Annotated in this window: 34 protein-coding genes; 28 read left to right on the forward strand and 6 right to left on the reverse strand. The window is 42.9% G+C overall.

The genetic code is table 11. The features are described from left to right. Positions 1-145: 145 nt before the first annotated feature. Complete coding sequence (lexA, locus tag HMPREF0083_RS20785; protein WP_040304201.1) at positions 146-775, reverse strand: transcriptional repressor LexA; 630 nt, start codon at positions 773-775, stop codon at positions 146-148. Between the two features lie 217 nt (positions 776-992). Here lexA and yneA point away from each other — a divergent pair, with 217 nt between their 5' ends. The 14 genes from yneA (at position 993) to HMPREF0083_RS20855 (ending at position 16,491) form a co-directional block, all read left to right on the forward strand. Beyond that, the gene (gene yneA / locus HMPREF0083_RS20790) at positions 993-1,274 is read left to right on the forward strand and encodes a cell division suppressor protein YneA (RefSeq protein WP_021623731.1); all 282 of its coding nucleotides are present in this window, start codon (positions 993-995) and stop codon (positions 1,272-1,274) included. Positions 1,275-1,331: 57 nt separating this feature from the next. Next, positions 1,332-1,580, forward strand: a complete 249-nt coding sequence (locus HMPREF0083_RS20795; protein ID WP_240961472.1) for a DUF896 domain-containing protein — start codon at positions 1,332-1,334, stop codon at positions 1,578-1,580. A gap of 75 nt (positions 1,581-1,655) precedes the next feature. After that, positions 1,656-2,318 (forward strand): YneB family resolvase-like protein, encoded by a 663-nt coding sequence (locus HMPREF0083_RS20800; protein WP_040304206.1) that lies wholly within the window; start codon positions 1,656-1,658, stop codon positions 2,316-2,318. A 227-nt stretch (positions 2,319-2,545) separates the two neighbouring features. Then, entirely contained in the window at positions 2,546-5,065 is a 2,520-nt protein-coding gene (locus HMPREF0083_RS20805) for a U32 family peptidase (protein WP_081696142.1), read from the forward strand. 315 nt (positions 5,066-5,380) lie between these two features. Further along, a complete protein-coding gene (locus tag HMPREF0083_RS26600) occupies positions 5,381-6,166 on the forward strand; it encodes a C40 family peptidase (RefSeq protein WP_051354744.1) in 786 nt (261 codons plus the stop codon). 262 nt (positions 6,167-6,428) lie between these two features. Continuing rightward, positions 6,429-7,655: an acyl-CoA dehydrogenase family protein gene (locus HMPREF0083_RS20815; RefSeq protein WP_040304208.1), complete on the forward strand. Its 1,227-nt coding sequence runs from the start codon at positions 6,429-6,431 to the stop codon at positions 7,653-7,655. Positions 7,656-7,678: 23 nt separating this feature from the next. Beyond that, on the forward strand, positions 7,679-8,455 hold the full coding sequence (locus HMPREF0083_RS20820; protein WP_021623737.1) for an SDR family oxidoreductase: 777 nt from the start codon (positions 7,679-7,681) through the stop codon (positions 8,453-8,455). Between the two features lie 56 nt (positions 8,456-8,511). Beyond that, positions 8,512-9,594, forward strand: coding sequence for a phosphotransferase family protein (locus HMPREF0083_RS20825; RefSeq protein WP_021623738.1), 1,083 nt, complete (start codon positions 8,512-8,514; stop codon positions 9,592-9,594). 12 nt (positions 9,595-9,606) lie between these two features. After that, a complete protein-coding gene (locus HMPREF0083_RS20830; protein ID WP_021623739.1) occupies positions 9,607-10,368 on the forward strand; it encodes a 2-phosphosulfolactate phosphatase in 762 nt (253 codons plus the stop codon). A gap of 221 nt (positions 10,369-10,589) precedes the next feature. Beyond that, complete coding sequence (locus HMPREF0083_RS20835) at positions 10,590-12,263, forward strand: long-chain fatty acid--CoA ligase (RefSeq protein ID WP_040304209.1); 1,674 nt, start codon at positions 10,590-10,592, stop codon at positions 12,261-12,263. A 300-nt stretch (positions 12,264-12,563) separates the two neighbouring features. Then, on the forward strand, positions 12,564-13,127 hold the full coding sequence (locus HMPREF0083_RS20840; protein ID WP_021623741.1) for a TetR/AcrR family transcriptional regulator: 564 nt from the start codon (positions 12,564-12,566) through the stop codon (positions 13,125-13,127). A 190-nt stretch (positions 13,128-13,317) separates the two neighbouring features. Beyond that, positions 13,318-14,388, forward strand: coding sequence for an NAD(P)/FAD-dependent oxidoreductase (locus HMPREF0083_RS20845; protein WP_021623743.1), 1,071 nt, complete (start codon positions 13,318-13,320; stop codon positions 14,386-14,388). A gap of 167 nt (positions 14,389-14,555) precedes the next feature. Beyond that, positions 14,556-14,882 (forward strand): ArsR/SmtB family transcription factor, encoded by a 327-nt coding sequence (locus HMPREF0083_RS20850; protein WP_021623744.1) that lies wholly within the window; start codon positions 14,556-14,558, stop codon positions 14,880-14,882. A 394-nt stretch (positions 14,883-15,276) separates the two neighbouring features. Further along, on the forward strand, positions 15,277-16,491 hold the full coding sequence (locus HMPREF0083_RS20855; RefSeq protein WP_021623746.1) for an MFS transporter: 1,215 nt from the start codon (positions 15,277-15,279) through the stop codon (positions 16,489-16,491). A gap of 193 nt (positions 16,492-16,684) precedes the next feature. On the opposite strand, the gene HMPREF0083_RS20860 is transcribed toward HMPREF0083_RS20855, so the two are convergent. From HMPREF0083_RS20860 to HMPREF0083_RS20880, 5 genes are all read right to left on the reverse strand, one after another. Next, a complete protein-coding gene (locus HMPREF0083_RS20860; RefSeq protein WP_021623747.1) occupies positions 16,685-17,308 on the reverse strand; it encodes a class I SAM-dependent methyltransferase in 624 nt (207 codons plus the stop codon). A 174-nt stretch (positions 17,309-17,482) separates the two neighbouring features. Beyond that, complete coding sequence (locus HMPREF0083_RS20865; protein WP_021623748.1) at positions 17,483-18,055, reverse strand: DUF4825 domain-containing protein; 573 nt, start codon at positions 18,053-18,055, stop codon at positions 17,483-17,485. Between the two features lies 1 nt (position 18,056). Then, positions 18,057-18,734 carry a permease prefix domain 1-containing protein gene (locus HMPREF0083_RS20870; RefSeq protein WP_021623749.1) on the reverse strand — a complete coding sequence of 226 codons (678 nt, stop codon included), beginning with the start codon at positions 18,732-18,734 and terminating at the stop codon, positions 18,057-18,059. Next, positions 18,731-19,090 carry a PadR family transcriptional regulator gene (locus tag HMPREF0083_RS20875; protein WP_021623750.1) on the reverse strand — a complete coding sequence of 120 codons (360 nt, stop codon included), beginning with the start codon at positions 19,088-19,090 and terminating at the stop codon, positions 18,731-18,733. Before HMPREF0083_RS20875 ends, HMPREF0083_RS20870 begins: the two co-directional genes overlap by 4 nt. A gap of 368 nt (positions 19,091-19,458) precedes the next feature. After that, entirely contained in the window at positions 19,459-19,920 is a 462-nt protein-coding gene (locus HMPREF0083_RS20880) for a CarD family transcriptional regulator (protein WP_051354747.1), read from the reverse strand. 425 nt (positions 19,921-20,345) lie between these two features. Here HMPREF0083_RS20880 and HMPREF0083_RS20885 point away from each other — a divergent pair, with 425 nt between their 5' ends. From HMPREF0083_RS20885 to HMPREF0083_RS20950, 14 genes are all read left to right on the forward strand, one after another. Then, positions 20,346-21,653: a WD40 repeat domain-containing protein gene (locus HMPREF0083_RS20885; RefSeq protein WP_021623753.1), complete on the forward strand. Its 1,308-nt coding sequence runs from the start codon at positions 20,346-20,348 to the stop codon at positions 21,651-21,653. A 10-nt stretch (positions 21,654-21,663) separates the two neighbouring features. Further along, positions 21,664-22,755: a suppressor of fused domain protein gene (locus HMPREF0083_RS20890; RefSeq protein WP_021623754.1), complete on the forward strand. Its 1,092-nt coding sequence runs from the start codon at positions 21,664-21,666 to the stop codon at positions 22,753-22,755. An 85-nt stretch (positions 22,756-22,840) separates the two neighbouring features. Then, the gene (locus HMPREF0083_RS20895) at positions 22,841-23,941 is read left to right on the forward strand and encodes an ATP-binding protein (RefSeq protein WP_040304224.1); all 1,101 of its coding nucleotides are present in this window, start codon (positions 22,841-22,843) and stop codon (positions 23,939-23,941) included. Continuing rightward, positions 23,902-26,283 (forward strand): DUF5682 family protein, encoded by a 2,382-nt coding sequence (locus tag HMPREF0083_RS20900; RefSeq protein WP_040304213.1) that lies wholly within the window; start codon positions 23,902-23,904, stop codon positions 26,281-26,283. Before HMPREF0083_RS20895 ends, HMPREF0083_RS20900 begins: the two co-directional genes overlap by 40 nt. Continuing rightward, entirely contained in the window at positions 26,268-27,401 is a 1,134-nt protein-coding gene (locus tag HMPREF0083_RS20905) for a VWA domain-containing protein (protein ID WP_040304215.1), read from the forward strand. Before HMPREF0083_RS20900 ends, HMPREF0083_RS20905 begins: the two co-directional genes overlap by 16 nt. A gap of 23 nt (positions 27,402-27,424) precedes the next feature. Then, positions 27,425-30,901, forward strand: coding sequence for a DUF4132 domain-containing protein (locus HMPREF0083_RS20910; RefSeq protein WP_051354745.1), 3,477 nt, complete (start codon positions 27,425-27,427; stop codon positions 30,899-30,901). A gap of 22 nt (positions 30,902-30,923) precedes the next feature. Beyond that, entirely contained in the window at positions 30,924-32,552 is a 1,629-nt protein-coding gene (locus tag HMPREF0083_RS20915; RefSeq protein WP_040304228.1) for a hypothetical protein, read from the forward strand. Between the two features lie 14 nt (positions 32,553-32,566). Next, complete coding sequence (locus HMPREF0083_RS20920; RefSeq protein WP_021623760.1) at positions 32,567-32,851, forward strand: hypothetical protein; 285 nt, start codon at positions 32,567-32,569, stop codon at positions 32,849-32,851. A gap of 13 nt (positions 32,852-32,864) precedes the next feature. Further along, entirely contained in the window at positions 32,865-33,743 is an 879-nt protein-coding gene (locus HMPREF0083_RS20925; protein ID WP_021623761.1) for a YwqG family protein, read from the forward strand. A 162-nt stretch (positions 33,744-33,905) separates the two neighbouring features. After that, a complete protein-coding gene (locus HMPREF0083_RS20930) occupies positions 33,906-34,325 on the forward strand; it encodes a hypothetical protein (protein WP_021623762.1) in 420 nt (139 codons plus the stop codon). 12 nt (positions 34,326-34,337) lie between these two features. Then, complete coding sequence (locus HMPREF0083_RS20935) at positions 34,338-39,263, forward strand: DUF4132 domain-containing protein (RefSeq protein ID WP_021623763.1); 4,926 nt, start codon at positions 34,338-34,340, stop codon at positions 39,261-39,263. 251 nt (positions 39,264-39,514) lie between these two features. Next, on the forward strand, positions 39,515-39,694 hold the full coding sequence (locus HMPREF0083_RS20940) for a hypothetical protein (RefSeq protein WP_021623765.1): 180 nt from the start codon (positions 39,515-39,517) through the stop codon (positions 39,692-39,694). A 22-nt stretch (positions 39,695-39,716) separates the two neighbouring features. Next, the gene (locus HMPREF0083_RS20945; protein WP_040304233.1) at positions 39,717-40,358 is read left to right on the forward strand and encodes a hypothetical protein; all 642 of its coding nucleotides are present in this window, start codon (positions 39,717-39,719) and stop codon (positions 40,356-40,358) included. After that, positions 40,349-40,807 carry a hypothetical protein gene (locus tag HMPREF0083_RS20950; RefSeq protein WP_021623767.1) on the forward strand — a complete coding sequence of 153 codons (459 nt, stop codon included), beginning with the start codon at positions 40,349-40,351 and terminating at the stop codon, positions 40,805-40,807. Before HMPREF0083_RS20945 ends, HMPREF0083_RS20950 begins: the two co-directional genes overlap by 10 nt. The last annotated feature ends 412 nt before the right edge of the window (positions 40,808-41,219 follow it).

The following is a 41,219-nucleotide window of genomic DNA, read 5'->3' on the forward strand; positions in this document are numbered from 1 at the left end:
ACTCTGGATCATACTGGATAATCAACACCCTTGGGCATTTATAATAAAACAGATGAAAAGTATGAAAAGAACCTTGTCGCAAAAGCAACAAGGTTCTTATTTACTACAAGCATATAGCATAATAAACATCTTTTCATCAGAGTGATTAGTGGATATTACGGTACACACCGATGACTTTGCCCAGCACAGTTACTGTAGGAAGCAAAATCGGCTCCATAGTCGGATTCTCCGGTTGCAGTCGGATGTGGTTCCGTTCTTTGAATATACGCTTTACTGTCGCCTCGTCTTCTTCTGTCATCGCCACAACGATATCGCCGTTATTGGCACTTTGCTGTTGACGGACAATAACGTAATCGCCGTCCAGAATCCCCGCATCAATCATACTTTCGCCTTGAATACGAAGCATGTAGACCGTATCGCTACCTACCATGTTCTCCGGAAGAACAAAGTATTCTTCCACATTTTCCACGGCTGTAATAGGCATACCTGCTGTAACTTTCCCCATAACGGGCACAGTTACTGTCTTGACTGTCTCCATTGCATTTGTATTGCCTGCTCGATTTCCGTCCAGAATCTCAATCGCACGCGGCTTGGTTGGATCGCGACGGATTAAGCCTTTCTTCTCCAGACGGGCTAAATGCCCATGTACAGTAGAACTGGAGGCAAGTCCTACTGCCTCTCCGATTTCCCGTACAGAAGGCGGATAGCCTTTATCCTTGACTTCTTTCTTTATGTAATCCAGGATGGCGAGCTGACGGCTGGATAGTTTCTTCATACCAACACACCCCATTCTATGGAATCTTTTATTGTTCCCATTATACCAACATTTGTTCTTAGACACAAACATAAGTTCTAATTTTTTATTGACAGGAACATTCGTTCTGCTTAATATAAAAAAGAACGCACGTTCTTATTTTGTTTCGGTTCTATCTTACATAGACAAGCATACATATTCAATATCAGAAATGAAGACAATAGAAGGGGGATAACACATGAATAAGAAATCATTGTTTATTGGAGTAATTGTCAGCGCAGCTATCCTCAGTATGGCGAATTTAGTGTTTGCATCTATTAATACGGGCGGTAAAGAGAACACGTCTAGCAGTATAGAGGTAGTAGTGGAGCCTGGCGACACACTTTGGAGAATTGCTGATCAGTATAATGAACAAGCGGGTATGTCGGTGAATGAATTATTGTTTTATATTCAAAAAGAGAACCAGCTTCAATCTGCCATTATACAACCGGGCGACCATATCATTATCCCAATAAAATAGCGATGAACAAGAAAGTTTGATGAATAAGTGATCCGTGCTATAATGGGTGAACATGCTATGTATAGAGAGGAGAATTCCATTCGCATGGTTACCGAAGAAAAGATTCGCCGGATTAACGAATTGGCGGCAAAATCGAAGAGCACTGGCTTAACGAAAGAAGAGAAAGCCGAACAAGCGGCGCTTCGTAATGAATACATTCAAGCAGTGCGTGGCTCGCTTAAAGCCAACCTTGATTCCATTCGCCTTGTCGATGAAAGCGGCAAAGAAGTAGGACCGTTATCCAAAAAGAAAAAATATAAGCACTAACAAGAACCCTCCCCATATATGGAGGGTTTTATACATAATACAGAGCAATATTGGAGAAGCGATGGGGGTGAAAAGATGAATGTAGGACTGTACGCAAGAGTTAGCACCGAACGCAAGGAACAGGAGACAAGCTTGAGGCGGCAGGCGGAGGAATTGCGGCAATATGCAGCGCAAAATGGTTGGACTGTTGTCCGGGAAGTCGCTGAACAAGAAAGTGGATTCGAACTTGAACGTCCAGGATTACTGACCCTTCTTGAAGCTATGTCAGATGGAGAGCTTGCGGCCATACTTGTACAAGATGAGTCTAGATTAGGCCGTGGTAACAGCAAAATCGCTCTCCTGCATCAGATACGCAAGCTGGAAGGGAAAGTATTCTCACTAGATAATCAAGGCGAGCTAAGAGTGAGTGAGATGGAAGGCATGGTACTGGAAATTCTGGCTGTTGTAGAAGAATATCAGCGGCGCTTAACCAATCATAAAATTTCCCGTGGAATGCAGCGTGCTATTGCTGAAGGGTTCCGCCCTGAACACAACTTGAAGAACACTGACCAGGGAGGCCGCAAGCGCAATGATTTGCCTATGGAAGAGATTATCAAGCTTCGCAGTAAAAAATTGACGTTCGAAGAAATTGCTCTAACGCTGCGTGGGCTGGGCTATGAAGCGTCGCGGGCTACGGTACATCGACGTTATCGCGAATATATGGAGACCTGTTCAGAGAATAAAGGAACACAGTTGTAAAAAGCTTCGAAACAAACGAAATTAGAAACAACGCTCTGTCCCTTACATGATAGCGGAAGACAGAGCGTTTTTTATATAACATATGGGAATAGAGCTATGTTACGATGGTGAAAATGAAAGAAATAGCGTATAGTATTAGTTTGGATAACGCAAAATGTGATACGCCCGCCGTCTGCATGCATGACGCGGAATATCCGCCGAAGCCGCAGCAGATGGCTCATGAACATATGCACAAAGAAAAGGAAGGATGGAGAAGAGTGACCGCAATCACAAGAGATATGGTAGAACTGCTAGCGCCTGCCGGAAACTGGGAGTGTCTTCGAGCGGCGGTAACGAATGGTGCAAATGCGGTTTTCTTCGGGGTTGAGAAGTTTAACGCAAGAGCAAGAGCGGATAATTTCAAGATGGAAGAACTACCGGAGATTATGGCATACCTTCATAAATACGGTGTCAAAGGTTTTTTGACATTTAATATTCTTGTATTTGAAGATGAAATGAAAGAAGCACAAATACTGGTAGATGCCTGTATCGAGGCAGGTGTAGATGCTGTTATCGTACAAGATATGGGGCTGGTGAAGCTTATTCGTGAGATTTCGCCTGATTTTCCGATCCACGGCTCTACACAGATGACGATTACATCGCCGGAAGCAGTAGACTTTATGAAGGAGTATAATCTCGAAGTGGTCGTACTGGGGCGCGAAAACAATCTAAAGCACATTAAAACCATTGCCGGAAAAACAGATACTCCTTTGGAAGTGTTTGTACATGGAGCCCTGTGCGTATCATATTCTGGCCAATGTCTTACTTCTGAGATGTGGGGCGGCCGTTCAGCGAATCGTGGTGAATGTGCTCAAGCCTGTCGTTTGCCGTATGACTTAATTGTCGATGGTATTCAGAAGGAGATGGGTAATATTGCTTACTTGCTTTCACCGAAAGATTTGGCGGCGATTGATTTGATTCCTGAATTAATTGAGGCTGGAGTCACTTCGTTTAAAATCGAGGGACGTTTGAAGTCACCGGAGTATGTGGCTAATGTCGTCAGCAAATATCGCAAAGCGATCGATGAATATTTCGAAGGCGAACAATATGAGCCGTCTACCGAAGAGCTTCGTGAGCTCCAGCAGAGCTTTAGCCGTGGATTTACACACGGATTTCTTAAAGGCACGAATAATAAGCAACTGGTTGACGGTACTTTTCCGAAAAGTCGGGGTGTGTATCTGGGTACAGTGAAAAAAGTGCTGAAAGATGCTGTGCTATGTGAACTGCATGCGCCGCTAAAGCGTGGTGATGGTATCGTATTCGATGCAGGAAACCCGCAGGAAAAAGAAGAAGGCGGCCGTGTGTATGACCTTCGCAGAAAAGGACGGAAAATCGAAGGAGGGGCACGGGAAGGACTTATTGAAATCGTTCCGGGACGCCGCGATGTCCAATTAAGTCGCGTGCATGTCGGCGATAAAATATGGAAAACGAATGATCCCGAGCTGGATCGTAAGCTACGTAAAACATTTGAGACGGATTATCCGTACCGTCCGTTCCCGCTTGCTGTGCATGTAACAGGCAGGGCAGGTGAACCTCTCGTATCAATCTGGCGCGACATCAAAACAGGCGGCGAGGTAACCATAGCGTCTGAAGTGAGGCTGGAGCAGGCGGTGAAACGTCCGCTTACCGGGGAGTACCTGCATGAACAATGGGGGCGTCTCGGTGGTACAGTGTATGAACTGGCTGAATTAAAGATGGAGCTTCAAGGCGATGTAATTGTTCCAGTGAAAGAGCTAAATCGTATGCGCCGCGAAGCGGTGGAACAGCTTGTCATCAAGCGCGAACAGCCACGTACCTATATTAAACGCAAAATCGTCAACGAAAGCAGCCGTGCTCGAACGGTCGGCAATAACACAGCACAGGAAATGCCAAAGCTTATTTCTTTGTGTCGTACGATGGAACAAATTCATGCTTCAGCGCAGACGGATGTTGATTACATCTATGCCGATTTTGAATTTACACGCGATTATCCAGAAGCGGTAGAAGCGGTACGGCAGTATGGTAAAAAGATTGCACTTGCGACACCACGCATTCATATGCCTGGCGAACAGGGCGTGCTGAACGGCATGCTGCGGGCAAATCCGGATGCCATTCTTGTGCGCAATACCGGCGCTTTGCAGTATTTTAAGCAAGCAGGTGTGAAAATCCCGCTCTTTGGAGATTTTTCGCTTAACATTGCAAACCATAAAGCTGCGGAACTTTTTCTTGAGCATGGGCTTGAGAAGGTAACTCCATCATATGATTTGAATATACAGCAAATGGTAGATATGTTGGCAGCATCTCCAACCGAACGCATCGAACTGGTTATTCATCAACATCTGCCAATGTTCCATACTGAACACTGTGTATACTGCACATTTCTTAGTGAAGGAACGGATTATACGAACTGTGGGCGTCCGTGTGAAAGTCATCGCGTATCTTTGCAGGATCGTATTGGCATGTCGCATCCAGTACGGGTGGACATCGGCTGCCGTAATACAGTCTATAATGCAATCGAGCAATCCGGGGCCGAATATATTACGAATTTCCGTGAGCTTGGTGTACAGGAATATCGTGTGGAGTTTCTGGAAGAAGATGCCGATAAGGTACGTGAAGTGTTGCATTTGTATCGGGAGGCGCTTAATGGAAGCCGTACCGGAACGAGCGTATGGCGCACGCTGAAGGCTACCAATCAGTTAGGCGTAACGCGTGGACAATTGGTTAAGTAATATAAGAAACCCGATGTTTTCTGTAACAAGGAAGCATCGGGTTTTATGTTACTATGGCGGTTCGCCCTATTTATTTCATTTTTATATTTCCATGTGTAAGATTAATTAGCAAAATAAACCTATGAAAAATAGGTTCTTTTGGACTAATGTATATTTTCATAAAAAAAACAATACCCATGTCTAGCAAATAAAGCTAGAATAAGATTGTAGATAAAGTTACGTATAGATACATACCTCCTACTACTATGAATCTACTAAATCAGCAGTATGCTATGTGAAAGAAAACGGACAATTGTTTGGGATGGTGAGAAAAAGATGAAAAAACTAGCATTGGCCGCGCTCTTCTCCATGGTCATCGCGACGCCGGTGTCCGCCGCTTCATATACTGTAAGCAAAGATGACACCCTGTTCAAACTCAGTCAAAGGTTCGGAGTATCAATTGACGAACTAAAAAAGGCGAACAAATTAACCAGCGATGTAATCAAAATGGGACAAGTCTTGAATATACCGTCAACGACTTTGGCTTCCCGCAGTGGCTCAGGTACACAGGCGTCTACGACATCCGGGTATGTAGCGGCGAATCCGAGCAACCGTAGTACGACCGTGCTATCAGCTAATCAGGCAAAGAAGAATGTTACTCCAGCTCCGCCAAAAAAGGAGCAACCGACCAAATCGACAACAGTAGCGACGAATCAAGTAAGTACGGCAAAGTCTTCCAGGGAAGGAACCCGGGATTTTGATGAAAGACAGATGAACGCGGTTATTAATAATCTGCTTGGCGTTCCGTACAAGTGGGGTGGCACAACACTGGAAGGATTCGATTGCAGCGGCTTCACTTCCTACGTATTCAATGAGCTAGGTGTCACGTTGCCACGCACATCATTGGAACAGTTCGATGCTGGACAGAGCGTAAGTGATGAGGAACTAAAGCCGGGAGATTTACTTTTCTTCGACTCGGAGAAAAAAGGCACAATTACTCATGTTGGGGTATACATAGGAGATAATCAAATGGCACATGCTGCCACTAAGAATGTACGTATCGATAATCTTGACTGGTATTACAAAAACTATCAGTATTATGGGGCAAAGCGCATATTTTAATAATACGCTTTGTTTAACCGGATAGAAATAAGCTCGTTCTGCGCATGGAAATAGCCATTGAGTTGCGCTGGAACGGGCTTATTTCTGTTATATGTTATGAATAGCTTCATATACTATAATAGAAGAGGAGGTAAATAGAACATATAGTCGGCTTGAATTTTTGGAAAATATAGATTATATTGTTTTTTAGATAACATACTATCCGGTCAGTATGTTGCGTGTAAGCAGTACTATATCATTTTTAAAAATAGGGAGGGATATGATGAACTTCGATTATACAGAAAAGATCCAGAAGCTTCAGAGAACGCTTATCGAATTCATGGAGGAGATCGTATATCCAAATGAAAAAACGTATGAAGAACAACTCAATTGTGCAGAAAGTCGCTGGAGTATTCCACCGGTGATGGAGGAAATGAAACAATCGGCCAAAGAAGCGGGCCTATGGAATTTATTTCTGCCTGACAGTGAGTATGGCGCGGGGCTGACCAATCTCGAATATGCGCCACTATGTGAAATTATGGGACGCTCGTTTATTGCACCAGAAGTATTCAATTGCGCGGCTCCAGATACTGGAAATATGGAAGTGCTGGTCCGCTATGGAACAAGAGAGCAAAAAGACAGGTGGCTGGCTCCGCTTCTGGAGGGAGAAATCCGTTCTTGCTTCTCGATGACAGAGCCGGATGTTGCTTCATCAGATGCTACCAACATCGAGGCATCTATTGAGCGCAATGGAGATGAATACGTTGTGAACGGACGAAAATGGTGGTCTTCAGGCGCAGGTGATCCACGATGCCAGATTGCCATTGTTATGGGCAAAACCAACCCGGAAGCTTCCCGTTATGAGCAGCAGTCTATGATTCTTGTGCCGCTTGACACACCCGGTGTCCATATTAAACGCATGCTACCGGTATTCGGGTATGATCATGCACCGCATGGGCACGCAGAAATCGATTATGATCATGTTCGTGTACCGTCTGATGCAATAATTTGGGAGGAGGGCAAAGGATTTGCAATTGCCCAGGGGCGGCTAGGACCCGGGCGCATTCATCATTGCATGCGTTTAATTGGGGCGGCAGAGCGAGCACTGGAGGAATTATGCAAGCGTGTTCAAAAACGGGTAGCTTTCGGAAAAACGCTGGCTCAACAGGGTGTTATACAGGACTGGATCGCTACCTCGCGCATCGAAATCGAGCAGGCACGTCTTTTAACATTGAAAGCCGCCTATATGATGGATACCGTTGGAAACAAGGCAGCCAAAAAAGAAATTGCGATGATTAAGGTAGTTGCTCCAAATATAGCGCTTCAAGTATTAGATCGTGCCATTCAGGCGCTTGGTGCCGCCGGTGTAAGCGATGATTTTCCACTGGCTGCCCATTGGGCAAACGCACGGACGCTTCGGCTGGCGGACGGGCCAGATGAGGTTCATAAATCAGCTATCGCAAAAATGGAGCTAAAACCATATGAGAAGCTGAATGCGCTTACGAAATAAAGCAACAAAAGGAGCAAACCTATATGCATATTAGTCAACTATTTGATTTAACCGGAAAAACGGCCATCATAACCGGAGGCGGCCGCGGGCTTGGTGCGCAAATTGCCCAAGGGTACGCTGAAGCAGGAGCTAATCTTGTGCTTTGCTCGCGCCGTGTGGAATCGTGCGAAGATACGGCTGAGCGAATCATACATGAAACAGGTGTACAGTGCCTGGCACTGCCGTGTGATGTACGTGAGCCGCAGGATGTACAGCGGATCGTTGATCAAACACTAGAACGGTTTGGCAATATTGATATTTTAGTAAATAATAGCGGTGCATCCTGGGGTGCTCCCGTGACCGATATGCCGCTGGAAGCCTGGAATAAAGTAATGGATATCAACATAACTGGAACATTCCTCATGTCGCAAGCAGTTGGAAAAGTGATGATTGGGCGCAAGGCTGGCAAAATTATTAACATCGCCTCTGTTGCAGGCTTAACTGGCTGTGACCCTCGTTTCATGGATGCAGTCGGATATAGCGCCAGTAAAGGAGCCGTCATTTCATTTACTAGAGACCTTGCGGTGAAATGGGGTGAATATGGGGTGAATGTCAACGCTATCGCCCCCGGATTTTTCCCTACGAAAATGTCCAAGGAGCTGCTTAGCCGTGGGGGGGAATACATTTTAGGTTATACGCCGTTGAAGCGTTACGGGTCCGACCATGATTTGAAAGGAAGTGCCGTATTCCTGGCATCGCAAGCCTCTGATTTTGTTACAGGAGCCGTGCTGGTAGTCGATGGTGGGATGTCAGCTATGTAATCCAGTAAATGCTGAATGTTGTTTCCGAGTGTTAGTCACAAAAAGGAGGTCGTACGATGACTAAGCAAGATGCGACGCCGAAAGACACCATCCCTGTTCGTCAAGGAGAAGAGCTGAACTTTGCATCGCTGGAAACCTATCTTCGACAGCATCTGGAAATGCTGGGAAATGAACAGATGCATGTTGAGCAATTTGGAGCGGGCCATTCTAATCTAACATATCAAATCAACATCGGGGACTGGGAGGCAGTCATACGCCGTCCTCCTTTCGGTCCCGTAGCGCCCAAAGCTCACGATATGAAGCGTGAGTATGAAATTTTAAAGGAACTTCACCCGTTTTTCCCGTTGGCTCCAAAGCCGTATCTATATTGTGAAAATACATCTGTCATCGGTAGTCCGTTCTTTGTTATGGAGAGGCGGAGGGGAGTTGTACTGGATAAAGCTTTCCCTGCCTATGTGGATTATACACCTGACCTTGGTATGAGGATTTCAGAGACGATGGTCGATACGTTGGTTGAATTGCATGATGTGCCGTACCGGGAAACAGGGCTCACAGCGTTGAGCCGACCGGAAGGATTTATGGAACGGCAGGTTCAAGGCTGGATTGGCCGTTATGAGCGTGCGAAAACAGATGATATTCCGGAGGCGGAGCGGATTAAAGCATGGTTAACTGATTCCATTCCGGTATCTCCAGCCCCAACTGTCATCCATTATGATTACAAGCTCAACAACGTTATGTTTTCGGGTGAGGATGTAACACGGATGACAGGTGTATTCGACTGGGAAATGACGACGGTGGGTGACCCGCTGGCAGACCTCGGTGCTGCCTTGGGCTATTGGGTGGAGAAAGATGACCCACCCGCTTTACAGCGCGGATTGGGGCACCCTCCATTGACAGTGACCCCCGGCTTTATGACGCGTACACAGTTTTTAGAAGCGTATGCCAAAAAGAGCGGACGGGATATATCAGGCATTCATTTTTATTTGACATTTGCTTATTTTAAGCTTGCTGTTATTTGCCAGCAAATTTATTACCGTTGGAAAATGGGGCAGACGAAAGACGAACGCTTCGCAGACCTTAATCAGTTTGTCTATGCGCTCATGCTACACGCGCTGCAATGCGCGGAACATAAAGAATAATGGGGGAAGCCGATGGGGAAAGTGCATGTTCTAATGCGCAAAGAAGATATAGATACAGAGAAAATTCAGGGGAAAATAGCGGTCGTCTTCGATGTGCTTCTAGCGACTTCGACTATTGTGGCAGGACTTTATTATGGAGCAAAAGAAATCATACCTGTGTTACATGGGAAGGAAGCCCTCAAGGAAGCGGAGAACAGAGTACCTGACAGCTTCATACTTGTGGGGGAATATGAAGGGATAACGTTGGAAGGCTTCCTTAATCCAAATCCCCTTGCCTTGAAGCGTCACATTCAGAAAAAGACCGTCATCCTGTCCACAACGAATGGGACGGTAGCAATACACAAGGCAGCCCCCGCCAAACGTATTTACGCAGCCTCCTTGCTTAACGGTAAGGCAGTAGCCCGAGCACTTCGTGCAAATCATGCCGACGACACTATCATCCTGGTCTGTGCTGGTTCCTCGGGTGAATTTTCAATGGAGGACTTTTATGGAGCTGGCTATGTACTGGACTGCTTGCTTTGTGAACAGAACGTCGAATGGGAGATGACCGACGCTGCGTTTACTGCGCGCGAATTTTATCGCGGCGCAGGAGAATGTACCGAGAATATTCTGCTGTCCTCGCGCGTAGGCCAGATGCTGCAACGGTTTAAGATGGAAGAAGACATCTATTTTATAGCGCAGCGCGGGATCTTCGATATGGTGCCGTATCTTAATGAACGAAAAGCGCTAGTCAAAGGAGGAGAAGATTGCTATGTCGGGTACACGCCTTCATAGACCGGATGCGCCCCTGCGCTCCGGCAGAAAAAAGGCTAGTGTGTCTTTTTCCGACCGCTCCCGCCCACCACAAAATGTACCGATTTATCAAATCAGATGTAAATAGTTTGTACCAAGAACGAAAGCGCTTTCTATTTGTTTACTCACTTATGAAAATGGTTGTGACTCAACATACGGCTGTTTCTGCGAAAATATTATTAATCATTTGGAGGGATGTAAGAATGGTCCACGCGCATTTTGCACACTGGCCTGTACGTATGCCAACGTCACTTACGGTTCCGGAAACAACGTTGTATGACAACCTAGAAGTAACCGCGCGAAGATATCCAAACAAAACGGCTGTTATGTATTATGGTACAGCAATGTCATATCGGAAATTGCTCCAGGAAGTGAACAGGATGGCTAGCTATCTTATCATGCAAGGGGTCCAAAAAGGAGAACGCATACTGTTATATATGCAAAATAGCCCTCAGTTTATTATTGCGTACTATGCGATTTTACGTGCGGGTGCTGTTGTCGTTCCGGTGAATCCGATGAATATGACCGAGGAGCTTATTCATTACATTCAAGACGGGAATACCCGTTTAGGATTCGTTGCACAAGAACTGTATTCCCGAATCGAGCCACTTGTTTCCACAACAGTCCTCGAACATATCATTTTGGCGACCTATTCTGATTATTGTCAGGAAGATACGCTAGAAGTTCCAGATATAGTAAAGGCCCCGCGAGTAGCAGTGCGGATATCATCTGTGATTTCATGGAATGAGGCGGCAGGCTGCGATATCGTATCTAACTTTCCGGATACAGTGGCGAATGATTTAGCTGTTCTACCTTATACATCCGGTACGACAGGCAAACCGAAAGGGTGCATGCACCCTCATTCCACTATTCAGGCTAACACTGTGTCAACAGTATTATGGGGAACGCTGACATCGGAAGCACGTGTCTTATGTACGTTGCCACTTTTCCATGTTACTGGCATGGTACACAGCATGCATGCTCCTATTTATACAGGTGCCACAATGGTAGTACTTACACGCTGGGAGCGTGATACGGTCGCTGCAATCATCGAGCGTTACGGTTGTACCCACTGGACGTGTATCAGTACGATGGTTGTTGATTTTCTGGCGAATCCGAATCTTTCACGCTACGATATTAGCTCTTTGCAGGTGATAGACGGGGGAGGGGCTCCGTTGCCGGAAGCCGTAGGTAAAAAGCTATTTGACGTGACTGGATTGCGATTTGTGGAGGGCTATGGGCTTTCAGAAACGATGGCCCAGACACACTTTAATCCAATGGAGCGTCCGAAGTTACAGTGTCTGGGTGTTCCTGCGTTTGACGTTGACGCACGAATCATCGACCCGGATACGCTGGAAGAGAAAGGGGTTGGAGAAGAGGGCGAGATTATTGTAAATGGTCCGCAGGTATGTAAAGGATATTGGCAACGTCCAGAAGAAAACGAGCAGGCTTTTATTGAATTAAATGGAAAAGTGTTTTTCCGAACCGGAGATATCGCTCGTTTTGATGAGGAAGGCTATTTCTTTATCGTGGACCGTGTGAAACGAATGATTAACGCATCGGGCTTTAAAATTTGGCCGTCTGAAGTAGAATCGATTTTGTATCAGCATCCGTCCATTCTTCAGGCGTGCGTAATCGGAGTGCCAGACGAACGTAAAGGAGAGGAAGTGAAAGCGTTCATTGTGCTGCGGGAAGAGCAGAGAGGGCTTACTAGTGAACAGGAAATTATCGATTGGGCAAAGGAGCAGATGGCTGCATATAAGTATCCACGCATTGTAGAATTCGTTGAAAGTCTTCCGGTCTCCGGCACAGGTAAAATTTTATGGCGTAAACTTCAGGAAGCAGCATGGAGCAAAGCCGAAAAATACACAGAGTAGAAAGTGGATATGTTTTTTAATTTAGCCAAAATGCCTGAAATCTTTGTTGCACAAGGGTTTTAGGCATTCTTTAACTAAAGGATTCACAAGAATCTTTGATTATAGCTGTAAATAGAACCGTTTGATTACGGCATATGGTCCTCCTTTTCCTAAGCGCTAGTATCAAGGGCGTTGATTATCCAGTACGATCCAAAAGTGGCTCGTCACCACACCGTGCCCCAAACGGGCGAAGCATATAACACCGTAATATACGAACCAGCCTGTCTGTATTAGAATAGAGGAGAGTACAGGGGGGATAGCATGAAGGAGAAACTTTTGCGACAGAGTATCGAACTTTTTGAGAAGAAAGGGTTTAGTGAAACATCCATTCAGGATATCGTGGACGCCCTTGGTGTAACCAAAGGGACTTTCTATTACTATTTCAAAAGCAAAGAACAAATGCTAATGCAGATCAACCTGCATTATATAAATGACCTTTTGGATACTCAGCTTAAAATTATCGAACATCCAGAAAAATCATGGCAGGATAAATTATACGATGTCGTTTATATGCTGATCAGTAGAATTGAAAAACATGGGGCAAGTGCCCGTATTTTTTTCCGTGAGCTGGTCAACCTGAAAGGGGAGTATTTTGAGGAAATTTTACACAAACGGGACCAATTTCGTATTCGGTTCCAATATTTAATAGAACAGGGAATCGAGAGCGGAGAGTTTCGTAATGACTTGCGGGCTGATCTGATGACGCTTTCAATTCTTGGTTCGTGTAATTGGAGTTATATGTGGTTTAGAACAGATGGCCCGGTTCCTGAAAAGGAATTGGCCCGATCTTTTCTGGAAGTTTTCCTTAATGGCATAAAGAAATAGAGAGAGAAGCATAGGGACGAATCACGGCCGTTTGCCTTCTTTTTGGAAGAAGGGCGAGAGGCAATGCCTGCGAGTTTTTCTTGTTTTGTCACTTGTTTTCTGTTGTGAAGCGGCCATGGAGAAGGTATGATAAAAGGGGAAAAATGTTAGTATAATCGACATAGGCAGAAAAAGGGGGAAAGCAGGCGTCATGAGCAAAAACATTGTTCTGTTGGGAGCTGGATATGGAGGGATATCGTTTTTGAACACGGTGTTGCCGCACATCCCGTCCGATGTCCGAATTTTGGTCATTGATCGACTCCGACATCACACGATTAAACCGGAATATTATGCGCTGGCCAGCGGGTCGCTGAATGAAAGCAAAGTAAAGGCGGCTTTCCCCATACACAGTCAGGTCGAATACATTCAAGATGAGATTAAAGAAATTCAGGTGTCTTTCCATAAAGTGATATGCAAGGAAAGGGAAGTGCCCTTTGATCAGCTTATTGTCGCGCTTGGCTGTGTCGACAATCACTTTAATGTGCCCTGGGCAGCGGAATATACGGAAAGCATCCAATCGTTTGCCAAGGCGATGAAAACGCGCAAGAAGATCGATGAACTACCGTCAGATAGTCATGTTGTCATTATAGGTGGCGGGCTATCGGGGGTTGAATTTGCCAGCGATTTGCGCGAACAGCATCCAGAACTTAGAATTACGCTGCTTGAACGATCAGAAGAAGTGCTGGCTACACTTCCCGCTCGCATTCGAAAATATGTACGTCAGTACCTGGATGACCATATAATAGATGTGCTTACAAATGTCAGCGTGACAATGGTAGATGCTCAGGCGGTCTATTACGGACTGGAGCGGAACACAGTTCCATACGACGTATGTGTGTGGACGGCGGGAATTATGCCAAATCCCATTTCTAACCCGCTGCTTGCCTACAGCAATGCTGATCGGATGAATCGGATTGCGGTAAAGGAGAACTACGAATTGCCGTATTATAACGATATTTTTGTTGTAGGGGACTGTGCAAGCTCCGAATTTGCGCCTAGTGCGCAGCTGGCCCATATACAGGGAAAGCAGCTTGGTGATTATTTTATCTCTGTATGGAAGGGAAGCGAGTACGAACCGGAACCGATTAAGCTTAAAGGCGTACTTGGTTATCTAGGTAAAAAAACCGGATTTGGCCTTGTGGGTGATAATGTGCTGTTAGGCAAAGTTCCGAATGTTATTAAGTCAGGTGTGCTGTGGATGCATAAGCACCATATGGGATAAGTCTGATTTTAAAATGACGAAATGATCGCATGTAAGGCATACCTCCGTTTCTTCCTCTAAGCGGAGGTAGCTGTATCATATTTTGGATAAGTCGATTTGACATTTGATAGAGGGTATTCTACTATTTATTTGAATATATGTACATATAATTAACTGGGGTGGCTTGTATGGAAAATACGGAAAACCAAAATAATGTGCCATGCGAACATCTTGATGAGGAAACGTTGTTTGTTGTCTCTCAGACATTTAAAGCGTTATCCGACCCTACTAGAATTCGAATCCTGCACCTTCTCTCACAAAAGGAGTGCGCTGTCAGCGAAATTGCTGAAGCGCTTGGCCTACTGCAGTCTACAGTTTCTCACCAGCTACGTTTTTTGAAGAATCTCCGGTTGGTAAAGTTTAGACGGGCGGGCACCACTCTTTATTACTCACATGATGATGAGCATGTCGTGGACCTGCTAGAACAGGCTATTCACCATGCTTGCCATGACTGAACTTTGCTGAATATGCTCCAATGGCATGTATAACAATAATGAGCCAGATGAGCAAAGAAAAATCTTGCTTTTGTTTCGCCAATCAAGTAGTATAAAATCAACATTAAAATGGAAGGGTGACCTTTACACGATGATTATCTAATCCTATTTCTAAGAAAGCATTCGTTATACAAACGAAAACTTCTTCTGGATAGGATTAGTATGCCCTTTTATGCATGTGAAAAGATATGTGAAATCATACCAAATGTATGATGTCTTTTTGCTATTGTGCTACCTCCTGTCTAGCGAAGTGGATAAGGAGGTTTTTTTGTGCTTATTTTCAAAAGTAATACGTAGTGAAAATGCAAAATTATAAATAAATAGAAAGAAGGAAACTATATTGTCTTCAACATCTATGTCTAGTCTGTTCCGCAACCGTTTTGTTCAGGCGATTTTACTAGCCGGTCTTTTTCTTCAAATTGGCATTTGGGTACGTAACTTTTCTGTGCTGCTATATGTAGTGGAAATGACCAACGAGGATGCATTTGCGGTTTCGATGGTTTCGGTTGCTGAGTTTGCTCCGATTTTTATTTTCTCATTTATCGGGGGAACCTTTGCCGACCGCTGGCGACCAAAGCGAACGATGATCTGGTGTGATATCTTAAGTTCTGCATCGGTATTTGCCGTTTTGCTTACACTCATCTTTGGATCATGGAAGGCGGTATTTTTCGCCACTTTATTCTCGGCGATTTTGTCCCAGTTCTCTCAACCGTCTGGGTTGAAGCTGTTTAAAATGCATGTACCGGCTGAACAGATACAGGCTGGCATGTCCATTTACCAAACCATTTTTGCCGTATTCATGGTATTAGGTCCGGTCCTCGGAACGTTCGTTTATCAAAGCTTCGGCATTCAAGTTGCGATTGCAATTACGGGATTTGCATTCCTCATGTCGGCTGCTGCTTTGTTAATTCTACCACCTGATCGAGACACAAACGAAGAAAAGACGACACAGTCGACGCTTTTTCAAGAGATGGCCGACGGGATTCGCTACGTACTATCCAAAAAAGTGCTGACATTGTTAGGAGTTTGTTTCTTTGCTGCCGGTTTGGCGATCGGTCTTATTCAACCGCTTGGTGTTTTTCTTGTTACGGAACGACTTGGGTTGGAGAAAGAATACTTGCAATGGCTAATGATGGCCAACGGGATCGGCATGATGTTGGGCGGCGGATTGGCCATGGCTTTCGCCAAATCGGTCGCTCCACAAAAAATGCTGGCATTCGGCATGTTCGTCGATGCCATTGTCATGGCCGTGTCCGGCATTTCTACAACGCCATGGATAACATTAACCGTACAGTTTTTCGGTGGTTTAGTGCTGCCGTGCATCCAAATCGGCATTAATACGATGATATTGCAAAATACGGAAGAGCAGTATATAGGCCGAGTCAACGGTATCCTTAGTCCATTGTTCACTGGAGCGATGGTCGTTACGATGAGCATGGCCGGTCTGCTCAAAAATTCGTTTTCCCTTGTTACGATGTATGAAGCAGCAGGGTTTCTGTTTATCTTCGGTTTGCTTTTCATTTTGCCGTTGTATCGACTGCCGGCTATCGTCAAGGAATCTGGAACGTAAGATTCGTATGCACTTTCTTTGGTCAAGGATGGGAGAAATATACTCCACCCATCCACGACTTTTCTCTTAAAGGAGATATCATAATTGGAAATGAGGTGTGGACTATATAAGTTACACTTGATAGTTTGACATGGTAGCGTGGTTGGAAGTAGGAAATTCGGAAAAAAGAAGAGGTTGGATGCTATCATTATGCCTATCGTATCTTTTGCAAAAGGATTTTTCTGTACATGCCATTAAATAATACCGGAGTGCTCTCCAGTTGCTTAACTGTCTCTAGGTAAGGCGCTACTATCTCCGCGAAACTTCGTCCGATATCCGTCCCTAGGAACGAAATAAAGGGGCGGATTATTCTTTTTCCGATAGACAATTTTTTATTATCAGGTTGGAACTTATCAAAAATAAGAATATATCCTTCCTTTTGTGTAACACGGATAATTTCTTTCATACAAAGTATCGGATCGGGTACGACAGAAACAACAAGATTAGCAATAACGATATCGAAAGACTCATCTGAAAAACTCATATGCTGCGCATCCATTTCCATAAAAGTGATTGTCTGTGAATGCTCGTATTTCTTTTTTGCCTGCTGAAGCATATTTGGAGAGATATCAATCGCAGTTACGGTACTATCTTTTTGTGTAAGCAACTGCAAATCAGCACCTGTTCCTACACCTACAAAAAGGATGCGGCTTCCTAGTGGAATGGGAGCATCCTTAAACACAGTTTTTCGCGCTTGTAAAAAAAGAGCGGAATTAAAAAACGAATCATAAAAGGGAGCCCATAGGTTATAAATCATTTTATTCCATGTATTATTCATACTGTTTTTTTCCTTTCACCAAAATGTAGTTGAACGCCTTTTGTTTATTATATGATCATTTAATCATATAATAAACAAAAAAACATTCAATCAAATGAGGCAATAATAGATACATAAAAATAGGCCACGTAATGGTGATGCATACCGCTGCGTGGCCTGTTATTTCTTGCTATTTCATTGAACCTCTTTTTCAAGCTTGACGTTTTGTGAAAAAAATTGATTGACGTAGTTTTCGTCTGTTAATTTACTTTGTACCTTATGTTTCCATAATTCGTTGTTTTGAAGGGAGGAAAGTTTAATCCCATACCATTTTTCAACATCACTTCTTGCTATCAGATAGGAGAGGTTGTCAAAGTTAAATCGTATAAATTCAAGGTTGTCGATCAATACGAAGTTTGCCGTTGAGTTGTAAAAAATCGCCTGCTTACATTCCTGTTCACCCAAGTTGACCACACTTTCTTTATAGTTTATGTCTGCTGTTAATTCCTCAGGATACAGCTTATATGTTTTAGGAATATTTCCGAGAGGAAGATTGTCATTCAAATGACTAAGATTGGAAATATTGCCCATGTATTTATTTTTATAATTTAGTACAGCAGTGAAGTCATGGGTTAATGGATTTCTTTGCTCCATTTTATATTGTTCTTCCTTTGCTTTCATTCTTGGATTCACAAAACCTTCAACTACAATAAATGAAATAATTCCTATAACGATTAAAGCGATAATTACAATATTATTTCTTTTCATCCTAGCTATTCACCTCATATTTACCTAATATGCTACAAGCCTTATTAAACAAAAGTGGTATAGCGATGGAGATAAATGGATAGCTGAACGAATAAAGAAGTTCCGCAAGCTGATAGGGACCAGATATATGAACAGGTCTCCAAAACCATAGATCACTTCCAAATCTCAAAGCTATAATTGTAACCAATATGGCAATAATGAACATCAACCAAATAAGCCATATCTTACGCTTCCATTTAAAGACATATTTTATGTTGACAATAGAAACTGTATCACGAGTTTCATCATTCGTGCGCCAAATCATGAAAAGATAAATCACGCCAACCATCATACTGACAAACATGAGTGCTTCATTCAAAAGTACCCCTTTAAACATGATTCTTGCTGGTATCGTTATTATCCATATAAGCAAGGAATAAATCAGTGCAGTCTGAATAAGCTCTGTAAGATATCGGTTTACATAGATCCGATGGTTTCCATCGATCATAAAATCCACTGAATCGATATGCTTCACCGCTTGGTCAAACGCTTCATCACGAGACATGCCTTGTTCCACATAATCCTCAACCTTTGCTTCCAGATTGGTGAGAATCTCCTCTTTCATTTCTTGGATTTCTTGGCTCTGTTTATAATTTGAAAACAATCTTTCGACGTAATTCGAAAGCTCTTTTTTTATCACAGTGAATCACTCTCCTTGTCAATGATCATGATAAGGCGGTCAATCAAGTTTTTTGCGGCTTCCCAATCTTTGCGATTTTTTAGATAAATTTCCTTGCCTGATTCAGTTATTCGATAATACTTTCTTCGTCCCCCTTGAGTTTGTTCTCCCCAGTAAGATTCAACCAGCTTTTGTGATTCCAGACGCCGCAAACTTGAATAAAGCGTCGGCTCTTTGAGCTCGAATGTTTTTTCACTTTTTAAAAAAATTTCCTTGATAATGTTATATCCGTAATTATCTTCGTGTATTAAGACGCTCAATATGATCGTGTCAATGTTTCCGCGTATCAAATCACTATTAATATGCTGCTCATCCATTCTGGTTCACCGACTTTCTATTTCATAAATTGCATTATAAGACATATTACTATGTCTGTAAAGGTACTTTATCTGATGTAGTTCATTAATCAGGTAACCAGTCTTGAATCTTTTTCTATCCCCCTATGGATACCAAGGATGTGGTCGCCATCCATTAATGTGTTCTGCACCTCAACAAAAAAAGGCTGGTGTGTTTTTCACCAGCCTTTGATTTTCTTCTTTTTTCCGAATTTCCTACTTCCAACCATGCTATTCTGTCAAACTATCAAGTGTAATTTATATAGCAGGTGCTTTTTTGAGATTAAAATGGGAGTAGTATATAAGAGAATATGGTATGAATTTCTTGTAATTCAAAGCTAAAAAATTTTTTAATCCATCATTTCTGTTTTAAGGGTTTCTTGATCCAATAAATCAGTGGCCTGATTTTTAGTACATCCTTTAACTAATGCCAACTCGCTAATAACAAATTTTCGTGCATCATCCAGCAACTTCTTTTCACTCGTATTAAGGACTTTCTCTTTGTTTCTATGCAGTAAATCGCGGATAACTTCAATTTCTTCTTGAAGATTACCGGTTTTGATTTTATCCATGTTTATACGATACCTTTGGCTCCAAGGAAGTGAGCAGTCCCATTCTTCGTGCTGAAAAATAAGCAGTGCATTTTCTAATGTAGACATATCCACAGTCGGGCGTATGCCTAGAGTTGATGCTTTATCCATAGGAACCATTACTTGCATATTACCAATTGGCATTTCAATAATGTAATACAGTTGTTTTTTACCTAAAATCTCCTTTTCTTCGATAGCTTTGATTACACCTGCACCATGCATGGGATAAACAACCTTATCACCAACTTCAAACAAAAAGTCCACCTCCGATACGTAGTCTATTTAAGGATATCATATTATTAAATTTTTATCAAAAAATAAAATGATAACATAAAATAATAACTTAAGTCAATGTTTTTATGAGATAATCTTTTGATTATTTCAAAATATTATAATAATTTTAGCGTGAGTTTTTTGCTATATACATCTGGTTTGATAAATCGACAAACTTTTGTGGTAGGAGGTAAGAAAAGACAGAGAAAATCAGAGATTAGAAAAAGACTTGCTGGCCTTTCTTCTGCCGGAGCGCAGGGCGCATCCAACCTCTTCTTTTTCCGAATCTCCTACTTCCAACCGCGCTATCATGTCAAACTATCAAGTGTAACTTATTATAGTTTGCTTAATAAAGAGGGGAGAAGAAAATATTTATGGACTGGACTTTATATGATACACAATCCAAAAGATGGCGGAACGAAGGAAAGCGATACATTGCGGCTATTAATGCATTCGTAGAAAAAGGCATGCAGGATGGCTGGGATAGCGTAGGGGCTGAACCGCAAGAAACACGGGAAGATATGGCGCAGGAAGTCCTGAAGATTGTTCGTCAGGCAAATGAATCAGGAGAAATTGCCGCTTTGCGTGAATACTTTCCCCCTGCACATGAGCCGCTGATCGGGCTTATCCGTGAGAAGGGGCAAGCGATTCGTTCTGTTTTTTATATTGATGAAAATCGGATGGTATTTACGGTCGGAGCATCATGGGAACCAACTACAGTTTATTTGTTTGCCGATAATCAGTTCGAGATCCTACCGAACGTTCATGGTGTTGGCCGTTCCCCCGATGGGCGAATTTATGCGCTTGCTTATGAAAATGGAATTTATACATATGATGGGTGGCAAGGAAGCGAGCTTCAGCGGTTTGACTGGCCAACCGGGCTGGAAGGGATTCCGGGGGAGTGGACGGTAGAATCTATGGAGGAAGCTCGAAGCATTACCGAGCTTATTCCATTTCCTGATCAACAGCGTCTTTTGCTGGTGAATGCTACTGGAGTTTATGTACTTTCAACAGAAGGGGCCAGGCGCTTACATCCTGATAAGGAAACAATACAGGAATGGAAAGAAGATATGGAGGAAGATGAGCCTTTCAGCATACAAATCGACATGGAACACGGAGCTATATCCAGGGATGGAAAATGGATCGCATTTGGCTCACAAGACAGTGAGCACCTTGTTTTTAACGCTGAGCTGAACATAAATGATGTTTGGCATCCGGAATCGTCATATCCGCACTACGCTTTATTCTCCTATGATAGTCGTAATGTTTTGTTCAATGCATGCCATTTTTACAACGGGGTAAGCATTGCCGTTCCCCTGGAACAAACAGTACCCGCTGAAGCAACAAGTAAAGATAGCGACGAGTTTATCGTTGATGATGAATGCCGCATATACGCGGGGGTAAGTTGGGGGGACGTATTCATCGTAGGTGATGCATATGGATATGTACGAGCCTGGAGCATAACAGGAGAATTCCGCTGGCGGCTTTTCGTCGGCTCTACAATAAGTGGTATGGATATATCACCTGATGGAAAAATACTGCTTGTCGGAACGTACGGCGGCATATTGCACCGTATTCGCCTTGATGCGGGTAGAGATGAATACATGATTGGAACCGGGGAGCATAGTGAGGAACGCCGTTGGTTAATTTGGAAAAAGGAACAACAAATTCTTGCCTGGTAAAGGAGACAATATGGAATCCAATATATTAATTGAAGAACAATCCCCTTTATGTCCGATTATAGCCTTCGTCGAAGAATCCAATCATTGCGTCTATTTTTATCTGATGGAGCACCCGGATTCAGAGGAACGAAGATTTAGAACGGTGTGGGTACGGAATTATGGTGAGGCGCTCGATGACATCTCCTCTGTTGAAGACATGCGCTCCGGTCTGCCGCCCCGCCTGCCCGCCCCGTTTTGTGCACATCCTGATGGCGCACAGAAGCTGGAGCCGGAAAAGTTAGAAATCGTTTGGTTTGAAGAAGGGGATGCTGCGGCCCTATTGTATGAAGAAGACATTCTCGCTATCATTCCGGGCTGGGGCGGAAATGATGAATACCCCGGTTATGCACGTGATTGCATTGAAATGACACCATACGGAATGCCGTTAGGCACCCCTTCCGAGAATGTGTTATTCAAACGGGTAGAACAGGCCAGACAGTTTTGGCGCAGCTGGGATGAAGAGAGCTGGCCGCAGCTGCAAGCAAGTCTCTTGCAGGCAACGGAAAATAAGCTGGGAAAGCATAAGAAATATTACGCAATCGATGGCGGAAGTTGGCCGCCAAAAGCGATAGTTATGATGGAACAAGGAGATATAACGTATGTTGTGACTCTTGGTGTTTCACTTGTGCCACAACCTGTTGTAGAGCAATATACGGAGGAGCCAGAGAAGCATCGTCGTATTGAGTTGGCTCTGGCGCTTCCGACCGTTTTACTGCAAAAAAATGAACAGGGGATTCTTCGATACATAAGCGGCCTGACCAATATCCCATGGGAGCAAATCACATGGATAGGACATGGTCATACAGTTGATACGGATCAATTTTTAGGCAATGATGAGGAGTTTGCGGCTATCATGCTTGTTCAGTCGCCGGAACATGCACCGGATATTCCATTTGTGCCTTATCGGGGCGATGATATATCCCTTCTCTGGATTGTACCGATTACAGGAGCCGAGCATGAATATATAATGCAGTACAGCAGTATGGAATTAATGCAAAAAGTAAAGAAAACGGCAGTAAATTCCCTTTGGCTTTTTGATGGTCAGGCCAAATTCGCTTTATGATTTTATTATAGGATAGGCTCAGTCTTCATTTGTTCATAAGGATAAAAATAGACTTGTTAAGAAAAACGGGAGGCAATGAATGATTATGGATACGATAAAACCACCTGCTGAAACCCTTTATGAAAAAGAGTTGCAAGCACTCCTGTTACACGACAAAGCACCCAAACCGCCTAACTGGCTTTTATCTCCTAAAGCTGTGCGGGATTTTATTCTCGGTCGGGATGCATCGCTAGATTTGAACGGGGAAAGCGTGGAGATTACCCGCAAATTTTATGGAGACGATGTCTTAATCGAACGGGCAATCGTTTCTTTGGCTGGAAATCGTGGTTTGATGCTCGTAGGCGATCCGGGAACGGCGAAAACAATGCTTAGTGAGCTTTTATCTGCCGCCATTTCAGGCACAAGTACGAATACGATTCAAGGCACTGCCGGTACAACAGAGGACATGATTAAATACTCCTGGAATTATGCCATGCTGTTGGACAAAGGCCCTTCACTTCAGGCGCTAATCCCTTCTCCTTTGTATACAGGCATGAAAAAAGGAATAATTACTAGATTTGAGGAGATTACACGTTGCCCTGCTGAAGTACAGGACGTACTGATTAGCATTGTAAGCGATAAAGTAATGAACATTCCCGAATTGGAAGATGGTATTTTATTCGCCAAACCCGGCTTCAATATTATTGCAACAGCGAACATTCGCGACAAAGGCGTGAATGAAATGAGCAGCGCATTAAAACGCCGGTTTAATTTCGAAACAATTTTCCCGATTAACAACGTTAAAATGGAAGCGAAAATTATCGAATCACAGGCAAGAACGATGCTGCGTCAGAGCGGCGTGTCGATTGAGACGGACCGTGATGTCGTAGAACTGTTAGCGACTACTTTTTTGGAGCTGCGAACAGGAGAGACGCAGGAAGGCTACAAAATTGATACACCGCAGGCGGTCATGAGTACCGCTGAGGCCGTTTCTGTTTATGTACAAAGCGCAATGACCGCTCACTTTTACGATGACAAGCCAATTTCTTTGGAACGGCTGGTACAAAATATGTTAGGTGCTGTCGTCAAGGATAATCATAAAGATCTGAATGTGCTAAAAACGTATTTTTCCAAAGTAGTAAAAGAAAGAGCAAAGGGTGAAGGGTTGTGGGAGGACTATTACAACATGAAAAAATGGATCAAATAACGACGCTTTTCGCCGAAGAAGTGTTCAACTTTGAAAAGCAGGTTATCTACTTTCCCGTGCGTCATCATAGTCCTGCCTGCTCCTATCACTTACAAAGGACAATTGCCGCATATAAACCGGAGATAATTTTGCTAGAAGGCCCGGAGAATAGCGATCATCTCATTGATATTCTCACTGCGGAAAAAACAAAGCCGCCTGTCAGCATCTACTATGGCTATGCGACGGAGGAACATACATATGTTTGTTACTATCCTTTTCTCGACTATTCGCCTGAATATGTAGCGCTTAAGGAAGCGGCACAACACGGAATTTCTGCCAAGTTTATTGATCTCAGCTATGGTAGTCGCCTTGAAAGCTTGAAGCAAGGCCATGATTTGAAGAAAGAAAATAAAAAGCTTTCCTATCATGATGAAACATTGTTGACAGGCTCCTCGTTTATTCGCCGTTTGTGCGAGAAGATGAAATATCGTACGTTTGATGAGCTATGGGAAGCTATATTTGAAATTGAAGGCATCAAAAAAGAAACACCGGATTTTGTCCGTGATGTGTTTGCCTATTGTTATTTATCAAGAATGGCATACGAGGACGATGTTCTTGAAGAGGAAGGAAATTTCGTCCGCGAGGCGCAGATGAAGCGACATATTGAAATGGCGAAACAAGAATATACGAGAATTCTGGTCGTCACCGGCGGCTTCCATACATACGGTTTAATCGAAGAACGCAATATGACATACAAAGTAAGGAAAGCAGCAGGCGAAAAGGTATATCCAATGGTGTATACATTCGCGGAAGCGGATCAGCTTAACGGCTATGCGAGCGGTATGCCGTTTGTAAACTATTACGATAAAATCTGGCAGGCTTTATGCCGGCAAAGTCCCTTTCCTTACACGAAAAGCAATATCAATCTATTGGCAGAGCTGTTGCATATGATACGAAAAAAAGGGGAGAGTGTATCGGTTGCTGATGCAATTGAGGCGAATGATCTAATTGGCGGACTTGCGTCTCTACGTTCGAAGCGGGAAGGCGGAGCATATGAGTTGCTTGATGCTGTCACATCGGCATTTACGAAGGGTGAGCGTTCTATTGCTACGTCTGGACCTCTTGAAGCGTTACGGAATATCATGACAGGGAACCGTATCGGTGAAGTGGCTCCAAATGAATTGGATGTGCCAATTGTGCGTGACTTCAAAAGCATGTGTAAAAAATACAGGCTACACATTCATACGACAGGAAAAAAGCAAAAGATGCTGGATGTGTATGCTAAAGCGTTACATCGTGACAATAGCCGCTTTTTTCATTGCTTGCAGTTTCTAGGAGTCGAATTTTGCGAAAAGGAATCAGGACCGGACTGGGCAAATTATAAACACATTAATCTGGTAAGAGAAGGCTGGACATATAGCTATTCTTCCTCTGTCGAAGCAAGGCTTATCGAAAATTCGGTACATGGTGGTAGCATTCGGGAGGCAGCTATCCATAAGCTTGAAGGTATCATCAAGCAAGTACCTAACCATAACAGCTGTGAGGCAGCGAAGTGGCTGCTGCAAGCCATTTTGATGGGGCTTGAGGAAATAGGCGGACGGTTGTTTGTTATGGTTGAGGACTATGTTAAGCAGGACAGTTCTTTTCTCTCCCTTTGTCAAACGTTTCATACGCTTACTTTGCTTTATGAACAAAAACGTTTGTTCGCGTTTACGGAGAGTGAACGTATCGAAAAGCTGATTAGCGAAACATATTATCATGCTGTCAGCAAAATCTATGCGCTTGCGCAGCCAAATCCGGAAGAAATAGAAGGCATCATCGAGAATTTAAAGCGTCTTTATATGGTAATGATGAAAGAAACCCTGGTACTTGCCGAGGAAATCTTCCATGATCAGCTAGGTGAATTGCTTTATGCTAAGACACTTCCGCCTCAACTGGAAGGAGCTGTTGCGGCTATTTTGTTTAATCTCAACCTGCTTGAGCGGGAGGAGATTGTCCAGCGTGCGAGAGCGTATATGTTCGGAACAACGGAAAAAATGATGTTGACAGCTCGCTACTTACAAGGAGTATTTATGATTGCCCGCGATGTCTTTTTATATGATGAGCAATTACTCGCCGATCTGGATTATGTGATAAATGGTCTTTCCTATGAAGACTTTTTACAGATAGCACCTGAATTAAAACTTGCTTTTACGTATTTTAGCCCAATGGAGATCATCACAATCTCGGAAAATGTGGCAAATCTCTATCAGACAAACATCGTAGAAATAAATGGCCCTGCGCTGGATGAACGGATGCTAATAAAGGCGAAAAATCTTGACCGGACAATTCGGAAGGAGTTTGCCAGATGGAATCTCGTATGAAGCAAGAAAATGTGAATCGTTGGCGGTTACTTCTGGGGCAGAATGCTGCTGGTCCGCTGACCGGCATCGAAGGGTATGAAGAAGCGAGCTTTGTCTACAAAGAAGTTGACGAGATTTTACACTATTTGTACGGACGGGAATATGGCGATGAACGGGGATATCGCCAGGGGGGACAGGAAGGTTCCTCGCTTACGGTTCCTGCCTGGTTGAGTAAAATTCGTACTGTTTTTCCGAAGGAAACGGTTGAGATTTTAGAAAAGCAGGCACTAGAGAGATACAATATGACCGAATTGTTGACCGATCGGGCAGTACTTGAAAGTTTGGAACCGAATATGCATTTGCTTAAAAGCATTTTACAGTTTAAAGGGTACATGAAAGGTCAAGTCATCCAAAGTGCTAAAGAAATCGTTCGTAAAGTGGTTGAGGAAATAAAAAGAAATCTCGAATCAGAAATTCAGACAAGCATAATCGGTGCGATAAACCGTCAAAAACGGGGCTATAGCAAATCATTAAAAAATTTTGATGTGCAAAGAACGATTATCAAAAATCTAAAAAACTATGATCGGAAAAATAAGCGGTTCATCCTTGAACAGCTGTATTTTCATAGCAATGTTCAGCAGTATAATAAGTGGAATATCGTTATTCTTGTCGATGAAAGCGGCAGTATGCTTGACTCGGTTATTTATAGTGCTGTTATGGCAAGTATTTTCAGCAAGCTAGCCGCTTTGAAAACAAATCTTGTCATCTTTGATACCAAAGTAGTAGACCTAAGCAGCCAGCTCGAAGATCCGATTGATTTGCTAATGAGCGTACAGCTAGGCGGGGGTACACACATTGCCAAAGCGCTTAAATACGGCAATACGCTGCTAGAGAATCCGGGCAGAACAATTTTTATTCTTGTTAGTGATCTGGAAGAGGGATATTCCATGCATGAGATGTACCGTGCAGCTCAGGCCATTATTGATACTGGATGCAAATTTCTTGTACTAACTGCTCTCGATTTTGCAGGCAATGTACATTATAACAAGCAAGCGGCCCGTAGGTTGGCGGATATGGGGGCGCATGTGGCTGCACTTACACCTAATGAATTGGCGCAGTGGATCGGTAAGATTATTTGATAAGGAAAAGAGGGGGAAAGGATATGTTATTTAAAAGCAAGCAGGCGCCACTTATTACGGCATTCGCTACGGTATGTAAACGAGAATGCAAAATTGACGCCGAGCAATATGAGCAAATTATCGATTATGTAGCCGGAGAATGCGAGACACTTCCGGAGCTTTCGAGCCAGCGTATATATATGTACGATTTTGAATCAACGATAAAAAAGATGTGGAAGCAAGGCATGGAAGCAGAATATTTCCGTGCGCTGCAAGTGCTCTATCGGATGAGTGCTACACAAAGTAGAAAAATGGAAGTTATTTCTTTGTACATTGGAGAGTCCCTTATATTTAACAAGCTGCACGGGGAAGAGGATGTACCAGCTAAGCTTTATGAACGGGCGGAAAAGCTGAAAACGATACGGGATGTACTTGGGGAAGAAGCGATTCGCATATATGCGGAACATTTCATAAAGGAGGCAAAGGCGGAGCTGGCACGGTCAGCAGGCGCTCCGCGGTCTGCAGGCTTAACAGTCGACATGGTTAATTTATTGCTTGAATGCAAAGTTATTTCCCTGCTCCATTCTTCGTATTTGGAGATGATAAAAGCAGATATCCATCCTTTTATTTATTACCTTGTTACAGAGAACCATGCAGAGGTTTCCGAAGAAGTGGACCGTATGACTGAGGAGCTATGTACATCTCCTTTGCCAGCCGGAGCTTCTATCACCTATCTGGAGTTAGAGAAGGCCTTCCGGGAGAAAAGGAAGGGACAGGTAGGCAAAGAAACACTGCCAGCTAAAGAATATAAATTGTATATCACACTGCTATGCACAGGCTTGCTTTATAAAGTCAACCTGCATGGAAGCAAAGAAAACTTTTTGCATCAGGCAGATGCCAGCGATCAGAAGCTACTCGATGCTTTAGCTGTGTTGTATGATGTTATTCCGCTCGATCTTATTGACACGCTTCTCTTATCGGATATACCACAGGGCGAACAAATAGCGTATATGGAAGATGTGCTGACGGATATTTTACCGGCAACCGAACCGTATCTTTTGCTCTTGTCTTTACTTGCTATATTTAGAAAGGATGAGATTGCATGGGATACGGCTGAGCAAAGCATTATAGAAAACCCTGAGAAAGCCGAGCGAGTTTTGTGTATAATCGCCAATTCGATGATTAAGGGTTATATTTACAAAACGCTACAGGAACAAGGCGTGGATATGTCCCATTATGCATCTGATCTTGATGCGTTTTTTGTGCCGGCTATGTTTACGAAAAGCAAGCGTGTAAGGACTTTTTATCGCTATATAACAGGCGGTAGTTCACTAGAGGAAGCATTAGAGCAGAAGGTGCTGAATTCGAGACATTTACATGATGCGGTTTTGTTATTGAGCTTTTTCGAAGTTCGGCATGAATTTTGCCGAAGACTGTTCATCCTATTTAGTCATTATGAAGAAACCGAATACAACTATGTCAAGCTACTCAGCCATTTTTGTGATTCGTTCGGAGATAAGGTTACACTTTTAATGGAAGCCTATATGAACGACCCTGAAGTGAATGCGGAGCAATTTCTTTTTAATATATTTGATTTCCGTTCTTCTTACTGGAACAAATTTACGAACGATGATTATAAAAAGATAATTATGAGCAATAAAGAAAGCATACTATGTATTTATGGGAAATTGCCCGTCGAGGAAAGAATACTTGTGCTAGAGACCTTGTTTGAACAGAAAAAACAGCTTGAACCGTCCTTTTTATATCAAGTGCTGCAGCTTGGATTGCATGATACATCAAAAAAAGCGAGTGCGATTGCTGTCGCTGAATTCATAGAGACAAGAGATAAAGAGTTGTATATACATCTATATAAAACTGAAAAGAAAGCCAAAGTGAAAGAACTGGCACTTGATGCTTTGCGAAATATAGACGGGTATAAAGATGTATATCGTGAATTGCTAGCGAATGAAAAAAACAAAAAGTTTACGGAGCTATTACAGCAATTTATCGAAGCGGAAGACGTAAGTCTTGCGAACGCACATGCGAATGTAGCAAAGATGATTGATAAGCGTAAATTAGCACGTTTGAAGTGGCTTGCTATTCAGCAGTTGCCTGATCTAGTTGAGCAGTCTGGACAACCATTTAGTCAGGACATGAAAGAATACATTCTTAGCCATTCAGTAGATTTTGCAACGGAACCAAGTCCTAAAGCGCTGGAGATGAAAGAATATGCTACCCCACAATCTTTAGGAGAGTTTGCTATCGGTATTCTTCAAGCATGGATGGACAACGGATCGCCTGCCAAAGAAAAATGGGTACTGCCTCTTTGCGCTACTTTTGGCGATTACCGTATTACTGATATATTGGCTAAACAAATCAAAGAGTGGACAGAGCAAGGCCGTGGAGCGATTGCTTCAGAAGCTGTCAAGGCGCTAGCCTTCATGTCGGACACAACTGCCCTGCGTATGATTGATCAACTCAAGCACACAGTCAAAAATCGTCAGGTGAAAAAGGCAGCAGCAGATGCGCTATTGATGGCAGCTCAGCATTTGAACATCACTCCAGAGGAGCTAGAGGATCGTCTTGTTCCGAATTTGGGCTTTGATGAGACAGGTACGCGTACATTCAATTATGGACAGCGTACGTTTACTGTAAAGGTGAACAATGAACTGGAGATTGTTGTTACGAATGATGAAAATGGAAAAATACTAAAAAATCTGCCTAAACCGACGCAAACGGACGATGTAGAGCTGGCGGAGCAGGCTCGCGAAGAGATGAAGCTGCTAAAAAAGGAATTAAAAAATGCTATCAAGATTCAGAGCATGCGCCTGGAGAATGCTCTGTCAACTAATCGTCTGTGGAGTACGAATGACTGGAAAAATCTATTTGTGAACAATGTATTAATGCAAAGGTTTGCGATCGGTTTAATCTGGGGTGTATATGAGGAGGACCGATTGCAAGAAACATTCCGTTATATGGAGGATGGCACATTTAATACAAGCGATGAGGAAGAATACGAATGGCAGGAAGATGTACGAATCGGCCTTGTTCATCCGCTTGAGCTGACACCGGAAGTACTGGAAGCATGGCGAACCCAATTGGAAGACTATGAGATTGCGCAACCGATCATTCAGTTGGAGCGCCCACTGTTTTTCCCGACAAAGGAAGAATGCGAAATGAAAGCAGTGGCCCGTTTTACAGAACACGAATATGCACCGGGTACTTTTGCTAATCGGATGGAGAAGCTGGGATGGTACAAGGGTGTTCCGCAAGATGCCGGTTTTTATACAGAGTTTTATAAAGAGTACGGCAATATTATTGTTGAGCTGCTGTTTAGCGGCACAAGCATTAGCTATTACGAAGGTATGGAGGATATTCATTTAGAAGAATTGGCCTTCTATCGAAATCATTTTGAACGCTACCATTATTACAGGAAAGAATCCCGGCTTGATATAGCCACCATACCGCCTCGTATATTCAGCGAAACGTTATATGATATTACCCGGGCAACTGAAAAATAGCAGATGAATGGCTGAGGTGTATATGGTACATGTAAAGGAGAGGTTTGAACAATTTATTGCGCTTTGCAGCGAAGAGTATTTAACTACGCATGCTAATAAGGGCTTGTATAAACGGGCGATAAAAGAAATCGAGAAAGGAACCACCGTGCACTATGAGTTCTCGGATGAGCATGTCAACTGCACGCTTAATGACGGGACGCTTTGTCAGCTTCAGGATCGTATCGACAAATTCTTATGTTCTTGTCCGTCTGATAAAATTTGCAAACATGTGATCATCGCTATCCTCTATTACACACAAACTGAGGAATTGGTAACAGAAGAAAGAAAAGGCGATTTTACCTGGCTTTTGGCATTATCCGCAGAGAATATTTGCAAACATTTCAGTGAGGTACAAATAGATGAGGTGCTTTTTCGGCTGCATTATCCGGAAGAAATCGAGACGCGGGAAAGTGGGTTCCTTGCGATTAAACTGAAGGAGCAGAACATAGAGGTTACGTTTGAGGAAGAAGCAGATTTCGGATCAAGTACGTGCAGCTGCAAGGCAAAAGAAAGCTGTGTTCACCGCTTGGAGTCGCTTCTGCGCTATCGTTTGGCGCATCATGTTACCGACATGCCAGTGATGAAGGTGGACGTAAACGTGTCAATGGACGTAGTGGAGGACTGCAAACGAATTCTTGCAGAAATTATCAGCTTCGGATTAGCCAAGCTTCCACAAGGGATATGCGACCGCTTGGAGGTGCTCGCCATTGCTGCCCGCACCGGAAATTTGCCGAATTTGGAGCGGGGAATCCGATGTCTGCATGGAGAACTGGACCTTTTCTTTAAAAGGCATGTCCGTTTTTCAAAAGAGACTTTTTTAAGACGGCTGACCGAAGCTTATGTAAGTGCGATTGCGCTGGAAAAAGAGTTGCCTGTAGAGCAGATGAAACAGGTTATTGGACGTTTTAGAAGCAAGTATTATACGATTCCGCGTCTGGAATTGTATGCTCTGGGTGCCAATCCGTGGGAAACGCGTTCCGGTTATAAGGGAATTACATATTATTTTTATGCGCTAGAGGAGAAACGAATTTATACGTATACAGATGCCCGTCCCGTGTATTATGAGGATGCCCGTTTTCAATTTGCCGAGCAATACAGAAAAACGGCTTCCTGGAGTGGCGGAATGACAATGCATGATGTATCCAAGTCCCACATCATACTGCGGAACTGCAAAGTTAACCGTGAACGGCGTCTATCTGCAAGCGAGGAAACGCTCGCGATTATGTTGGAACGACGGGATATTGAGGATATGCAAATAGGCTCTTATCTTGTTACAGATTGGAGGCAGATGGGCACGAATGTTTCACTTGCTTTATTTGGAAGCAAGCAGGACGACATATTGCTTCTACAGGTGAAAAAAATCAAACATATTCATTTCGAGCAAGCAACGCAAAACCTGCTATTGACAGCCGAGGATAAGGATGGGAATACACTGGATTTAACAATTGCATATACGGGAGAATTGGCAAACAGGATTCGGCATCTGGAAAAGAGCAGGGAGCTGCGGAACCTCCATGATTTTTATATCCTGGTACAACGCTACGGTACGGTCTACTATCCAATTAGTTTTTTAAAAGGTACCATGCTAACGAACATCAAGCTGGATGTATAGGAGCGTAATATTTAATGAAGGAATGGATTGGACATGTCAATGATTGGCTGGAACGAATACTATTAAAAGGCATCGGACAATTGGATATAGACGATGTGAAGCAACTCGAAAGATTGAGCAATGAGGTCAAGGGGCTAAACATGGACTTTCTGGCTCAACTGCTAACACATCTTGCAGTTGAAGGCAGGCGGTATGTATGGGGGGACGCACAGACAAATCTGGCTACGCTTGTACAAAGCTATTTTTATGTATGCCAGTATAGCCAACTGCTTGCGGAAAACGATGAACAAGAATCATAAGGAGCAAATGTAGATGAAATTTGATCATAAGAAACTGGATAAGCTAATCGCAAAAAACGGATTGGACGAATGCAAACAATACATTTATGACAATGCCAGAAGCATCATCCAATTATCTCTTCTGGGAGAAGAAACGTATGGAAACATTGGGAACTCACGGATTGTTGGATATCCAGATTTACCTACAGGCATGGAATGGCCTGAAACAGAGGATGGGGAACGAATGACATTCATTGCCCAGCTTAATCTTAAGGATATTAAGCCGCTGGACAGGGAAGGCTTGCTGCCGGAAGCGGGTATTCTGTATTTCTTCATGGGATTAGATGAACCGTCCTACAATATTGAACATAAGGTTATTTATGTTGAAAACACGGCAGAGCTTGCAAAATGTGAAATAGATGAGGTCTCAGTATTGGAAGAAACATACGGCGAATTTGTATCGTATCGTTTATCAGCCAAAGAAATTATCCAGTTGCCGACATATGCCTATATGAACAATGAACAGATTTCTGGGGACGATACTCTGTATGACAGATATAGCAATATGGAGAGTGAGTTATTTGACAGAGATGAGAGCTATATTGGACATCTATACGGCTATCCAGAGGGACAGCATGATGACTGCGAGCTTGAAGCGGCGTTGATGATCGTTGCTGCAGAGGAATACGGCTATAAAGAAGAGGAAATCGATAAGCTTGTTCAGCATTTTAGCGGCGATAAGAAGAAGGCACAGCAAGAGATTGATGACATGATTATGCTGCTTGAAGTTGACTCAAGTGATGCTGTTGGGTTTTGCTGGTGGGATTGCGGTGTTATCCACTTTTTTATCCGCCGGGAGGATTTGGTGAACCGAAAGTTCGATAATACCTACTTGTCCCTTTATTCAAGCTGATAAGAATGGATAAAGGAAAAGGGATGAGCAAATGGAAGAAATTCAACCGGTTTCGATATGGATTGGCATAGCGGACATGTTTTCGACGCGACAGTTGATGGTGCCAGGATATTTTATTTAGGAACAGTACCGTTTGACAAGTCATAGAATCGAGGTGGAGGTATGAAAGTGTATGCAACAGTCAAACAACTCGGAAAAAGGAAAAACCATATCGGTGAAAAAGAGATCGAATTGGCAGGTTCACCGGAAACGCTGCGTCAATTGATAATGGAAGTTGTAACAGCAAGTGTGAAGGAGTTCAATCATAGCCTCGATAAACATGCGATTTTTATGTATCTTACTGAAGAAGAACTGGAGAACAGAGCGGCACTTGGCAAGGTTGGATTTAAGGAGAAGCACAACACTACAAAAGAGGATGAGCAAAAGGCAGCTGAGCGGGCTTTGCTCGCCTTTGAAGACGGTTTGTACAAAGTACTCATAAATAAACAGGAAATTGAATCTTTGGATGCGAAGCTGACTGTTCAAGAAGACGACAGACTGGTGTTTATTAAGCTGACGATGCTTTCAGGGAGAATGTGGTAGAGGGGGAGCACGATGAAAGCGAATAAGAAGGAGAATTATTTTGAAAATCTGTATGCTGCGGCCCATTCGTTAAGTGGTAGTGAAAGGGATATAGCTGTAGGCATATTGGACTTTGCTACATGCACGTATACGGACAGAATAGAAAAAACACAACGGTTGAAAAATCTGCTCATGAAAACAGAGCCTGTGACTATCGCAGATATTTTTTCAGGCAGTCATTTTAACGCTTTACTTGTTTTGTTTGGCAAGGAACTGGCGGTGAAATTCAAAAAAATCTGGGATCGGGCTACTGACTATTCGTATGCCCAGGGCTATTACAGACGAAGCTTTAGAACAAAACAAGACATAAGCATTTATTTAGATAAAAATCTTGACAAGCTACGTCTGGTGCTTCATTTATATCAATACGACTTCTCCCTGTTCGACTATCTAACAGTACAAGACTATGAGATTTCTTATTATGTATTACCGGATTTGATCGCGGTCGAAATTGATGATGACAATGCGGAAGTTATCGGGGCGCTTAAGAATATTATCTACAGTGACAACAATGCAGCCCTGCTATCGCACTCTATGATCATGGGCTTATTAATGAGTCATAATAGCGTTGCCCATACGATGTTAGGAGAACTTCTGATAGCGGCAAGGCTACAGGAAGGGCTGCGCCAGAGCATCGTAGAAAAAATTGATGAAGCAAGTCTAGACGCTTTTCTATATATGCTGAAAATAATTATTGACCATGATTTAATTAGATACAGCTCCGTAGTGAGGGCGCTGGATGTGTGGACAGGTCTTAGGATTGAGGCTCAGAAGCCTGCCGTTGCTAAAAAATGCATACAGACAGGCTACAAGTGTTTGACGGATAGCGCATTTTTAGAGGAATGTGTAAACAGCAGCGACAGCATACAGGTGTATATGGCGCTTTGGGCGATAGCTGTTAGAGAAATCAAAGATACAAAGCCGATTATCGAACGATTCATGGCCGGAGAAGAAAAGCATAAAAAACTGGTAGGGCTGTATTTTCTAAATGAGAGTGGCTATTCGGATTTTATGTATGATCTGTCCCATACGTATTTGGATGAGAAGGATGAGGAGGTTCTTTACTGGATACTTATCAACTATCCTGCGTTATCCCTTTACGAGTATAGCGAGGAAGGCTATGCAAAGGCCGGATATAAAACGAGTTTGCCGACTGATATTACAGAGAGAAAGAAGCAATTTGATAAGCTAAAGCACATATTAGAGCAGATGCCTAAGAAGGGGATAACTTTTAAAGAAAGCGTATTTCCCTGGATCGATGTAACGCTGACAGGTGATCTTGTTGCACAAAAATTACTATACGTAACCGGCTATGATATGGATGACGCGTTTAAGGACGAGCTTTTAGACTATACAGATAAGATGAGTGCGGATACAAGGCATAACGTGTTACGTAATTTTGTCGCAAAACCAAAAACTGAAAAGCAAAGAGCGTTTTTATTCGCCTCATTAAACGATAAGAGTATGGCCAATCGCGAAAGTGCATTGAAGCATATCGATTCATTGACATTGTCACCGGATGAGTTTTCAAACGTAGAAAAGCTTCTGTCTCTCAAAACAGGTACGGTTCGGCAGGCCAGTATCAAGCTATTGCTGAAGCTGGATGCTAATGCATTGCTTGATGTTACATCAAGGCTTCTAGCCGATAAAAATGAACAAAAACGTCTTGCAGCGCTCGATATTATATCCAGTATCGAAAAAAAGGAGGATTTTTCCTCTATTTATGATGCATGCCTGGAGCTTATAAAGCAGATAAAACAACCGACTGAAAAGGAAAGGGTGCTCATTGAGAAATTATTGGCAACAGATAAGCCGGAATATAGCAAGGAAAATGGCTTCGGACTTTACAGCCCTTCATCCGAGGTAATGGTTCCGCCACTTACTATTATGAAGGATTTCTCACCGAATGATGTCTTTACACTGACGGAAGAGGAAGTAAAAACGCTCTACACAAACCTGTATTATCTCATCTATCAGCATAGGGATTATGAATATGAGGTCGAATTGTATGATGGGAGCCGCTCAAAAGTTGTGCTCGGTACTTCCTATAGTATACAGACAATAAAGCGAAACTGGGAGGGAGCAAAGGCGATCGATAATTATCCGTTGCCGGATGTTTGGCGAGGGTTTCTTAAGGATAACAATCTGAATTATCGTCAATTGCTGGAATTGCAGTTTTATGAACATATTGAGGAGGATATCGAACGTGAACCGTGGTTTGATACGCTGCTGCACAATGTTTTTCCTATGCAAAAGGCGGAAAACATATGCGCCTTCTTGGAAACATTGGACTACCGTAACCATATTCAAAACATATTGAGTGCATTGATGGGAGAATTCGGAGCGGAAGGGGTATTCGCGACAGCCCTTGATATGATGAAGTATATTACCCTGCAAGTTCCACAGGATAAATTCACGGAATCATACAGCAAGCAGGACGAATCTGCTTCTTATTATTGGTATAGTAAAGATTATGTGACAGGCGCAGATGAAATAGGATTCTGGCTCAGGTTGATGAGTAACAACGTATATGATACCGAAAGCTTCAAGGAATCATTTTATATTCGTTACATGTACTATAGGAATACCGGCTTTGAGCCGCCCTATAAATTTTTGCTTTCTTTTACCGATTTTTGCAGAGCGTACGACGAGGGTATAATCGACGAAGATGAGATGTATAAGGAATTGATGGGCAGACAAAGCAGCGGAGATAACATTAGACAGATTACGGCACCGGAAGGGGAAGGCTACAGAGGAAATCAGCGTTTGAAAAACTTCCCCTTTATAAAGAAATTCGAACATACTGCGGTGGAACGGATTCTTGATATTGAATTAAAAAGAGGTGACCTGCCTACGGATGTTAGCTCTCTTGCTGCAAAAATAGTCCGATACGAAGGAATGAACCATTTCGTAGACATATTGGTTGGGATGCATAACGAGACTTTTGTAAGGGGATATAATTATATTTCTGAAAACCCGACGAAGAAGGAAACATTCAGTCATCTGTTGAAGATATGCTATCCAAAACAGGATGAAGATGAAAAGCTGCTAAAAAAGCTGTTAAAGAGCAGAAACATATCAGAGAAAAGATTGCTCGAAGCAGCCATGTATGCACCACAATGGATCGATATCGTAGAAAAATACTTGGGCTGGAAAGGGCTGAGAAGTGCAGCATGGTATTTCCATGCTCATGTGAATGAAGGCTTCTCCGCACAGAAGGAGACGATTGTTGCTCATTATTCACCTATTGTACCGGCAGACTTTAATGATGGCGCCTTCGATACGGATTGGTTCAATGATGCGTATAAGATGCTTGGTAAAAAGCGCTTCGAGATGCTGTATGAAGCAGCCAAGTATATTTCTGGCGGGGCGAACCACAGACGCTCACAGCTATTTGCCGATGCGGTTCTTGGAAAGTTGAAGCTTGCCGATATGAAAAAATCCATAAAGGAAAAGCGAAATAAAGACCATCTGCTGTGCTATAGCTTGATCCCGATAAAAAAGGATAAGCTTAAGGAAACGTTACACAGGTATGAATGCATTCAGGAATTTCTGAAAGAAAGCAAACAGTTCGGCGCGCAAAGAAGGGAAAGCGAAGCGAAAACCGCAGCAATCGCGCTAGGGAATCTTGCGAGAAATGCAGGTTATAGCGATGTAACAAGACTTACATGGAATATGGAGACACAGAAAATAAAGGGAATTCTACCATATTTGTCTCCGAAGACGATTGAGGGAACAGAGCTATATATAGAAATTAATGAGGAAGGAAAAGCCTCGGTTAAGGCGCTAAAAAACGGCAAGGAATTAAAGAATGTTCCGGCAAAGTTAAAAAAGAATACGTACGTTACAGAGCTAAGAGACATCCAGAAATCCTTGAAGGATCAATATACACGGGCAAAATTAGCGCTTGAGCGTGCCATGGAAGCCAAAAATGGCTTTACACTACAAGAACTCACAAATTTGCAGGAGAACCCGGTTATTGCTCCGCTTATTAAAAATCTAATATTCATGACCGGTGATACGTTTGGATATTTAGAAAACAGCCGACTTACAGTGCCGTTTGGAGGCTTTCACCAGCCAGAGTCTGATGCGATGCTTTATATTGCCCATCCTGTGGATTTGTATGAGAGTGGGCAATGGAGTTTATACCAGAAGGATTTATTTGAAAGGCAAATCATACAGCCATTTAAGCAAGTATTCAGAGAACTGTACAGGCCGAATGAGGATGAGCTAGCAGAAGCGACGATATCCAGGCGATATGCGGGACATCAAATTCAGCCTAAGAAGACAGTAGCACTGCTCAAGGGACGACTATGGACGGTAAGTTATGAAGACGGCCTGCAAAAAGTATATTACAAGGAAAACATCATCGCCAAGCTATATGCGTTGGCTGATTGGTTCTCTCCGGCGGATGTAGAAGCTCCTACTCTTGAAACAGTTGAATTTTTTGATAGGCTAACCTACAAACCGATACCGATACAGAATATACCGAGCATTATTTTCTCGGAAGTGATGCGTGATGTAGATTTAGTAGTAAGCGTGGCGCATGCTGGAAGCGTTGATCCAGAAGCAAGTCTTTCTACCGTTGAGATGCGTGCAGCTATCACGACAGAAACATTGGACCTACTTGGAATAGAAAATGTAACAGTGAAAGGCTCCCATGCGCATATCGCAGGAAAGCTCGGAGAATACACGGTTCATCTGGGAAGAGGTATCGTTCACAGACAGGCAGGTGGTGCCATGCACATCATCCCTGTGCACTCCCAGCATAGAGGAAGACTGTTCCTGCCGTTTATGGATGAAGATCCGAAGACCGCAGAGATTTTATCTAAGATCTTGTTGCTTGCTAATGATACAAAGATAAAAGATCCAAATATCCTAGAGCAAATAAAAGTATAACGATAGAAACAAATATTCGAAGTCTGCCAACTTGATGCCTTTTCAAGCGATTGGCAGGCTTTTGTTTGATAAGCAAATAAAGGGGGACAATGTTTTGGGGATTGATGAAATTAATAAAAATCTTCAGTTGCATTTATCGCAAAATAGCATGGAATGCTTACGTTTACATGCTAGAAAACAGGCAAAAAATGAATTGTTGATGCAGTAGAGCAGGATGATACTGCCGATTGGCATGATTTGAAGAACACTATATGGATGATGAGGACATGTATGTTCAGGAGCGAGCTTGCGAGATATTCGGCTTTCATCAATATGTTCCGGCGAGAGATAAGCTAAGAACGATCGCTGAAACTGGAATGCATAATGGGAAGCTTGCTGCGAAAAGAGCTTTGGAAAAAATAAGGGCCAAAACAAAAGAAAGAAAAGTATAGGATGTACAAAGAAGGAGAAGAGATGAAAATAAACGAAGATTTTATTAAAAATCTAGAGTTACTAAACGATGAAATCGATAAAATACGAGAATACATGACGATTGAGATCTGTACTATTAATGAACTGGATGAAGCACAAATAGGATATGGCATCGATTCAGAAGGCAACTCGCTTATAAAGGGAGAGGCATCATGGGATGAGGATTGGATTGTAATAGGTCGTGAAACGATGTGTGGTGATCCGATTATTGCAGATGCAGCCGAAGCTGGCTATTCGATTTCGATACTAATGCATGATATGGAGAGCTGGGAAGGCGGTAGCTATTTAGCAGAATCAATATCGGAATTTCTCAAGCATTTGCAATATATTGGCATATTTATCGAGCAAAATGGGACAAGCATTCGTAAGAGAGATATTGAAAATTTGGTAAAAACAATTTCAGAAAAAGATTCGTACACAGATGGTGATAGTTGGGAACTCCTATTGCAGCCACTCTTTACTATCGCTAAGCAATATGAGGATGAGATGAAAGCAAAAATAGCGCATATGCTTGAGCAAGGATTGAAGATGTCGGTCATTTCAGAACGCGTAAACATGCCGACAAAAGAAGTATATGAGTATATGAAAGTATTGAAGAGGCAGGGAGAGAAAAGATGGACATAATACGAAGGGACTTGAATGAATTAAGTGATATTGATGTTGACATATATACGTTTGATTCAAAAAAGCTCAGGTATGGTGAAATTATGCTGATTACATTTAAAGGTTATTATCGGACGGGATCTGCTGGGAATTCGGATGCTATGTATATGCGTGCCATGGGTGAAGCTGCACTAATAGCCTGGGAGCCAAGCGGCGCCATTCTGGATATGTCCCAGTTGACGTATAAATGGGGAGATAAACTAGAAATCGTATTTGACACTGGAGCAAGGTACTTTTATGATGAACCGTTTCCAACAGCAGTTGTTGTAGGGCCTAATTGTGAGGAGGCAGTAAGAACATTGCTGCTTGGAATGGATAGTAAGGAACCTATCGAGAGCGTTGAATGGGTTTTTAAAGATCTGGAGGCTGCGTGCAACTATATTGAACAAAAGCTCGAAGAATATAAGTGAGTATAATCTTGATCGCTACTTAATATAAATTGCACCTGATATTTTGACAGGGGAGCGTGGTTGGAAGTAGGGAATTCGGAAAAAAGAAGAAGGTGGATACGCTCTGCGATCCGGTAGAAGAAAGGTCAGCGTGTCTCTTATTCCTACTAACTTGTATATTTAACCATTCCACTTCACATATTAACCCATAGAAACACAATGAAGGAAAAGGTGAGGGTATGGGAAGTGGAGGATTGATGATAAAGCGTATGATGCTGCTTGTGTCCTGTTTGCTGCTCATTATAACGTCAGGCTGCAGTAGTGATCGGCGTGATTTAGAGCGTATGACATTATCCCTAGCTTATGGATGGGATATAGATAAGGATGACAAGTTAACGGTATATCAGGCAAGCACCATTTTTAATAAAGATGT

The organism is Aneurinibacillus aneurinilyticus ATCC 12856 (assembly GCF_000466385.1).
Classification (GTDB): domain Bacteria; phylum Bacillota; class Bacilli; order Aneurinibacillales; family Aneurinibacillaceae; genus Aneurinibacillus; species Aneurinibacillus aneurinilyticus.

Bases quoted from the DNA above. Each gene is read 5' to 3' on its own strand.
- HMPREF0083_RS20950 (WP_021623767.1), top strand. From the start codon at position 40,349: ATGGACATAATACGAAGGGACTTGAATGAATTAAGTGATATTGATGTT.
- HMPREF0083_RS20850 (WP_021623744.1), top strand. From the start codon at position 14,556: ATGGAAAATACGGAAAACCAAAATAATGTGCCATGCGAACATCTTGAT.
- HMPREF0083_RS26600 (WP_051354744.1), top strand. From the start codon at position 5,381: ATGAAAAAACTAGCATTGGCCGCGCTCTTCTCCATGGTCATCGCGACG.
- HMPREF0083_RS20890 (WP_021623754.1), top strand. From the start codon at position 21,664: ATGGAATCCAATATATTAATTGAAGAACAATCCCCTTTATGTCCGATT.
- HMPREF0083_RS20825 (WP_021623738.1), top strand. From the start codon at position 8,512: ATGACTAAGCAAGATGCGACGCCGAAAGACACCATCCCTGTTCGTCAA.
- HMPREF0083_RS20835 (WP_040304209.1), top strand. From the start codon at position 10,590: ATGGTCCACGCGCATTTTGCACACTGGCCTGTACGTATGCCAACGTCA.
- HMPREF0083_RS20805 (WP_081696142.1), top strand. From the start codon at position 2,546: ATGCACAAAGAAAAGGAAGGATGGAGAAGAGTGACCGCAATCACAAGA.
- HMPREF0083_RS20910 (WP_051354745.1), top strand. From the start codon at position 27,425: ATGTTATTTAAAAGCAAGCAGGCGCCACTTATTACGGCATTCGCTACG.
- HMPREF0083_RS20920 (WP_021623760.1), top strand. From the start codon at position 32,567: ATGAAGGAATGGATTGGACATGTCAATGATTGGCTGGAACGAATACTA.
- yneA (WP_021623731.1), top strand. From the start codon at position 993: ATGAATAAGAAATCATTGTTTATTGGAGTAATTGTCAGCGCAGCTATC.
- HMPREF0083_RS20820 (WP_021623737.1), top strand. From the start codon at position 7,679: ATGCATATTAGTCAACTATTTGATTTAACCGGAAAAACGGCCATCATA.
- HMPREF0083_RS20855 (WP_021623746.1), top strand. From the start codon at position 15,277: ATGTCTAGTCTGTTCCGCAACCGTTTTGTTCAGGCGATTTTACTAGCC.
- HMPREF0083_RS20905 (WP_040304215.1), top strand. From the start codon at position 26,268: ATGGAATCTCGTATGAAGCAAGAAAATGTGAATCGTTGGCGGTTACTT.
- HMPREF0083_RS20800 (WP_040304206.1), top strand. From the start codon at position 1,656: ATGAATGTAGGACTGTACGCAAGAGTTAGCACCGAACGCAAGGAACAG.
- HMPREF0083_RS20925 (WP_021623761.1), top strand. From the start codon at position 32,865: ATGAAATTTGATCATAAGAAACTGGATAAGCTAATCGCAAAAAACGGA.
- HMPREF0083_RS20830 (WP_021623739.1), top strand. From the start codon at position 9,607: ATGGGGAAAGTGCATGTTCTAATGCGCAAAGAAGATATAGATACAGAG.
- HMPREF0083_RS20815 (WP_040304208.1), top strand. From the start codon at position 6,429: ATGAACTTCGATTATACAGAAAAGATCCAGAAGCTTCAGAGAACGCTT.
- lexA (WP_040304201.1), bottom strand. From the start codon at position 775: ATGAAGAAACTATCCAGCCGTCAGCTCGCCATCCTGGATTACATAAAG.
- HMPREF0083_RS20885 (WP_021623753.1), top strand. From the start codon at position 20,346: ATGGACTGGACTTTATATGATACACAATCCAAAAGATGGCGGAACGAA.
- HMPREF0083_RS20795 (WP_240961472.1), top strand. From the start codon at position 1,332: ATGTATAGAGAGGAGAATTCCATTCGCATGGTTACCGAAGAAAAGATT.
- HMPREF0083_RS20935 (WP_021623763.1), top strand. From the start codon at position 34,338: ATGAAAGCGAATAAGAAGGAGAATTATTTTGAAAATCTGTATGCTGCG.
- HMPREF0083_RS20895 (WP_040304224.1), top strand. From the start codon at position 22,841: ATGGATACGATAAAACCACCTGCTGAAACCCTTTATGAAAAAGAGTTG.
- HMPREF0083_RS20865 (WP_021623748.1), bottom strand. From the start codon at position 18,055: ATGAAAAGAAATAATATTGTAATTATCGCTTTAATCGTTATAGGAATT.
- HMPREF0083_RS20875 (WP_021623750.1), bottom strand. From the start codon at position 19,090: ATGGATGAGCAGCATATTAATAGTGATTTGATACGCGGAAACATTGAC.
- HMPREF0083_RS20860 (WP_021623747.1), bottom strand. From the start codon at position 17,308: ATGAATAATACATGGAATAAAATGATTTATAACCTATGGGCTCCCTTT.
- HMPREF0083_RS20930 (WP_021623762.1), top strand. From the start codon at position 33,906: ATGAAAGTGTATGCAACAGTCAAACAACTCGGAAAAAGGAAAAACCAT.
- HMPREF0083_RS20940 (WP_021623765.1), top strand. From the start codon at position 39,515: ATGGATGATGAGGACATGTATGTTCAGGAGCGAGCTTGCGAGATATTC.
- HMPREF0083_RS20945 (WP_040304233.1), top strand. From the start codon at position 39,717: ATGAAAATAAACGAAGATTTTATTAAAAATCTAGAGTTACTAAACGAT.
- HMPREF0083_RS20845 (WP_021623743.1), top strand. From the start codon at position 13,318: ATGAGCAAAAACATTGTTCTGTTGGGAGCTGGATATGGAGGGATATCG.
- HMPREF0083_RS20880 (WP_051354747.1), bottom strand. From the start codon at position 19,920: ATGCATGGTGCAGGTGTAATCAAAGCTATCGAAGAAAAGGAGATTTTA.
- HMPREF0083_RS20840 (WP_021623741.1), top strand. From the start codon at position 12,564: ATGAAGGAGAAACTTTTGCGACAGAGTATCGAACTTTTTGAGAAGAAA.
- HMPREF0083_RS20915 (WP_040304228.1), top strand. From the start codon at position 30,924: ATGGTACATGTAAAGGAGAGGTTTGAACAATTTATTGCGCTTTGCAGC.